Source organism: Pelomonas sp. Root1217, from assembly GCF_001425705.1.
GTDB lineage: Bacteria > Pseudomonadota > Gammaproteobacteria > Burkholderiales > Burkholderiaceae_C > Pelomonas.
Genome location: NZ_LMDC01000031.1, coordinates 1 through 53,964, shown reverse-complemented (window position 1 = coordinate 53,964; position 53,964 = coordinate 1). Strand labels below are relative to the sequence as shown.

The window sequence follows — 53,964 nt, the reverse complement described above, 5'->3', positions numbered from 1 at the left end:
GAGCGCGTGGCCGTCAATCTCATCGATGCACGCATCGCCGACAACGCCGGCGAGCGCCCGCAGGATGTGCCGGTGCGGGCGGACGCGCCGCCGGCCTATTTCTCGACGCTGCCCGCCAAGGCGATTCGCAACGGGCTGCGCGCGGCCGGTCACCCGGCGGGGCTGTCGTTGACGGCGGGTGCCTTTGTCTGCAACCAGGTGTTTTTCGAACTGCAGCACCGGCTCGCCGGGCTTGGCGTGAAGAGCGGCTTCATCCATGTGCCGGCCCTGCCGGAGCAGGCGGCCCGCACCCAGCCGACAGTGCCCAGCATGGGCCTGGCGGCTCAGATCGATGCCATCAAGCTGGCGATTGCGATTGCACTGGAGGGCGACGAAGCCCTGGCATCGGCCCTGCCCGACGAGGGCGCACCGGTGGCCTGATCAGTCCTCGGTGTAGTGCCGCCAGCGCGCGCTGGCCTGGCGCATCAGCTCGACCTGACGATAAAAGCGCCGGCAGTTGGTGCAAATGCGGTGGTGCAGACGCAGCGACAGCCGCTCGGTCAGCGGCATGCTGCGATCTTCCGCCTTGAGCGTGATCTGCGTGGCCTCCCGGCAGGTGATCTTCAGCTTGATCAAGTCGCCCCTCCAGCGGTCGCGCCGCCGAACCAGCCGGCCTGCAGGCAGTCCCGCAGTCTCAGCCGGGCCCGGTGCAGCATGACCCACAAGTTCGTCGGCGTGATCGCCAGTTCCTTACAGATCTCGTCCGATTCCAGCTCCAGCCACTCCCGCATCATGAACAGGCGCCCCTGCTGGCCCGGCAGCTTCTCGACGCAGGCCTCCAGCACCCTCATGAAGTCGACCTGGCGCAGCGAATCCTCGGGGTTGCCCCAGTCGTGCTGGGTCTCGCGCCAGTGGCCGTCGCTGGCAAACAGCAGATCGTCCAGGTCCTCGCCGTCCTCGCTGCTGCAGGTGGTGGACAGCTCGCGGCTGTTCTTGCGGATCTGGTCGACGAGCTTGTGCTTGAGGATGCCGACCAGCCAGGTCTTGAGCTGGCTGTTGCCCGCGAAGGCCTGGGGCTTCTCCAGCGCCGCGAGCAGGGTTTCAGAGACGGCATCCTCGGCCCAGGCGGGGTTGCGCAGCTGCAGGCGCGCGTACTTCAGCAGCGGCGGGCGCAGGGCTTCGATCTGGCGGCAGTAGTCCGCTGAGGCGGTTGGAGCGGTCATGGCGGCGGCAGTGTAAGGACTTGGCAGTGTCTTGCGACTTCGTTCTTGCCGCCGGATGATCGGCCGCCTTTTACCCCCCAACCGTTTGGAGACCTGTCTCATGAAGAACCAAGCCCTCGTGTCCTCCGCTCTTGCCGCCGCCCTGTCCCTGGGCATCGTCGCCCAGGCCCAGGCCGCCGATACCGCCAAGGAGAAGTGCTACGGCATCGCCAAGGCCGGCCAGAACGACTGCGCCACCGCCAATGGCAGCCACTCCTGCGCCGGCCAGTCCAAGGCCGACAAGGACATGAACGAATGGAAGTACGTCGCCAAGGGCACGTGCGAGAAGGAAGGCGGCTCGACCAAGGCGCCCGCCAAGAAGTGAGGGCTTGACCGTCATGACCTCGGCGCCAGCCTCGCCCTGCGTGGGCATTGGCTGGCGCCAGCCGCACTACGAGACCTTGCTGGCCGAGCGCCCTGCACTCGGCTTCATCGAGGTCCATTCAGAGAACTTCTTTGCCGACGGCGGCATCACGCTGGCCGTGCTGGAAGCAGGCCGCGAGGCCTATGACGTCAGCCTGCACGGTGTGGGCCTGGCCCTGGGCTCGGCGGCGGGGCTGGACGATGCACACATGGAGCGGCTCGCTCGCCTCGTACGGCGCGTGCAGCCGCGCTGGGTGTCCGACCATGCCTGCTTTGCCCGTGTGATGTCCAGTTCGGGCTCGGGCCTGCATGCAGCCGACCTGCTGCCCATCCCCTTCACCGACGAATCCCTCGCGCTGACGGTCAGCCATGTCCAGCAGGTCCAGGAGCGCCTGGGCCGGCCGATGCTGATCGAGAACATCAGCGCCTACGTCGGCTGGGCCGGCGACACCCTGGCCGAGCCCGAGTTCTTCAACGAACTGACGCGACGCAGCGGCTGCGGCCTGCTGCTGGACGTCAACAACCTGTTCGTCAATGCGCGCAATGCCGGCCTGGCGCCGGGCGACGCGGCGGGTGAAGCCATGCGGTGGGTTGACGCGATCCGCCCCGGCAGCGTCGGCGAGATCCACTTGGCCGGCCACTGCGAGCAGGACGACGGCCTCGTCATCGATGACCATGGCAGCCGCGTGCGCGACGAGGTCTGGCGTGTCTACGAACACACGCTGCAGCGGCTGGGGCCGCTGCCGACGCTGATCGAGTGGGACACCGCCGTGCCCGATCTGGCGGTGCTGCTGGCTGAAGGCCAGCGGGCGAGGGAGCTGCACCCATGAAGCTCGCTCAGCAGGCCTTTGTCGATGCGCTGCTGGGGCGCGGCGATGCGCCGCCCGGCCTGACTGGCAGCGAGCGCGGCCTGGCGGCCTATCGCAACAACCTGCGGGCGCTGTCGGCCCAGGCACTGGCGGTGCCCTTTGTGCGCTTGCGCGAGGAGCTCGGCGAGGAAGAATTCGCGTCGCTGGCCTGGACCTTCTGGCGCGCCCACCCGCCCGAGAGCGGTGACCTGGGGCAGTGGGGTGGGGCGCTCGAAGGCTTTCTGCTGGAGCGCGCTGGCGAGGCTTCGGGCTTGCCCGATCTCGCTCGCCTGGATTGGGCGCTGCACCGGGCTGAACGCGCGCAGGACGCGTCGTTGGATGCCGACTCGCTGGCCCTGCTCGGCACCACGTCGCCCGACAAGCTCTGGCTGCAATTGCGGCCTGGCCTGGCGGTGCTGGCGCAGTCCGACGGGCCGGTGGTGGTCTGGCGAGCCGGTTGGCGCGGGAAATGGCAACCCGTGTCGGCCGCCGATGCGGTCTTCATCCGGGCCCTGCTCGACGCCGTGAATCTTGCCGAGGCGCTGGAGCTGGCCGCAGTGAAAGGTTCTGGCGGTGAAACCGACTTCGACTTCGCCGCCTGGCTGCAAGCCGCGTTGCACAACGCCTGGCTGCAGGGAGTCAGGGCTACATCACCGAACCGGACCACGACACCATGAAAGCTCTGATCTCCACTGTGCTGCGCGCCTTCACCGACCCGGGCCTGCAACCCACCCGGCTGCCCGCGCCGCTGGATACGCTGGTCAGCCATCTACAGTCGCTTGCGCTGCTGGCGGCGCGGCTCTACGTGGCCAAGGTCTTCTTCATGTCGGGCCTGGTCAAGCTGCACGACTGGTCGTCCACGCTGGCCTTGTTCAACGACTACTACCAGGTGCCACTGCTGCCGCCGGCGCTCGCGGCCTATATGGGCACCGCGGGCGAGCTGGTGGTTCCGGTGCTGCTGGTGCTCGGCCTGGCAGGCCGCTTCGCCGGCGTGAGCCTTTTCGTCGTCAACCTGATGGCGGCGCTTTCGCTGCCAGCGGAGGATCTATCTGCCGCCGGTGAGGCGCAGCACATCCTTTGGGGCGTGCTGGCCCTGGGGATCGCGCTGTGGGGCGCGGGACGCTGGTCTGTCGATCGCATGGTGCTGAAGCCCGTGGCTGGCGGCGCGCCTTGACACGAAGCATCTGCATGTAAGCAGCGGCCACATTTGGAAACCATCTAACAACTGGGTTTGCCCTAGTCTCGCGGACAGTTAGCAAGAGTCCGCCGATGGAGTTTTCAGAGCTGTTCACCCAGAGCGCGCGCGACGTGCTGCCCTACGCCAAAAGGAAGGGGCTTGTCACCTACTTCGATTACCACGGGCCGCGCCTCGAGCTTCACGATCCTGGGCCCTACCTGCGTGCCGGTATTCACCGGATATTGCTGGGCATCGTCGACTGCTTTGAGTCGGGTTTCGTCATGTTCACCGCGGTGGTCGAGCCGCCAGTGTTTGGCCGAAGCAGCATCGTCATCCACGCCGCCGGCACCGGGGCGAATTGCCCGTCCGATGTCCTGGCCGTGCTGCAGCGCCTGCAGCTGGTTGCCGAGGATGCCGATGTGTCCGATGGGCTGGTGGCGCGGGCGCAAGCGCCTTGTCCGGCCACCGCCGGCTCGGTTCAGTTCGTCGACGCCGGGCTTGACGGTCTGGTTATCTCGCTGAGCGGCGAAGTTGTCGGGGAGGAAGTGGCGTTCGAGCACCCACCGAACGCCGCGGGTTCGGTGGCATGGCTGGTCAGCCCTCTGCGCGGCGCGCTGGACTCCGTCGAGACGAGACTGCGGCTGTTGGGCTGGCACGTGGTGTCGTTTGAGCGGCTCGAGGAGGCCGCGGCGGCGACATCCACCACTGCAGCACCGATGTTGATGATCGTCGCGGAGCACAGCGGCCAGGAACTGGCTCAGCTCGAACAGATCGCCCAGGCCTTGCCCGGCCTATGGACGGTGCTCGCCGTGGTTTCTGGCTCCGAGACGCTGCGCTTTCGGCGCCAGTGCTCGGTCGACATCCGGGTGCTGCCGCTCAGCCCGCTGGAGCTGGAGCGCTTCACCGCGCATGTCGATACCCGGACTTCGACGGCCCTGTCGCGGCTGACATCGCCCACGCCGCTTTACGTCCAGGAGAGCCGCCGTGTCCTCGTCGTGGACGACAACATCGTGAACCAGATCGTCACGCGGGGCCAGCTCGAGGCCTTGGGCTACGAGGTGGTGGTCGCCGGTGACGGGATCGAGGCGCTCGACTCCTGCTGTGACGAGCCGCCCGACATGGTGCTGATGGACGTGGACATGCCGGTCATGGACGGATTGGAAGCCAGCGAGCATCTGAGGTCCTTGCAGCGCGTCGGCAATTTGCCGCCTTTCCCCATCATTGCCGCCACTGCTGGCGACACGGATCTGCGGCGCAATGCCTGCCTGAAGGCAGGCATGGATGGCTACCTCAGCAAGCCCATGGACCTTCAGGCATTGGCCGATGAGCTGAGCCGGGTGCTGCCCGGGCGGCCGATCTCCGTGGAGCTTTGACGCCCCGCGCCCCGCACTATTCGCGCGGGCGGAAGGTGAGGATCAGCACCGGCGGCACGCGCCCGTCGACATCCCGCGGCAGGGTCTCGGCCTTCTCGATGGCGCGCAGCACGGCGCGGTCCCAGTCGGGGTCGGGGCTGGCCTTGAGCACCTTGCTGCCGAGAATGCGGCCGTCGGGCCCCAGCGTCACCTGCACCTCGGCGGTCGGGTTCGCGACGCCATCGTCCGGGTAGATGATGAGTGGGCGGATCTTGCCCTTGATGCGGCCGGCGTAGCCCGCTGACGGCGCCGAGTTCTGGGCTGCGGCGCCGGTGGAGCCCGGCGTGCCGCCGGCCATGCCCTGGATGCGGCGCAGGTTTTCCTGGCGCAGCGCTTCGCGGCGGGCATCGGCCTCCTTGGTGTCCTTCGCCTCTTTTGCATCCTTGGCCGCCTTGGCGTCCTTGGCCTTCTTGCGGTCCTGCTCTTCCTTGTCCGCTTTCTCTTTGGCGAGCTTGTCCTTGGCCAGCTTCTCCTGGGCGGCTTTTTCGCGCTCGACCTTGGCGGCCTCGTCGCGGGCCTTCTCTTCCTTGCGCTTCTTCTCCTTGGCGATGGCGATCTCGGCCTCGCGCTGCTCGGCGGCGGCTTCTTCGGCAGCCCGCTGTTGTGCGCGGGTGTCGGGCTTGGGCGCTTCGGGTTCGGGCTCCGGCGGCGCTTCCTCGCGTGGCGCGGCCACCTGGGGCACGGCCGACCACAGCTCGGCCTCGAAAGCGGGCGAGGCGTCGCTGTGCCAGTTCAGGCCATAGCTGAGGGCCAGGATCAGCAGGCCATGGGCGATCAACGCCAGCGTCATGCCGCGACCGAAGCCCGCGGCCTCGGGAGGACGTAAGGTCGCGCTCGTCATCTCACTTGGAGGAGGGGGCGCCGCTCTTCACGGCAAGGCCCACGCGCTGGATGCCGGCGCGCTGCAGCGTGTCCATGACCTGCACGACGGCCTCGTACTTGACGTTCTTGTCTGCCGAGATGACGACGGGGCTGGTCGCATCCTTGCCCTGCGCCTTCTTGACGCGCTCGGCCAGGCGGTTGGCGGGAATCGATTCGGGCTCGAGCTGATCGACCTTGATCTTCAGCTTCTCGTCGGTGCCGACGATGATCTGGATGACATGCTCGGGCTGCTGGCGGCTCTTGCCCACGCTGGGCAGGTCGACGAGGCCTGTCGTGATCAGCGGCGCGCTGACCATGAAGATGATGAGCAGCACCAGCATCACGTCGATGAAGGGGACCATGTTGATCTCGTTCATCGTGCGCCGCCGGCGCCCGCCACGGGAGGAGATGGCAGCCATCAGTGCTGGGTCGCGTTGCGTTGCAGGATGTTGGAGAACTCCTCGATGAAGGTCTCCAGCGTGATCGCGCTGCGGTCGATCTGGCGCGCGAAGCGGTTGTAGGCCAGCACGGCCGGAATGGCGGCAAACAAGCCGATGGCCGTCGCCACCAGCGCCTCGGCGATGCCGGGCGCGACGGTGGCCAGCGTCACCTGGGTCAGGTTCGACAGGCCGACGAAGGCGTGCATGATTCCCCAGATGGTGCCGAACAGGCCCACGTAAGGCGACACCGAGCCCACCGAGGCGAGGAAGGACAGGTTGTGTTCCATCGCGTCCAGCTCGCGCTGGAAGCTCGCGCGCATCGCGCGGCGGGCGGCGTCGAGCAAGGCGCCGGCGTCGGTCACGCGCTTCTCGCGCAGCTTCAGGAACTCGCGCATGCCTGACGCGAAGATGCGTTCCAGCGGTGCGGCGTCCGCGCGGTTGCCGACCGACTGGTAGAGGTCGTTGAGGTTCTTGCCGCTCCAGAATTCGGCCTCGAAGGCATCGTTGCGTCGCTTGATCTGGCCCAGGCCGATCAGCTTGCCGAAGATGACGCTCCAGCTCGCCAGCGACACGAGCAGCAGGCCCGCGATGACGAGCTGCACCGCGAAGCTGGCATGCAGGATCAGGGAAACGATGGACAGGTCTTGGTTCATGCGGTGATCGCTGCCACGACCGAGTCGGGCAGGCGTTGGGGTTTCAGGTCTTCGGCGCGCACGCAGCCGATGCGGATCTCGCCTTCGCACAACAGTGTGTCGCCACGCAGCGCGCGCTGGCGCACGACGAGGCTGGCGCGGCCGGCGGGTTGAGGCTCGACGGTGATGGTCAGCAGGTCATCGAGCCTGGCCGGCGCGGCATAGCGCAGGCTGGTGGCGGCGACGACAAACATGACGCCGGTGTCCTCGCGCAACTGGTGCTGCTCGACGCCCGCCGCTCTCAGCCACTCGGTGCGGGCACGCTCGAAGAACTTCAGGTAGTTGGCATAGAAGACGATGCCGCCGGCGTCGGTGTCTTCCCAGTAGACGCGAACGGGAAACTGGAAGTTCATGCGAGGACTCCGCGCAGGCGGGCAACAGCTTCCTGCAGGTCTTCCATCGACGATGCAAAGGACAGGCGCATCCAGCGCTGCGGATCGGTCAGGCCGAAGTCGCGGCCCGGTGTCAACGCCACCTGGGCGCTTTGCAGCAGTTCGTGGGCGAAGGTCCAGCTGTCGGCGTGGTGGCGGCTGATGTCCATCCAGGCGTAGAAGGCGCCGTCCGGGGGCACCGGCACATTCAAGCCCAGGCCGTTGAGCGCGGGCACGATGTAGTCACGGCGCTGCTTCAAAACTGCGCGGCGGCGCTCAAACTCCGCGATGGACTCGGGCTCGAAGGCCGCCAATGCCGCCATCTGCGACAGCGTCGATGGGCAGATATAGAGGTTCTGCGCCAGCCGTTCGATCGCCGGCACGAGGGCGGGCGGTAGTACCAGCCAACCCAGGCGCCAGCCCGTCATGCCGAAGTACTTGGAAAAGCTGTTGACCGAGATGATGTCCTCGCCCGGCGAAAGCGCGCTGTGGCCGAAGTGCTCTTCGTAGCTGAGCGGCAGGTAGATCTCGTCAACCACCGTGACGCCACCGCGCTCACGCACGAAGCCGGCAATGTCGGCCAGCACCTCGGGCGCAATGGAGGTGCCGGTCGGGTTGCTCGGCGAGGCCAGCAGCACGCCCCGGGTCGCCGGTGTCCATGCGTCGCGCACCTGCTGCGCACCGAGCTGGAAGCGCTCCGCGGCGCCGGTCGGCAGCAACCGCGGCGTGGCGTCCGCAGCCGTCACGAAGTGGCGATTGCAGGGGTAGCAGGGATCGGGCATCAGCACTTCGTCGCCCCGCTCGAAGAGGGCGAGGCAGGCGAGTTGCAGGCCGGCCGACGCGCCGGCCGTGATGGCAATGCGTTCGGGTGCGACGGCGAGGCCAAAGCGCTGGCCGTACCAGCGCGAGATGGCCTCACGCAATGCGGGCAGACCGAGGGCATCGGTGTAGGGTGTGGGGCCCTGGGCCACGCGGGCCACGGCTTCACGGACCGCGGGCGCGGCGCCGAAATCGGGCTCGCCGACATTGAGGCGGATCATGCGCCGGCCGCCCTCGGCCGGGTCGCACAAAGGGCCGGCCGCGACCCGGGCCGCGGCCTTGGCCAGCTCCATCACATAGAAGGGCTCGATGCGGTCGAGCCGCGCGGCCAGTTTCATCAGTTCGTCGTCAACGCTTGGCTGCGACCTCGACGGGGCGCAAGTCGCCAGCCGCGCGGTCCAGCACGCCGTTCACATACTTGTGGCCGTCGGTGCCGCCGAAGGACTTGGCCAGCTCGACCGCCTCGTTGATGGCCACGCGGTAGGGGATGTCGACGCAATGCTTGAGCTCGTAGGCGCCGATCATCAGGATGGCGTGCTCGATGGGCGAGAGCTCGGTGGTCTTGCGGTCGACGTGGCGGGACAGGATGGCGTCGAGGTCGGCCGCCTCGTGGATGCAGCCGCCCAGCAGCGCGTCGTAGTGCTTCACGTCGAGCTTGGCATAGCCTTCCTGCTCGCGGCCCAGGGCCGTGATGGCGCCCACGTCGTCGCCGGTCAGCAGCCATTGGTAGAGGCCCTGCACGGCGGCCTCGCGCGAACGGCGACGGGCGGACTTGGCAGGAGCGCGCTTGACGCCAGGTTTGTTGGCCGTCTTCGTGGCGGTCTTTGGGGTGGGGGCGTTCACTCGATCTCTTTCAGCAGATTGGCCATTTCGACGGCAACGCGTGCAGCGTCGCGGCCCTTGGGTTCGGCGCGGGCCCAGGCCTGGGCTTCGTTTTCGACGGTCAGGATGGCGTTGGCGATCGGGATGCCATGGTCCAGGCCGACGCGGGTCACGGCCGCGCCGCTCTCGTTGGCCACCAGCTCGAAGTGGTAGGTCTCGCCGCGGATGATGCAGCCCAGGGCGATCAGCGCGTCGAAGTCATTGCTTTCGGCCAGGGCCTGCAGCGCCAGCGGCACTTCCAGCGCGCCGGGCACGGTGACGTGTCGGATGGCCTCGGTCGGTACACCCAGCACCGACAGCTCGGCCAGGCAGGCGCTGGCCAGGCTCGAGGTGATCGCGTCGTTGAAGCGCGCCTGGACGATGGCGATGGTCAGCTCGCTGCCATCGAGGGCGCCCTCGAAGCTGGGCAGGCCTTGTTCGGAATCTTGCATCGCGGGCCTTTGGGGTTCAGCAGTTGGGGGGAGCGGTGAAGCCGGTCACTTCGAGACCATAGCCGGTCATGCTCGGCATGCGGCGCGGGCTGCCCAGCAGGCGCATGCGGTGCACACCCAGGGCCTTCAGGATCTGGGCGCCGACGCCATAGGTGCGCAGGTCCATCGCGCCCTTGGTGGCGGGGGCCGGCTCGCAGGCCTGCACGCGGGCCAGCACGCCAGCGGCGTCCTCACCGCAATTCAGCAGCACGACCACGCCGCCCAGGCTGGCCTTGACGGCGGCCAGCGCGGCCGGCAGGCCCCAGGAGTGGCCGCAGGGGCCGGCTTCCAGCAGGTCCATGACCGACAGCGGTTCGTGCACGCGCACCAGAACCTCGCTGTCGGGCGTCCACTGGCCGTGGCTGAGCGCCAGGTGGGTGCCGCCCGTGCGGTCGGTGAAGACCTGGCAGTCGAACTCGCCCTGCGCCGTGTTCAGGCGGCGCTCGGTGACACGCTGGATCAGGCTTTCATGGCGGCTGCGGTATTCGATGAGGTCGGCGATGGTGCCGATCTTCAGGCCATGCTCGGCGGCAAAGATCTCGAGATCGGGCAGGCGGGCCATGGTGCCGTCGTCCTTCATGATCTCGCAAATCACGGAGGTGGACGACAGGCCGGCCATGCGTGCCAGGTCGCAACCAGCCTCGGTATGGCCGGCGCGCATGAGCACGCCACCATCATGGGCCTGCAACGGAAAGACGTGGCCGGGTTGCACGAGGTCGCTGGCTTTGGCGTTCGCCGCGACAGCCGCCTGCACGGTGCGGGCACGGTCAGCGGCGGAGATGCCGGTCGTGACACCGGTCGCAGCTTCGATGGACACCGTGAAGGCGGTGCCGTGCTGGGTGCCGTTGCGCCGCGTCATCGGCGGCAGCTGCAGGCGCTCGCAATGCTCGCGGGGCAGGGTCAGGCAGATCAGCCCGCGGCCGAAGCGAGCCATGAAGTTGATCGCCTCGGGCGTGACCAGGTCGGCCGCCAGTACGAGATCGCCTTCGTTCTCGCGGTCTTCCTCGTCGACGAGGATGACCATGCGGCCAGCAGCCAGCTCGGCCACCAGCTCGGGAATGGGGGAGATGGGCATAGCCGGCGATTGTAGGTGGCGACCCTGGCGGCTGGTGCCGCGTGGGGCGTTACCTGGGGCGCAGCCGCAGGCGCAGATCCGGGCCGACGGGTGTGGCTTCGACGAGGCGCCAGCGACGCGCGTCGCCGAGTTCTGCCAGCGGGCTCAGTGCCGCGAGCGGGCGGCCGTCGCCAATCAGCACGGGCGCCTGGTAGATCAGCAGCTCGTCGACCAGGCCGGCATCGAGGAAAGCCCCGGAAAGCGTCGGCCCGGCTTCGACGTGCAGCTCATTGATGCCTTGGGCGCCGAGTTCGGTCAGGAGAACGGCCAGATCGGCTCGCCCGGGACCGATGACGCGGGCTTCACCGGGGGGCTGCAGGATGCGGGCGCTGCCCGGCATGCGGCCTTGCGGGTCCAGCACGATGCGCAGCGGCTGACGAGCTGTCGGCACCAGGCGGACGTCGAGGCGGGGGTCGTCGGCCAGCACGGTGCCAATGCCGGTCAGCACGGCGCCGGCGCGCTTGCGCCAGGCATGGCCGTCGGTGCGGGCGGCCTCGCCGGTGATCCATTGGCTGCGGCCATCGGGCAGGGCGGTGCGACCGTCGAGCGAGACGGCCGACTTCAGGCGTACGAAGGGCCGGCCGCGCTGCATGCGCGAGAAGAAGCCGATATTGAGTTCGCTGGCCGCCTCGGCGACGGCCGCGTCCGCCAGTTCAACTAGCAGGCCGGCAGCCTTCAGGCGCGCAAGGCCCTGGCCGGCGACTTGTGGGTTGGGGTCCTTGACGGCAGCCACGACGCGCGCGATGCCGGCGGCAATCAACGCATCGCAGCAGGGCGGCGTGCGGCCATGGTGCGAGCAGGGCTCGAGGGTGACGACGGCGGTCGCGCCGCGCACGTCGTGGCCACGCGCGGCCGCATCGCGCAGCGCCATCACTTCGGCATGGGCCTGTCCAGCCGGCTGGGTGTGGCCCGCGCCGAGTTCCCGGCCGTCGGCAGCCAGGATGACGCAGCCGACGCGGGGGTTGGGGTCGGTCAAGCCGATGGCCTGCTCGGCCAGGGAAAGCGCTCGCAGCAGCGCCGCCGTCATTGCGGGCGAATTCATGCGGGAAGTCTAGGTCTGGCCAACGCCTCCCGCTGCGGCCAGCACTACGGGCCGGGCGTCGGCTGCGACTGAACGGTCGAGTAATCGGCGAACACGCTGTTGTTCGGGTCTACCGCTGGCGCTGTCGGGCAGTCGAGATCGCCGCGGACGACCAGGAAGTTCTGGCGCACCAAAGAGCCGGTGACTCGGCCATAGACCGCCGGATGCTCTTCGTTCTCCAGCGCTTTCCAATCAGACGTATAGATGCTGCCATTGCCGTTGTAGTCGGCGCTATAGCGGCAGACGCGGTATTCAGCAGCGGTTGTGCCTAGGCTGATACGCGTCAGCTCCAGCTTGCCTGACCAGATCTTTGTCGTGGTATCGGGGTAGACGATGCAGTTGTAGGTGACAAAAGGCTGGGCGCTCGGTGATGCGCTGGGCGAATCCTCGAAACAGTCGAAGGTCGGCGCCGTCGCGGTGAAAGTGTCCAGCACCATGCTGCCGCCATTCATCACCGGCGCGCCTTGCGCATTCAGGCGGGGTAGAGCGTAGCTTCCGTCGACGATGCCCAGACCCAGAGGAATGGCCGTGCCACCGGGCGCCGTCGGGTTGGGCGGGTTGGTGTTGGAGAAGCGAATGACGCCACTCAAGAGATAGCCAGCCCGGGTGCCGTTCTTGCAAGCCTCGACATCGGCAGCGGTGAGGGCCGACTGAAGGGTGCCGGCCGCATTGATGCAGACGCCCGTGATGACGCCGGTGATGTTGTTGAAGACCCAGATCACATTGCTGGAGCGGTCTGGATAGAAGGCGCTGATCTTGCCGTCCAGCTGCTTGGCCCCCGCCGGGATGAGCGGACTGCGGGCCGAAGGCTGGGTGATGGGTCCCGCCGGGGGCGCGAAGCCGAGCGCGGCGCTGAACAGCGGATCGACGCCAGCGATGACCGTGTCCAGATTGATGAACTGTGGGTCTCCGGCACGGTCGTTCCAGGTCACGCTGACACGGACCTGAACGGCTGGCCCGCCTGGCACTGCACTGACGAAGCGTTGCACGTTATAGGTGGTGTTGGCATCGACCGGCGTCACCGGCGTCGCCGCAGCCTGATTGGTGATACCTGCATAGGCCTTGGCACCCGCCGGCGCTCCTGCGCTGGTCAGCACCGAGAAATCCCTCAAGTTGGCCAATTCTGCTCGGGCAATGCGCATGGCTTCGCTGCGCTGCTTGGCCAAGTCCGCGCCGCGGCGCAGGTTGCTCATCAGGCCCACGAGGGCGAGCATGCCGAAGGACATCACCAGCAGCGCCACCAGGGCTTCGATCAGCGTGACGCCGCGCTGGCGCCGCGAGGCGCGGCGGGCAAGTCGGGAAGCAAGGGGCATGGCCATGGTGGACTCGATCATTTCGTGTCCTCGTCGATCCAGCCGCCCGACACGCGCGCGTAGCTGCCGACGCGGTTGCGCAGTTCGCTTGCAACGGACTGTCGGTAGACGATGTCCATGCGTCCGTCGGCAACCATGTCGCCTTGCACGACCACCATGCCGGTGACCTGCGACACCCCGCCGCCGCCACCGTTGGCCCAGCGCAGGTCGCCAAGAACCACCAGCATGCCGTTCAACTGCATGGGCCCGGCAATGTCCACGTCGCCCTCCACGACGATCAGCACCGGTGCAGCCACCGTGCCCAGGGTGACATTCGAATCGACCGCCATCGCTCCGCGCACGATCAGGATGCGCTGGCCGGCGTCGTAGGCAGCCAGAAGCTGCGTCCCGCAGCTGCCGCCAGCGCAGGCGACCTCGTAAGCCGCCGGGTGGTTCCGGTAGCGGCTGGGCGCCATGCCCATGAAGTTGCGGAAGAACTTGGTGTTGTCCTGCGTGTTGTTCCCGAGGCTGTGGAGATAGACGTCATCGAAAACCCGCGCTTGACTGGATGGCGTGCCGGGCACGCTGTCCAAGCGGTCCTCATTCAGTGCCGGCGCACCGCCGCCGGACACGACCAACAGGCCGGCGGAGCGCGGGTCGGTGTTGTGCAGGCCCAGGCCGCCGGCGCCCAAGGTGGTCAGCACGCCCTTGACCGTCAACGGCGCAGCTGGCGACGACGGGACGGCGCCGACAAAGCCGATCGAGACCTTCTGCAACGACATGGCCGCGGCCTTCTGGCTGCGCGCTTCCTGGTCACCGAACACGCAGTTGTCGACGCTGCTGTCCGTGCAGCCGTAGCCGATCACCTGGAAACTGCCGTAATGCGTGTTGGTGCCCAGGGCGAGACCAAAACTCGGGACCAGCTCACCATTGACGGCCGTGCCGGGTTGGGTGGTTCGCGCATTGGCCGCGGGGCAGCGGCAAACCAGGCCAGCACCGGTGGCCGAGCAATCGACAGCGAGGCCGGGAAGGGCAGTTGTGACCTTGCTTGTCGTGGCGCGGTCCGCGGCCGAAACGTTGAGGTATTTGTCGACGAAGCGCGTGCCGCCCGTGGCGACCGGCTTGCAATCGTCGTCAAGCGCGGCGCCATTCAACATGGCCAGCGTCCATTCCACGCCACCTTCCGCCAGTTCCTGGGCCATGCTGGCGCGGTAATAGCTGCCAGAAATGCGCTGTTCGAACATCAGGCTGCGGTTGGCATAGGCAGCCAGCAAAGCCATGACAAGGAATAGCACCATGACCACGACCAGTGTGGCTGCGCCTCGCTGGCGCTGCTCTCGGGACATGAAAGAGCGCTTCATTGGCAGGCCCCGCTGATTTCATCGGAACGCAGCTTCTCGCTGACCTGTAAGGTTCGCTTGACGGTGGGGTCGGACTTGGAAACCGCCTTGATCGTGAAATCGACGCGCCTCACGCCCTGCATGGGGCAGGTTCCCGCTGCCACACAGGCCGAGGTGGGATCGCAGAGGTCGGCGAGCGACACCTGCTGCGTCACCACGTTCGCGACGAAATTTTCGATCTGCACTGCATCCGGGTCCGTGATGGGCTGCCAGTTGTCCTGGCCGAGCTGGATTTCAAGCGACTTGTTGCTCTTCTTCCATCGCACACCAAAATGCTCGTTGCTCTTCAGCACGTTGCTCGTGTTGAGCGCACCGCTGGCGTCGTTTCTCGCGTATTGATAGAGAAGTTGCTCACCCCCTGCGCTTGCGGAGGCCGCTGCATAAGGGCTGGACGATGCCTCCTTGGCGGGGGTGGCGCCCGCGTCGCGCTCGGGTTCCCAGACACTGTTGGCCGGCAGGCCGCGATAACCGGCCCGACGCAGGTCCTGCTGCAGCAGATCCGCGGCGATGCGCAGATCCTGCTGCATCTGGACCTCCAGCATCAGGCGCCGGTGCTCATTGATCTGCCGGGTTGCGACCATGGCCGCGCCGGCAGTGACGATCAGACCGACCGTGATGCCAACCATCAACTCAACCAGGCCAATACCTCGTTGAGCCTTGCCGGGCGTCGCACTCAGGGTGCGGGTGCTGGTATTGGGCTGCATTCTCCGTACCCACTCATCTTGCTAAACTTCGTTGCCCCTTGCTTTGGGACAGCCGGCGCACAAACCTTGACACGACCTGCGTCATTCACTTCGACGCGCAGCGTGTAGCCCTTTCCCGTACCGACCACTTCCACACTGAACTTCTCCGCGGCAATGGTCATCTGATCTCGCGCGAAGCGGATGGCATTGCTTGGTGCCCCTGGTCCGCCCCAACTTTTGGCGCTCGCCTCAAATTTCACATGAGTCAAGGGCAACTGAAACAGGCGCAAGGGCTTCTGAGCGCCCGGGCACACTTCGTTGACTGGTTTCCAGCAGCGGCAATTGTTTGCGGGGCCTGTGGTTGCGACCAGGGCACAGCTCATGCTGGAAGCAGGAGGGCCAAATTTCACGATGAGCCACGAATTGGTCGCATTCGTTTCCGCCTTGGCGTAATTCAAGATGCCTGCCACTTCCTCGGCCGCGGCAATCACGCGGCGTTTCTCGAGCAGATCTGCCATTGAAGGCGCAGCCACCGCCAAGATCACACCCAGCACGGCGACGCCGACCAATACTTCGATCAGCGTCAAGCCGGCTAATCGAGCCTTCAGGGCATGAACGTGTTTTTTCATGACTATCGAGGCCAGCATTGGGCGGACGTATCGCTGTCCGTCCCACTGTTGCTAGGGTCGCCGGTCGCGGAATAAAACGGCGTTGCGCCTCTCAGTTCCACCACCAAGGCCTTGCACGTCACGTCGGCGGCCTGCTTGCTTCCCGCAACCGGCGTGGCGGTGACGATATAGCCAATATCGAAGTCGCCATTGCTGCCGGCGGAGATCCTGATGTCATATAGCGGTGCGATCTGCGCGATTTCCGGCACCAGGGTGGTCGCTGAAGACGCGTACTTGTTTTGATTGCCGCGGAAACGTTCCTGCGCCTGCATGATGGCGGTGAGCGCGGAGATGGCATCAGCGCGACGACCACGCAGGAGGTGCGAGGTGTAGGCGGGGTAGGCGATCGCGGCCAGGATGCCGGCGATGGTCAGCGCAACCATGAGCTCTATCAGGGAGAAGCCTTGGCGGCCCGGGCGGAGGCATTTGCGCATGCCCGAATTTTCGGCAGTACGTCACAACGATCAGTAACACTCCAGCCGCTCGTCCGCTGAGTTGCGCCGCTGGTCGGCATCCACCATGAATGAGGGGCTCTATGAGGCGGTCAGGCGCACTTGGCCATGCCGCTGATTTTGGTGCCGACGTAGCAACTGCGCGCACGGCCGGTGATAGCTATGACCTGGCGGATGGTCGTGCCGCCGTTCAGGCTGAGGTCGATGCTGCCAGTCTGCGTGACGAGACCCTGGCGATGCTGGAATTGCAGCGTCTCGGCATTGCTGCTCAGGCGCACGGGCTGGGTCGTCGGCAGCCATTCGGTCTTGATGACCTGGCTGCTCGGCTTCTTGCAGACGGCCTTGCCGCCGGCGCAGTCGCAGTCGTCCTTGGTGCCGATGTACATCACGTAGCAGGCGTTGGCGCCCTTGCCGCTGATGCGGAAGAAGACCGAATCGCTCAAGCGGGCGGCCTCGCTGCGTGCGAGACGCAGGTCGCTGGCCAGGGCGTCCGCGCTGGTGCGCAGTTGTTGTTGCTGGCGCAGCGTGCCCATGGCCGGCACGGCCTGGCCGAGCAGCGCGGCGCAGATGCCGACGCTGGCGCAGAGTTCCACCAACGTGAAACCACGGTTGCTGCGACGGGTGCTGGCGGTGCGGTTCATGGTGCTTCCCTCGGTTCGTTGCTGATGGAACGAACTCTAGGAAGCGGGGCTCACCGCGTCTTTCACCCCAAAGGCGGAACGAAGAGGGATGGCAGGTGCCGCATCCCCTCATCTCCCCCTTATCTCCCCCTGACGGGGGGTAGGGTCAACCCGGTATCAGATCTCGCGGATCAGCTGCCGGAACTCGTCGACGTCCTCGAAGCTGCGGTACACCGACGCAAAGCGCACGTAGGCGACCTTGTCGATGCGCTTGAGCTCGCGCATGACCAACTCGCCCAGCCGCGTGGACGCGAGTTCGCGGGCGCCGCTGGCGAGCAGCTTTTCCTCGATGCGGTTGATGGCCGCGTCGATCTGCTCGACGCTGACCGGCCGCTTGCGCAGGGCCAACTGCATGGAGGCACGCAGCTTGGCGGCGTCGAAATCGGCGCGCCGCCCGTCCTTCTTGACGACCGAGGGCATGGCGATGTCAGCCCGCTCATAGGTCGTGAAGCGTTTGTCGCAGGACAGGCAGCGGCGCCGGCGCCGGACGACGTCGCCCTCATCCGACTCCCGGGTCTCGGCGACCTGGGTTTCGGTGTGAGAGCAGAACGGGCAGCGCATCGGGGTCTGGTTCAGCCGCGGTAGACGGGGAAGGCCGAAGTCAGCGCGGCGACCTTCTCCCGCACGGCGGCCAGGTTGGCCTCGTCATGCGGCTTGTCCAGCACGTCGGCGATCAGGTGGGCGGTGGCGCGCACCTGTTCCTCCTTGAAGCCGCGCGTCGTCATGGCCGGCGTACCCAGGCGGATGCCGCTGGTGATCATGGGCTTCTGCGGATCGTTCGGGATGCCGTTCTTGTTGCAGGTCATGTGGGCGGCGCCCAGGATGGCCTCGGCTTCCTTGCCGGTCAGGTTCTTGGGGCGCAGGTCCACCAGCATGACGTGGCTCTCGGTGCCGCCGGAAACGATGCGCAGGCCGCGCTCGATCAGCGTGTCGGCGAGCACCTTGGCGTTCTTGACGACCTGCTCCTGGTAGGCCTTGAACTCGGGCGTCAGCGCTTCCTTGAAGGCCACGGCCTTGCCGGCGATGACGTGCATCAGCGGGCCGCCCTGGATGCCGGGGAAGATGGCCGAGTTGATCTTCTTGGCGATCGCCTCGTCGTTCGTCAGGATGATGCCGCCGCGCGGGCCGCGCAGGCTCTTGTGCGTGGTGGACGTGACCACGTCGGCATGGGGCAGGGGATTGGGATAGACGCCCGCGGCGATCAGGCCGGCGTAGTGCGCCATGTCGACCATGAAGTAGGCACCGATCTCCTTGGCGATCTTGCCGAAGCGCTCGAAGTCGATGCGCAGCGAGTAGGCCGAGGCGCCAGCGATGATGAGCTTGGGCTTCTTCTCACGGGCCAGGGCTTCCATGGCGTCGTAGTCGATGGCTTCGTTCGCGTCCAGGCCGTAGCTGATGACGTTGAACCACTTGCCGCTCATGTTCAGCGCCATGCCGTGGGTCAGGTGGCCGCCTTCGGCCAGGCTCATGCCCATGATGGTGTCGCCAGGCTGCAGCAGCGCGAAGAAGGCGCCTTGGTTGGCCTGCGAGCCGGAGTTGGGCTGCACGTTGGCGAATTCGGCGCCGAAGAGCTGCTTCAGGCGATCGATGGCGAGTTGCTCGACGACGTCGACATACTCGCAGCCACCGTAGTAGCGCTTGCCGGGGTAGCCCTCGGCGTATTTGTTGGTCAGCTGGCTCCCCTGGGCCTGCATGACGGCCGGCGAGGTGTAGTTCTCGCTGGCGATCAGCTCGATGTGGTCTTCCTGGCGGCGGTTCTCGTTCTGGACGGCGGTCCAGAGTTCGGGGTCGACCAAGGCGAGGGTGGAGGTGTTGCGGTCAAACATGCTGGTGTTTCCGAAGGTCAGGCGGTGAATCCCCGGCGCTCACGAGCGAGCGTGAGGCCAAGGCTGCCCAGGCGAACGGCTGATAGCGGTTGCCATGTCGACAGAGGACAGCCGCCTCACGCTCCCCGGTGGTGTCCCACCTCGGGTCAGCTTGTGACCCTGATCGCCAGTCGCGTGAATGCCCAGTGTATGCCAGCGGCGCTTCAGCGCAGCAGAGCCACCTGGGCGGAGTCGCCCGTCGAGGGGGCAGACGCCGCTTCGCGCAGCAGCGGGCGGACGGTCGTCATGGTCGGTACCGTGCGGCCGGCCGCGACCGCCTTCAGCAGGTCGTGCTCGGCCAGCACGCGGCCTGCATAGCCTGTGTCCTCGGCCAGATTGGCCGCGCCGACGTAGTAGCGCAGGCCTTCCTCCAGGCCACCGGCGCGCTGGATGCATTCCTTCAGCACCTGCACGCCCACGCGCAGATTGGTGACCGGATCGAAGGCCGCCAGCGTGCCGCCGAAGGCTTCGTACTTGTCGTCGTGAACGCGGGTCATGACCTGCATCAGGCCCTGGGCGCCTACCGCGCTCTGTGCGAACGGGTTGAAGCGCGACTCGATGGCCATGATGGCCAGGATCAGCGTCGGTTCGACCTTGGCGCGCTGGCCCACGGCCCAGGCTTCCTGCACCAGGCGGCTGATGGGCTCGGGTGCCACGCTGTAGCGGCGCGCCAGCCAGTGGGCGACGGCCGCTTGCTGGCGGCTCAGTTCGCGGGGGTCGGTGGCGGTGGCGCGCGCAATGGCGTCGGGCTCGGCCGACGCCATCAGGGTGTTGCCCTCGGCCTCGGCACGCGCTTCGTGGCGGGCATTCAGCCAGCCAAGGGTGGCGAACTCCACCTTCTCGCGCAGGCCCGCCTGGCTCGTGAACACCAGCAGCACCGACACCACGGCCAGCCCGAGCAGGGCCAGTGTGTTGTGGCTGACCACCAGCAGGCCGTTGCCGATGTCCTTGACGAACAGCGACGCCGAATCCCGCGTGTGGCGAGCCAGGCTGAACAGGTCTTGACGTGTCGTCATTCGACTCCTTGTGCCGCAACCCGCCTCAGGCTGCCTTCGATGCGAAGCGGTCTGGGTGGGGCGACGGTGATAATTTCCCGGCCGAATGCTTGGGTCTGTGGCATCTGCGTGCCCGGAGGACCTGGCCGGTTGGGCTTCAGTAAAAACCCGAAGCGACGAATTTTAAGGGTCGAAGATAACCAGTCAAGGTTGTTTCATCGATTCAAAACTACTTTTGGTTATGAAATACAGCGACTTGAGGGACTTCATGGCCGGCCTGGAAAGGCTTGGAGAGCTCAAGCGCGTGCGTGAAAAAGTCTCACCAGTGCTGGAGATGACAGCCCTCAGCGACCGCGTCTTGCGGGCCGGTGGACCGGCCTTGCTGTTCGAGACGCCGGCCGGGTTTTCCACCCCCGCCTTGACCAATCTTTTCGGGACAACGCGTCGCGTCGCACTCGGCATGGGCGCTGACTCTCTGGCTGATTTGCGGGATGTCGGCCGGGTGCTCGCCAGCCTCAAGGAGCCTGACCCACCCAAGGGCTTGAAGGATGCCGGCAAGCTGCTGCAAATGGCCAAGGCGTTGTGGGACATGAAGCCCGCCTTGCGGCGCCGCGCGCCTTGCCAGGAGGAGGTGTTCGAAGGCAGCGACATCGACCTGGGCCGCCTGCCCATCCAGACCTGCTGGCCGGACGACGCAGCCCCCCTGATCACGTGGGGTCTGGTCATCACCCGGGGCCCGACGCGCACCCGCCAGAACCTCGGCATCTACCGCCAGCAGCTGATTTCGCCCCGCCAGGTCATCATGCGTTGGCTGGCGCACCGCGGTGGTGCATTGGATTTCCGCGACCATGCCCTGGCCTACCCGGGCGAGCCGTTTCCCATCGCCGTCGCCCTGGGTGCGGACCCGGCCACCATCCTGGGAGCCGTCACTCCGGTGCCGGATTCACTGTCCGAATACCAGTTCGCCGGCCTGCTGCGCGGCTCGCGGACCGAGCTGGTCAACACCGGTGTGGGCAAGAGCCAACCGCTGCAGGCGCCGGCATCGGCCGAGATCGTCCTGGAGGGCCATATCCTGCCCGCCCTTGCTGGTTTCGCTGGCGTCAGCGAGCACGGCGTGCCGTTGAAGGAGAAGGGCGGCTACCTGCACGCGCTGGAAGGTCCGTTCGGCGACCACACGGGCTACTACAACGAGCAGGACTGGTTTCCCGTCTTCGAGATCTCTCGCCTGACCCAGCGCAAGAACCCGATCTACCACTCGACCTACACCGGCAAGCCGCCGGACGAGCCGGCCATATTGGGCGTCGCGCTCAACGAGGTCTTCGTGCCCATCCTGCAGAAGCAATTTCCCGAGATCGTCGACTTCTATCTGCCGCCGGAGGGCTGCAGCTATCGCATGGCCGTCGTGTCGATCAAGAAGGCCTACCCCGGCCACGCCAAGCGGCTGATGTTCGGCATCTGGAGCTTCCTGCGCCAGTTCATGTACACCAAGTTCATCGTCGTGGTCGACGACGACATCGACACGCGCAACTGGCAGGAAGTGATCTGGGCCATCACGACCCGCATGGACCCGGTGCGCGACACCACGCTGGTCGACAACACGCCCATCGACTATCTCGATTTCGCCTCGCCGGTCAGCGGCCTGGGCGGCAAGATGGGCCTGGACGCGACCAACAAATGGCCTGGCGAAACCAGCCGCGAATGGGGTCGCGGCATCAGTCTGCCACCCGAGGTCACAAAGCGCGCCGAGGCGCTATTCGGGCAACTCTTCTTGAAGCCCTGAGCGTGCTCGCCTACTGTTGAGATGCCTTTTGAGGCACAACCTCTGGCGCAATCCCTTGCGCGCCAGGAGCCCTTCGGCAAATCGCCGTGGAGCCCCAAGGTGGCATAGCCACCCACCCCGCCCGGCCTTCAAGCCCGGCGGGGTTTCTATTTCAGCGTCCAGCCCACCAGGCAAGGGTCTCGTAGAGGACGTAGCGCACGCGCGCAAAACCCTCGACCGAGGGGCACCAGTCGTCAAAGCTGCTCAGGGCATCGTCCTGCAGGCCCACGGGAGCAGGCAGCAGATGGATACCCAGTGGCGCGGCCTCGGCTTCGAAGGCGCGCAGCGCACGACGCATGTGCGCCTCATGTGTGACCAGCACGACCTGCTTCACGCCCGCCTTCGCCAGCAGGGGCAAGGTATGGGCGGCGTTCTCCCGTGTGTCACGTGAGTGGGCTTCTGCCCAACGCAACGGCAAGCCATAGTCCTCGGCCGCCACCCGGGCAATGATGTCGGCCTCGGGCTGGCGCAGTTCGGTCGCCGTCCAGCCAATGCCGCCTGAAAAGGCCAGCGGCCAGCCGCTGCGGCGGGCAACCCAGACGCCATAGGCCAGCCGTTCGGCGGTGAAGCGGGCCGGCGCACCGGCGCCGAATTCCGGCGCATGGCGCTTCACCCCACCGCCCAGCACGAGCACTGCGCCATCGGAGCGGCCACGCAGCGCATCGACCTGGCCGGGCCTTAGAACCGCAGGCTGACCCGCGGCCCGGCTCAACAGCTCGCCCGCCGCCTCGGTGGCCGATAGCCAGATACCCGCCAGCGCCAAGCCCAGTAACAGGGCGCCAAGGCGCCGCCCGCGACGGAGCCTCCAGCCGCCCCAGGCCGCCAGCAGCAGCATCGGCACGGGGGGCAGGGCGGCTGCAAGCAGCAGGGTCTTGAAGCCGGGATAGTCGAGGGCAAGGCTCACCGTGGGCATCATCGCCGACATCAATAATGCGCCTGCCGTGACGCTACCTTCCCGCTCCCCCACCCGCATCGCCCTCTGGACTCTGGCCGCCTTGTCGGCCCTGGTCACCTTGCTGCTGCTGATCGTGACGCTGGCCTTGCCGGGCTGGGTCATCGGCCGCGGCGCGGCCCTGGCCACCGAGGCCATGGGCCGGCAGGTCACCATCGAGGAGGCCAGCTTCCAGCCCTGGCGTCTGGCCCTGGTCATTGAAGGGCTGAGTATTGCCGGCGCCGACGCCGGGCAGCCACCGGTGTTCAAGCTGCAGAAATTGGACGCTGCCCTGTCGCTGCGCTCTCTGCTGCGCGGCCGTGCCGTCATCGAATCCGTGGCCTTGACCAAGCCCGAACTGCGCCTCGCCCGCGTGGCCGAGGGCCGCTATGACATCGACGACCTGATCCAGCGCTTTGCCGCCAAGCCTGGCGTGCCCGAGGAGCCCGACCCCGAGTTCGCCGTCTACAACATCGAGCTGGCCGACGGCCGCATCCTCTTCGACGACCGCCCGGTGCAACGCCAGCACGAGCTGGCGGGCCTGCACCTGGCCCTGCCTTTCATGTCGACGCTGCCGGCCGACGTCAAGGTCAAGGTGCAACCCCAGCTGAACGGCAAGCTCGACGGCGTCGCCTTCGACAGCCGCGCCGAGGCGCTGCCCTTTGACGACGACGTCAGTGCTCGTTTGTCCTTCAAATTTGCCGGGCTGGATCTCGCACCGCTGGCCGCCTATGTGCCTGCCAGCGCGCCCATCCGACTGACCGGCGGCAGGCTCGACGTCGACGTGGCGGTGGACTTTGCCGAGCGCCCCAAGCAGACGCCCGGGGTCAAGTTCAGCGGCCTCATCCAACTGCACGAACTGGCCCTGACCCAGCCTGACGGCCAGGCCCTGCTCGGGCTCAAGCGGTTGAGCCTGCCGCTCGCTGATGTGCAACCGCTGCGTCGCCAGCTGGGCTTCGGTGCCATCCTGCTGGAGTCGCCCAATGCCTGGCTGCGTCCGCTGCCGGCAGGGTCTGGCGGTGTGTCGTCGCCAACTGCGGTCCCCTGGCAGTTCAGCCTTGCCGGGTTGGAAGTCAAGGAGGGTCGTTTCACCCTCAACAAGGACCTGGCGCTGGAGGCCATCCAGATCAAGCTCGGCGCAGCCGCCTGGCCCTTGAAGTCGCCCGCCCAGTTAGACGCCAGCCTGCGCCTGGACCAGGCCACGCTGACGGCCCGGGCCACGCTGACGCCTGAACTGCTGCAGGCTGATGCGGAGCTGAATGGCCTTGCCGTCGAGAGGCTGGCCGCCTGGCTGCCTCTGCCGGGCGGCGCGCGGCTGGCCGCCGGTCTCTCCACCAAGGCTGGCCTCGCCGTCCAGAACCCGCTGGCCGAAGGAGCCGCCGACCGTGCCCAGCTGACCCTGGCCGAACTGCGCATCAGCGACGCTCGCCTGAGTCTGCCCGGCGCGCCACGGCTGGTGACGCTGGCCTCGGCCCAGCTCGACAAGGCCAGCATCGAGCCCGCCACGCACATCATCACCCTTGGCACGCTGGCGCTGGACGCGCCGCGCGCACAGCTTGCCCGCGAGCAGGGTGGCCGCCTGAACATCGCCGACCTGCTGCCGCCTGACAGCGCCGCGTCCGCCGCCGGCCCGGCCTGGAAGGTGCAGCTTGCTGGCCTGACGGTCGAGCGCGGCGCGCTTCGCTGGCAGGACGCCGCCGTGCCCGCAGGCGTCACGCCCGTGGCATTGACCGCCGAGCCGCTGCGCCTGCAGCTGGGCGCGCTGAGCTGGCCCGCCACAGCGCCCCTGCAGGCGCAGATCACCACCCAACTCGCCGCCCTCGGCGCGAATGATCAGCCCATCGCCGCCAGCGCCGGCAGCCTGCAATGGAGCGGCCGCATTGGCCTGGCGCCGCTGTCGGCCAGCGGCAACCTGCAGGCCAAGGCCCTGCCTCTACATCTGCTCAACGCCTACCTCGACCCGGCCTGGGGCCTGCACCTACAGCGCGCCGAGCTGGGGTTGAAGGCCGAAGTCACTGCACAGCAGGCTGGCGGCGCCTGGGCAGCCAATGTGGGCGGCGACGTGCGCGTCGGGCCGCTGGCGCTGTTGCAGACCCGTGTCGTCGACGGCCAGCGCGTTGTCGGTGAAGACCTGCTGAGCTGGCAGGCCCTTCAGCTCGACGGCCTCAAGCTCGCCCTGGCGCCGGGCGCGCCGCCACGTCTGGCCGTGAAGGACGCGCTGCTCGAGGACGCCTACGCCCGCCTCATAGTCAACGACCAGGGCCGCTTGAATCTGCGCGACATCGGCCCGACCGAAGCGGCCGCCGCACCCGCATCAGCCGCGTCGGCAGCCCAGCCGGAGTTCGCCGCCGAACGCATCCGCGTCAACCGCGGCGTCGTCGATTTCAACGACCGCTTCGTGCGCCCCAATTACAGCGCCCGCCTCACCGAGCTGCAGGGCTCGCTGGGCGCCTTCTCGTCCACAAGCAGCGCGATGGCGCCGCTGACGCTGAAGGGCAAGGTCGCGGGCACCGGCTTGCTGGAGATCGACGGCCAGCTCAAGCCGGGCGCGCCGCTGGCCATGGACATTGCCGCCAATGCGACCGACATCGAGCTGGTGCCGCTGTCGCCCTACGCCGCCAAATACGCCGGCTACGCCATCGAGCGTGGCAAGCTGTCCACCAAGCTGCGCTACAAGGTCGAGCCGGGTGGCCAGCTTGTCGCCAGCAACCAGATCATCCTGAACCAGTTGACCTTCGGCGAGCGCGTGGACAGCCCCGATGCCACGTCGCTGCCGGTGCGCTTCGCCGTCGCGCTGCTCAAGGACGGCAACGGCGTCATCGACGTCAACCTGCCGATCAGCGGCTCGCTGAACGACCCCGAGTTCAGCGTCGGCGGCCTGGTCTGGAAGCTCGTGCTCAACCTCATCGGCAAGGCGCTGACCTCGCCCTTTGCCCTTTTCAGCGGCAGCGACGCACCCGAAGAGGCCCGGATCGCCTTCGCGCCCGGTGGCACCGAGCTGGGCGACCCGACCAAGCTCGACCGCGTGGCCAGGCTGCTGATCGACAAGCCCGGCGTGCAGTTGACGCTGACGGGCTGGGCCGGCATCGCCGCCGAGGGCCAGGCCCTGCGTGAGCAGCGCCTGGCAGCTGCACTCAAAGCTGAGAATGCCTCCATCGGCAATTCAGCGCCGGACGCCGCACTCAAGCGTCTGTACGAAGCCAGCAAACTGCCCAACAAGCCCAAGAACCTGCTCGGCCTGGCCAAGGACCTGCCGGCCGAGCAGATGCGTGGCCTGCTGCTGGGCAGCTACGCCATCGACGACGAATCGCTGCGCCTGCTCGCTGTGGCCCGCGCCACCGCCGTGCGCGATGCGTTGCTGGCCCGTGGCGCGCCGAATGCGCGCGTCTTCCTCGCTGCCCCCAAGCTCTGCGACACGGCTTGTGACGAGACTTGGCGCCCCCATGTCGAGATGTCCCTCGGCGCCCATTGAAGGTCATTCCATGTCCAACCCGAATCTTGAACGCATCACCCTGGCCGGCGGCTGCTTCTGGTGCCTGGAGGCCGTCTACGAGCGCGTGCGCGGCGTCCACCACGTCGAGAACGGCTACAGCAATGGCCAGGGACCCAAGCCGACCTACGAGGCTGTCTGCGGCGGCGACACCGGCTATGCCGAGGTCGTGCGCATCGACTTCGACCCGGCAGAGGTCTCGCTGCGCGAACTGCTGGAGGTGTTCTTCACCATCCACGACCCGACGACGCTGAACCGCCAGGGCGCCGACGTCGGCACGCAATACCGCTCGGGCATCTACTGGCATACCGAGGCCCAGCGCCAGCTCGCGGCCGAAGTCATCAAGGAAGCCGACGACCACCACGCCGGCCGCGTCGTCACCGAGCTGCTGCCCGAGACCAACTACCACCCAGCCGAGGCCTATCACCAGCACTACTACGCCCGCAACCCGGAGCAGGGCTATTGCGCCTTCGTCGTCGCCGGCAAGGTGGAGAAGTTCCTGGCCAGCTTCAAGCGGCTGGTCAAGTGATGCTGGCCTGGAGCGGCCTGCGCCATCGCTACGCCGGCGGCGCCGAGATCGCCTATGCCGACTTCGCGCTCGCCGCGGGCCGGCATCTGCTGCTGCGTGGCGCCTCTGGATCGGGCAAGTCCACGCTGCTGGCCTTGCTGGCTGGCTTGCTGCGCGTGCAAGAGGGTGAACTGAACGTTGCGCAAACCGAGCTGCAGACGCTGAGCCCGCACGCGCTGGACGCCTGGCGCGGTGCGACATTGGGCGTGGTACCCCAGCGCCTGCACTTGAGCGAGGCACTGACGGTGGCCGAGAACCTGGCGCTGCCGGCGCTGGCCGCGGGGCGGGGCGCCGACCCGGCGCGCGCGGCCGAGCTGATGGAGGCGCTGGACATTGCCGACCTGGCGAATCGCCGGCCGCACCAGCTCAGCGTTGGCCAGGCCCAGCGCGTGGCGCTGGCGCGCGCGCTGATGCGCCGTCCGCGCCTGCTGCTGGCGGATGAGCCCAGTGCCAGCCTGGACGACGAGCACACGCTGCACATGCTGGCCCTGCTCCTTGACGCGGCCGAGCGCGAGGGCTGCACGCTGGTCATCGCCAGCCATGACGCGCGTGTCGTCGAAGCGCTTGCAGAGCGGGATGACGTCAGCGAGGTGGTCTTGTGATCCGCCTCGCGTGGCGATACCTGTGGTCCAGCCCGTTGACGACAGCGCTGAACCTGCTGCTGCTGACGCTCGGCCTCGCCGCCGTGACCTTCGTGCTGCGCGCCAGTGCCCAGGTCGAGGCGGGGCTGAAGCGCGACCTCGCCAGCATCGACCTCGTCGTCGGCGCCAAGGGCAGCCCCATGCAGATCATGCTGGCCGGTGTCTTCCACTTCGATGCGCCGACCGGCAATATCCCGTTGGCGACGCTGGAGCTGTTGAAGCAGCAGCCCCTCGTCGCCCAGGCTGTGCCGCTGTCGCTGGGCGACTCATTTCGCGGCTACCGCATTGCCGGCACGACGCCGGACTATCTTGACCTGTACGGCGCCAAGCTGGGGCAGGGCGCGTTATGGGCCAAGCCCATGCAAGCCGTCCTTGGTGCCGAGGTTGCGCGCACCAGCGGGCTCAAGTTAGGTGACCGCTTTGCCGGCAGCCATGGCCTGGCCGAAGGTGGGGGGGCGCACGGCGATCACCAGTTCGAGGTTGTCGGTGTGTTGGCTGAATCCGGCAGCGTGCTGGACCGCCTCGTGCTGACCGATCTCGCTTCGGTGTGGGAGGTGCACGAAGACCACGCCGCTTCGACGCCTGAGGACGATGGCAAGAAGGAGATCACGCTGGCCCTGGTGCGCTACCGCAGCCCGCTCGCAGCCGTCGTGCTGCCGCGATGGGTCAATGCGCAGAACGGCCTGCAATCCGCCGCGCCGGCGCTGGAAACAGCCCGATTGATGCGCCTAGTGGGTGCCGGCACCGAAGTGCTGCGGGGCTTTGGCATCGTGCTGCTCGCCGCGGCGGGGCTGTCGGTCTGGGTGGCGTTGCTGCATGCCGTGCGTGCCCGACAAGGCGATCTTGCGATGCTGCGCATGCTGGGCGCGCCGGCCTCGCGCGTCGCCGCCCTGATCGCGCTGGAGGCCTTGCTGCTCGCTGGCCTCGCAGCGGTGCTTGGACTGGCGGCTGGGCATGGCCTCGTCGCCCTGCTGGAACGTCTGCTCGCCGAGCGACAGTCGCTTCGCCTCGGCCAGCTCGGCATGAGCGAAGCCGAATGGCTGGTGCCGCTGCTTGCCGGCGCCCTGGCGCTGCTGGCCGCTGCCTGGCCCGCATGGCGGGCCTACCGGCTGGATGTCACAACCCTGCTGCAAGCTCCGCGCTGAACCCCGACAATCCCGCCATCATGAAGTTCAAGTCCCTTCTCGCCGTCTGTCTTGCCGCTGCTGCGGCGTTCGCCCAAACGCCGCCGGGCATGGGGCAGGGGCCTGGCTATCACGACCCACGCAGCCCCTTCAAGCCGCTAGAGGAGCGCGCCGACATCGTGTCCTGGCATTTGCTGTCCCAGGTCACCGCGAAAGCCGAGAAAAAGAAGATCGTGCCGACCTTCCCGGCAGCCGTGCAGGCGCTGGACCGCAAGACCGTCAAGGTGCAGGGCTTCATGATGCCGCTGGAGGCGGGCGACAAGCAGCAGCACTTCCTGTTGTCCTCGGTGCCGACGACCTGCTCCTTTTGCGTACCGGCCGGCCCCGAAGGCCTGGTCGAGGTGCGAACCAAGAAGCCGGTTCGCTACACGCTGGAGCCTGTCATCGTTGAAGGCGTGCTGGCCGTGCTGAACGACGACCCTTACGGCCTGTACTACCGCGTCGAGGACGGCAGCGCCGTCAATTAGGGCGCCAGCCGTTCGCGCACCCAGCGGTCGGCATCCAGGCTGAAGACCAGCCGGTCGTGCAGCCGCGAACGGCGGCCCTGCCAGAACTCGTAACGATCTGGCACCAGCCGGTAGCCGCCCCAGTGCGGCGGCCGACCAGGATTCAGGCCGTGCTTGACGGCCGCCTTGGCTGCATTGGCCACCAGCACAGCACGTGAACTGATGACCCGGCTCTGTGGTGAAGCCCAGGCCCCCAGGCGGGAATCCAGGGGCCGGCTCTTGAAGTAGTCGTCCGATTCCTGCGCCGACGTCTTCTCGACACGCCCCTCAATGCGCACGACGCGTTCCATCTCCACCCAGTGGAATTGCAAGGCCGCGTAAGGGTTGCCTGCTAACTCTTCACCTTTGCGGCTTTCGTAATTCGTGAACCAGACCATGCCGCGTGCATCGCAGCCCTTGAGCAGCACGACGCGGGTCGATGGCCGGTGGTTGGCGCCAACGGTGGCCACCGTCATCGCGGTCGGCTCGGACACATCGTGAGCGATAGCCTCATCCATCCAGCGGTTGAAGAGCGCCAGCGGTCCATCCGCGGCTTGCGCCTCGTCCAGTTCCCCTAGTTCGTAGCTCTTTCGGAAGTCGCTCAACTTGCTCATGACCCGAAGTATGCAGACCTTCCCTTAAGTGAACGCCCCAGTTTCAAGCGAAGCCTCACTCGGCATGCTTGTGGCACTGCAGCAAACGGCTCAGACCGGCGCTAGGTCAGTGGGTTTTGAAGGACGAATAGCAAATGACAAAGCGACGCCCCGTCGTCGTTGTGCTGGCCGCGGGTCGCGGCTCGCGCTTCCGCGGCTCGGGCCACAAGCTGGAACAGCACCTGGCGGGAACGCCCGGTGGAGATACCTTGCTGGCGCGCACCTTGCGCCATGCCATCGCGACGCAGCTTCCGGTTGTCGTTGTGACGACGGCAGCCCTGGCGCCGGCCGTGCACAAGCTCATCGCGGCGCGCGACGTCGTGACGCTGCCTGAGCGCGATAGCCACGGCCGGCCTCAGCCCATCGGCATGGGGCATTCCATCGTCGCCGGCGTCAGCGCCACGGGTGATGCCGACGGCTGGCTCATCCTGCCGGCCGACATGCCGCTCGTACAGCCGACCACCATCATGGCCGTGGCTGAGGGGTTGGAGCGCTACCCCGTCTGCTACGCCCAGTACCGCGGCATCCAGGGCCATCCGGTCGGCTTTGGCACCGAGCTCTACTCGGAGTTGGTGGCCCTGCAGGGCGATGAGGGCGCAAGGCGCATCGTGGCGCGCTATGCGGCGCAACCCATTCCCGTCGACGACCCGGGCGTGCATGTCGACGTCGACACTGAGGAAGACCTCGCGCGGCTCCGGGGCTGATCAAAGCGGGGCGCATAGCCCGTGTTGTGCCGCCAAGTGGGCCTGGCGCTCCAGTTCCGCGTCGCGGATCCCATGCTCGCGCAAACCCTGAACGGTGCGCAGCAGATAGTCCAGCGTCGTGCCGTAGCGGCCGCTGGCGTGTTGAAAGATGTGCAACAGCTCCGGCTCATGCAGTGGCCCGGTCCAGTTGGGACTCTGGCGCGACAGCGTGAACGCCAGGGCGCGCAGCCGCCCCGCAGCGGTGTCGCAGTTCAGCCAGCGCGGCTCATAGACGCCATTAGGCATCTCGCGTTCCCATAGCCGTGGTAACACCTCTTCACCCACGGTGCGCGGGATGCGGTAGACCAAGCCACGGCAACTGCCTCCCGAGATCAACGCCAGCACCAGGCCCGGCTCCTGGGGCGAGCCGCGGTTCACGCGCGAACGCATGCGAAGCACGCGGTGAAAGCCCAACACCCGCGCCGGTAGGGCGTCGGCATACTCGAACTCGGGCCGCCAGATCAACGAGCCATAGGCAAACAGCAGCAGGTCTTCGCCGCTGGCGCGCCATTCGGCGGTCGTGCGCTGCAACAGATGGGCGCTGCGCGCCGGGCCATGGGGAATATGGATTGCCTGTGACGCCATCGCCTCCATCTTGTCATGCCAGAGAGTTGCACGACGTTTCTCAGGTACCCAGCCCGTAACCCGCGCAGCCCTCGAGGCAAGTAATATGGTTACCTAAATCCCCAAGGGCCGGTTACGAGAGCCGCAGGAGACCCGCATGCACAACACACTTAGTCAAGTTACAGACCGCATCCGCGAACGCAGCGCCAAGCTGCGTGGCGACTACCTCGCCCGCATCGCCAAGCTCGGCGGGCGCCAGCGCGGTTTCGAGCGCATGGGCTGCGCCAACGTCGCCCACGCAGTGGCGGCCATGCCGTCAAACGACAAGCTGCGCATCGTCGCCGAGAAAGCCCCCCACCTCGGGATCGTCACGGCCTACAACGACATGCTGTCGGCGCATCAGCCCTACGAGGGCTATCCGGAACAGATCCGCGCGGAGGCGCATCGCCTGGGCGCCACCGTGCAGGTGGCGGGCGGCGTACCGGCCATGTGCGATGGCGTGACGCAAGGCCTGCCTGGCATGGAGCTGAGCCTGTTCTCGCGTGACACCATCGCGATGGGCACGGCCATCGCGCTGACGCACGACGTCTTCGACGCGGCCCTCCTGCTGGGCATTTGCGACAAGATCGTGCCGGGCCTGTTGATCGGCGCACTGCACTTCGGCCATCTGCCCTGCGTCTTCGTGCCGGCCGGGCCGATGAGCTCGGGCATCTCCAACAGCGACAAGGCCAAGGTGCGCGAGCTCTACGCCCAGGGCAAGGTCGGCCGCGACGAGTTGCTGAAGAGCGAGCAGGCGGCCTATCACGGCGCCGGCACCTGCACCTTCTACGGCACCGCCAACAGCAACCAGATGCTGCTGGAGGCCATGGGCCTGCACACGCCGGGCAGCGCCTTCGTGCACCCGCATGACGACCTGCGCACGGCGCTGACGCGCGAGGCGGTCGCCACGGCGATCAACATCAGCGGCCGCGTGGCGGGCCGGGCCGCCAAACCCATCGGCCACCTCGTCGACGAGCGCTGCATCGTCAACGCGATGGCGGCATTGCTCGCCACCGGCGGCTCGACCAACCACCTGATCCACTGGGTCGCCGTCGCCCGTTCGGCCGGCATCCTGATCGACTGGACGGACTTCTCCGACCTGTCCGCCGTCGTGCCCTTGCTGTCGCGCGTCTACCCCAATGGCAGTGCAGACGTGAACCAGTTCCAGGCCGCCGGCGGCCCGGGCTTCGTCATCCGTGAGCTGATGGACGCCGGCCTGATGCACGAGGACGTCATCTCAGTCGCCGGCGACAGCCTGCGCCCCTATGCCTTCGTGCCGCGGGCGGTGGGCCAGAGCGGCGAGGTGGTGCGCGAGCCGCTGCCGGCCGCCAGTGGCGACGACGGTGTCGTGCGCACGGCCGCCGCGCCTTTCAGCGCCACCGGTGGCCTCAAGCTGCTGGCCGGCAACCTCGGCCGCGCCGTCATCAAGGTCTCGGCCGTGCCCGAAGATCGCCACACCGTGGAGGCGCCTTGCCGCATCTTCACGACGCAGGAAGCCATGCTGAACGCGTTCAAGAACGGCGAGCTGGAGCGCGACGTCATCGTCGTCGTGCGCTTCCAGGGCCCGCACGCCAATGGCATGCCCGAGCTGCACAAGCTGACGCCGCCGCTGGCCGTGCTGCAGGGCAAGGGATTCAAGGTGGCGCTGGTCACCGACGGCCGCATGAGCGGGGCCTCCGGCAAGGTGCCCGCGGCCATCCACGTCAGCCCCGAGGCCCTGGCCGGTGGGCCGCTGGCCAAGCTGCGTGATGGCGACGTCGTGCGCGTTTGCGCGCAGACCGGCACGCTGGCCGCCCTGGTCGACGAGGCCGAATGGGCGACGCGCGAGGTGGCGACGCTCGACCCGGATGAGGCCGACGTCAACGCCCACGGCCTGGGCCGCGAACTCTTCGCCGGCCTGCGCCGCAATGTCCTGAGCGCCGAAGAGGGCGCCTGCACCTGGTTGTGAGAGTGAGGCTCCTCGCCCAGTCTTGCGGCGCTGAACGCGCGCCAACCTGATCGGTCCCCCGAGGGGACGCCAAAGCTTCCGGCATTGAGCCGAAAGCTTCGCCAAGCGGGCCGGCTCGGGAGCGGCCCAGCGCTCGGCCCGAATACCCGGTCTCATGGAGAACTGAAATGATCGACACACCCAGCCTGGCCAGCCACGGCCCTGTCATCCCCGTCATCGTCATCCAACGCCTGGAAGATGCCGTGCCGCTGGCCGAAGCCCTGGTGGCCGGCGGTGTGCGCGTGCTTGAGGTGACGCTGCGCACCCCCGTCGCCTTGCGGGCCATGGAAGCCATGGCCAAGGTGCCTGGTGCCATCGTCGGCGCTGGCACGCTGCGCAATCCCATCGACGTAGCGAATGCGAAGAGCGCCGGCTGCCAGTTCGGCGTCAGTCCCGGCTACACCGACGCATTGGCCGCCGCCTGCCAGGCCCAGGGCCTGCCGCTGCTGCCCGGTGTGTCGACGGCCTCCGAGGTCATGCAGGCCAATGCGGCTGGCTTCGGCTTCCTCAAGCTCTTCCCGGCCGTCGCTGTCGGTGGCGTCAACCTGCTGAAGTCGCTGGCCGGCCCCTTCCCGGACGTGGCTTTCTGCCCGACCGGCGGCATCTCGCTGGAGACGGCGCCGCAGTTCCTGACGTTGCCCAACGTCAAGGTCTGCGGCGGCTCCTGGCTGACGCCGCAGGACGCGGTCGACGCCAAGGACTGGGCGCGTATCACCAAGCTGGCTTCGGAAGCTGCGGCGCTGCGCGCATGACGACAGCGGTCGTTGCAGCCGTTTGGTCCAGCGCAACGCACAGCTTTTCCAAGTTCGCGAGAGACGAACTGCGTGTCGTCACAGGGCAGGGCGTCGAAGGCGACGCCCACTGCGGTGTGACGGTCAAGCACCGCTCGCGCGTGGCCGTCGACCCGAGCCAGCCCAACCTGCGACAGGTCCACCTGATCCAGGGCGAGCTCTTCGACGAACTGGCCGCGCGCGGCTTTGGCGTGCAGCCGGGCCAGATGGGCGAGAACCTGACGACGCGCGGCATCGACCTGCTGGCCCTGCCTCGCGATACGGAGTTGCGCATCGGCGCGGAGGTCGTGCTGCGCGTGACCGGCCTGCGCAACCCCTGCCCGCAGATTGAGAACTTCGAGGCCGGCCTCCTGAAGGCCGTCGTCGACCGCGATGCCGATGGCGAGATCGTGCGCAAGGCCGGCGTCATGAGCGTCGTGCTGGCCGGCGGTGTCGTGAAGCCGGGCGACGTGATTGCGGTGCGGCTGCCACCGGCGCCGCACGCCAGGCTCGAACGCGTCTAGCCGGGAATATCGAACAGCAGGCAGGTGGTGCTGGCATGCGCGTACAGCTTGCCGTCATGGCCGACCAGTTCGGCTTCGGCCGTCGTCACCTGGCGGCCGCGGTGCACCACGTGGCCAATGGCGCGCACGAGCGGCACCTTGTCGTTCAGGCCGCGCACCAGGTTGACCTTGAACTCCAGCGTCGTGTAGCCCCGCCCGACGGGCAGGATGGTGTGCACAGCGCAGCCCAGCGCCGAGTCCAGCAGCGTCGCGAACCAGCCGCCATGCACGCCTCCCAGCGGGTTGTAGTGCTTGAACTGGGGGCGGCCCTGGAAGACGGCCTCGCCATCAGCCACCGAGACCAACAGGAAGTCCATCGTTCGGCTGATGGGTGCGGGCGGGCATTCGCCGTCCAGCAGGGCCTGCATCTGCTGCAGGCCGGTCTTGCCGGCCAGCAAGGCGCGTGATGCCAAGCCGGGCTCCTGTTGCTGGCGCGTGCGCGCCGCGGCCTCGTCGGCTTGCCACTGCGCGAGGATGTCGTCGGGGGCGGAAGAACTCATGGCAACGGCTTCAAGCAAAGAAGCCGCTGATTCTGCGCAAAGGCAGTGCCCCGCGCTGTCACCCGGGTTCAGGCAGCCAGGCGTTGATCGACCACGACGGCGCGGCGCGAAGACGGGTCCATCCTCAGCGTGTCCAGCACCGGCCCCTGCCAGGGCAGCAGATACACCAGCGTGGCCAGCGTCGCGCGGCGGCGCGACGACAGCAGCGGGCGGCCGCGGGCGTCCAGCAGCAACACGTTGGAGCGCACATTGAGCGGATCGGCCTGCGCGATGGTGCCCTCGGTGATCTCGACCCAGTCCCATTCCACCCAGGCGCAGGCATCGGCATAACAACGCTCCCAACGCGTCGAGCCGCTGATGCGGTGCTCGTCGCGGCGCGCGCGGTGCACCTGGGTCCGGGCGTGGCGGACATCCTGGGCGGCGCTGGACAGTGCGGCCACCGGCCAGCAGACGCTGCCTTCGGGCAACTGGATCAGGGTTGACATGGACGGCTCCTCTGTGTCGTGTGATTCGAACGGGAGGGCAGTCTCTGGTCAGGGCCAGCGGGGAACAAGCTGGCAGACTTGGCAGGTATGGGCAAGCCCGAAATCAACTATCAGCAGCTGATTGATGTCGGTCTCAGCGAAGACTTCGAGGGCTTCGAGCGCCGTCTTGTCAAGACGGCGGATGCCATGGGCTTTCCGATCATCTCGGGCATGCTGATGCGTGGCGTCCTGAAAGACGACACCATGAAGATCACCACCTACGGCAACACGCCCGCAGGCTATCTGGAAGCGGCGAAAGACCGCAACGATGCCCTGCGGGACCCGGTGGTGGGCCATTTGATGACGCACACGGTGCCTGTCGTCTATGACCAGGCCACCTACGTGGCGGCGGGCGTCGGCGAGCTTTGGGAAATGCAGGCGCCTTTCGGCTACCAGACCGGCATCGCGGTCAAGCTGCATCTGCCAGGAGACAAGCACTTCGTTCTCGGCGTGGATCGGGACGAAAAGCTTCCCGGCTCCGGTGCGCAATTGATGCAAATGGTTGCCGGGTTGCAACTTCTCGCAGCGCACGCGCTGACCGCCGCGGACCGATTGCTGGGTCCCAAGCTCAGCAAGGGCGACCTGCCCAAGCTGACCAAGCGCGAGCTGGATGTCCTGAGCTGGACGGCCCAGGGCAAGACCGCGTGGGAAGTCAGTGTCATCCTGGGCATGAGCGAGAAGACGGCAAACTTCCATCTCGGCAATGCGATGCGCAAGCTGGAGGTGACGTCCAAGCACCAAGCCGTGCTCAAGTGCGTGGCCGCCGGCATTCTTTGACGAGCGCAACCTAGCAGACTTGCCAGGTTCCTAGGGGGGTGAAAACAAGGAAAGTCCGGCTCAGCGACTTTCTGCCTTTCCCCGATCGGAGCCCCCCATGTTAATCATCGACCTGCTTCTCGAAATCCTCGGTGTTCCACGCTTTGGTGGCTGACCGAAACACCCGCGCCGGACAGGATGCATCGGGACGATGAACTGCCATAGCGACCAGCTCCATACTCCGAGCTCCGCGCTTGCGGCCAGTCCCTCCAAGCCCCTGCATTCCGATCCGGCGCCCGCCAGTGCAGGCAACGTGTCCATCTCTCCCGAAACCTATGCCCGGCTTTTGAGCCTCGCCGACCAGGCGCCGCTCGAGTGCCTGCCGCTGACGTCGCGCACCCTGGCGTGCGCCAAGACGCTGGGCTACAACCAGATCGGCCAGATCCGCAGCACGCCCAACAGCCGCCTCTTTGCCGACCTTGGCGAGGATCGCGCAGAGGAACTGCAGCGGGCCCTCTATGACTTCGGCGTGCGGCCGATGCAAGGCGGCGAGCTGAGCGGCTGACGCGCAACCACCCTTCAACTCCTTCGAGCCCGCCTGCTTCGGCAGACCGGGCTCCTTTTTTGTCCACGTTCACCCATGGCCTTCGTGCGAGCATGCGGTCCGTATGCAAGACCGTGACATCCCTCTCGACGCCTGGCCGCGCCGCGCCGCGCTGGCGCATTTCCGTACCATGGCCCAGCCGGCCTTCAGCATCACCGCGCCGGTGGATGTGACCGGCCTGCGCGAGCGCGCCGCTGCTCACGGCGCCACGCCTTGGCTGGCCTACCACCACGCCGCGCTCGAGGCCGCCAACGGCATCGACGCGATGCGCCAGACCCTGACTGACGAGGGCCGTGGCGTGCGCGAGTTCAGCGTCATCCATGCCAGCACGACGGTGCTGCGCGACGACGGCAGCTTTGGCTTCCTGACGCTGCCCCGCGAACCTTCGCTCGCCAGCTTTGCCGCCCGCGCCAGGCCGGGCATCGAGCGCGTGCGCCGTGCCAGCGGCGACCTCTTCGCCGCCGATGAGCCCGGCGACGTGCGCGAGGAAACGCTCGTCCACATGACCGCGCTGCCCTGGCTGGGTTTCACTGCGTTCACCCACGCACGCGGTCAGGGCGACGACCGGCCCAAGGTGGCCTTCGGCCGCTTCACCGAGACGAACGGCCGGCTGCTGATGCCGGTCGCCGTCGATGTGCACCATGCACTGTGCGACGGCGTGCACGTGGGGCGTTTCTTCGAACGCTTCCGGGCAAATCTCGACGCGATCTAACGATAGGCCGCCACGTCAATGTCGCCCGCCTCGCTGTCGAGCATGTGACGCCAGGCGTCGGGCTGGCTGCCGTCCAGGTCGGTGAAGCCGTAGATGCGGGCCAGTTGCCCACTGGACAGCGACTGGCCGTTCCAGCGCGTGACATCAGGGTCGGTCGCGAGCGCCACGACGGCCCGCCCGACGAAGGCCGGGCTTTCGGCAATCGCGAAGCCCGGCACGCGAGCGATGGCGTCGCGCCAGTTGTCCTCCCGCACACCAAACGCCTCCAGCATGGCCTCGGAGCGCAGCCAGCCTGGCGTCAGTGACAGCCCGGTCGCGCCATGCGACTTCAGTTCATGCCCGAGCGCAAAACCCATGCGCAGCACGGCCGCCTTGGCAAGGTCGTAGAAGAAGGAATTGCGGTAGCGCGTGCCGTTGTATTCCTCGGTGCCGTCATTGATCTCCACCACCAGGCCGCCCGGCGCCTTCAGCAGCAGCGGGATCGCGAAGTGGCTGGTGATGGCATGAGTGTCGATGGCCAGGCGCAGGCTTTGCAGGCCGAATTCGAGATCAGACTCCCAGACGGTCTTGCCCCATTCGATCTTGCTCGCGCCGAAGATGTCGTTGACCAGAACGTGCAGTGCCCCCTGTTCACGTTCGATACGAGCGACCAGATCGCGCACTTCGTTGGCCACCAGATGATCGACCTTTACCGCGATGCCACGGCCGCCCGCAGCATCGACGAGAGCTGCCGTCTCCTCGATGGTTTCGGGTCGATCCATCTCCGAGCGGGCCGCCTGCGTGCTGCGCCCGGTGCAATAGACCGTCGCTCCGGCCTCGCCCAGGGCCACCGCGATGCCACGGCCGGCGCCGCGCGTGGCGCCGGCCACCAGGGCCACCTTGCCTGCCAGATGCCTGTTGTGCATGTCACTCGCCTTTGAAATGCCCGGTTTGCGATTCGCGGTTTGTCGAAACTCGCTGCTCCGATTCGTCATGCAGCAGATGCCGATCGCCGGGCGTCAGTCAAACTTGAAGGGTATCGATATGGCAACGCAAGACAACAAGGTCAAGGGCCCCGCCTCCTATTTCCCCTCCATCGAGAAGAAATACGGCCAGCCCATCGCGCACTGGGAACAGGTCATCACCCGGGCCGGGCCGTTGAAGCACATGGAGCTGGTCAACCTGTTGAAGGCCGAGCACGAGATGGGCCACGGACACGCCAATGCGCTGGTGGCCTGGGTCCTGGCAAAGAAGTAGCCCGCGTCGCCCGCGCGCTACCCGCGGTCAGTCGTCGAGGGTGACGATGACCGGCGCATGGTCGCTCGGCCGCTCGTTCTTGCGCGGCAGTTTGTCGATCTCGCAGGCCGTCACGCGGGGCTTCAATGCCGCGCTGACGAGGATGTGGTCGATGCGCAGGCCCTGGTTCTTGCGGAAGGCCAGGTTGCGGTAGTCCCACCAGCTCCAGCTCTTGGGCGGCTGCTCGAAAAGCCGGAAGGCATCGGTCAGCCCCAGCCCAATGAGCTGCTGGAAGTGCTCGCGCTCCTGCGGCGTGCAGTGGATCTGGCCAGCCCAGGCGATGGGGTCGTAGACGTCACGGTCCTCGGGGGCGATGTTGAAGTCGCCCATCAGCACCAGTTCGGGGTGCTGCTTCATTTGTTCGACCAGCCAGCCGCGCAGGCCGGTCAGCCAGTTCATCTTGTAGGTGAACTTGTCGCTGTCCGGCGCCTGGCCGTTCGGGAAGTAGCCGCCGATGACGCGCACACCACCCACGGTGCCGGCGATGACCCTGGCCTGCTCGTCGGCAAAGCCGGTGATGTTCTTGACCACATCGGTGGCCGTTTCCCGGCTGATCAGCGCGACGCCGTTGTAGGTCTTCTGACCAAACCACTGCACCTGATAGCCAGCCTCGCCGATTTCCATGGTGGGGAATTTGTCATCGGTGAGCTTGGTCTCCTGCAACACCAAGGCATCGACGGGGTGGGCAGCAAGCCAGTCCAGCACCTGGGGCAGGCGGACGGCGAGTGAGTTGACGTTCCAGGTGGCGAACTTCTTCATCGCGGGGTCTCAATGCGGTGTTGGCCCGCATTGTGACTCGCACGTGGCAACGGGTGGCACTCAGCGGCAGGTGTAGCCGCCGTCCACGACCAGTTCGCTGCCGGTGACGAACTTGCTTTCCGCGCTGGCCAGGTAGACACAGGCCCAGCCGATGTCGTCGGCCTCGCCCATGTGGCCCAGCGGATGCAGGGCGGCCGTGCCGGCCCTGGCCGCGACCGGGTCGGGCTGCGTCTTCAAGAAACCCTCGACCATGGGCGTCCAGATGAAGCCGGGATGGACGCTGTTGACGCGGATGCCGTCGGCCGCGTAGAGCAGGGCGTCGGTTTTGGTCATCATGCGCACGGCACCCTTGCTGGCGTGGTAGGGCGGCACGTCCGGCGCGCTGACAAGGCCATAGATGCTGGACAGGTTGACGATGCTGCCGCCACCCGCCTCGCGCATCTGCGCGATGACATGCTTGGTGCCGAGGAAGACGCCGCGCACATTGACGGCCAGCACCTGCTCGAACTCGAGCACGCTTAGCTCGTGCGTAGGCTTGTTGGGCCCGGCGATGCCGGCGTTGTTGACGAGCACCGTGATCGGCCCGAAGCGCTGCCCCACCTCGGCGAATACGCGCCTGACCTGGGCCTCGTCGCTGACATCGAGATGCCAGTAGGCGGCCTGGCCACCGCGCGCAAGTATCGCTACCGCTACCGCCTCGCCGCGTTCGTCATCGAGGTCGGTGACGGCCACCCTGGCGCCCTCGGCAGCCATCAGCCGGCAGATCGCCTCGCCAATGCCCATCGCACCGCCCGTGACAACGGCCACCTTGTTCTTGAGCCTGTCCATGCCGATCTCCTGAAGGATGCCTTCAATGTCGCGCCGCCGACTGCCGCGCGGCTTGAGATCGATCAAGCGGATGGCACTCAGGCCCCAGCTTCAGCCTCGGTATCGCAGTCCATGCAGTTCTCTATGGGCGGCGCCAGCAGGTGCAGGTCGCTGTGCAGCTGGCGCAGCGCCGTGCGCAGGCCCTCCTCCACAACCGGGTGATAGAAGGGGCAGTCCAGCATCTGCTGCACCGTGTCGCCGCGCTGCACGCTCCAGGCCAGCAGATGGCCGAGGTGCTCCGCGGCCGGGCCGATCATCTCGGCGCCCAGCAGCCGGCCCGTGCCACGCTCGGCATAGACGTGCAGGCCGCCACGGTTGACGAGCATGACGCGGCTGCGGCCCTGGTCGGCAAAGCTGACGCGGCCGACGTCAAAGTCGCGGCCGGTGGCGAGCAGCTCCGAGTGACTCGCCCCCGCAATGGCGATCTGCGGCTCGCTGAACACGATCGCCAGCGGTGCACGGCGTGGGCGACTGTGCACATCGGGCCAGCGCGCCGCGTTGTCGCCGGCGATGCGGCCGGCGTCCGACGCTTCGTGCAGCAGCGGCCGGTCGTTGGTGACGTCACCGGCGATGAACACCGGCATGCCGCCCCACTGGCTGGTGTGGCGGTCGATCAGCGGGTGGCCTTCGACGTCGCGCGGCAGGTTCAGCGTCTCCAGCCCCAGGTCGTCGAGATTGGCCTGGCGCCCGGCCGTGCAGAGCAAGGCCTCGAAGCGCTCGCCGCCGACGAGCACCTGATCGCCATCCAGCGTCGGGTCCAGCGTGGCGCTCAACGTCAATGGCAGGTCTTCGGCGAACAGCTTCTGGGCCAGCGGCTGCAGTTCGGGATCGGTCAGCGGCCCGACGCGGTCACCGCGAGCGAACAGGCGCACGCGCACACCGAGCTTGTGCAGGGCCAGGGCCAGCTCCAGGCCGATGACACCGGCGCCGACGACAGCGATCGACTTCGGCAGGTCGACCCAATCGAAGACATCGTCATTGACGATCAGCCTGGCTCCCAGCCGTTCGCGCCAGCCGGCCGGTACGAAGGGCCGCGAGCCGGTCGCGATGACGACGGTTCGGGCCTCGACACGCTGGCCAGCAACGTCCAGCACGCCCGGGGCAAGGAAGCGCGCCCGGCCGAACAGCCGGGTGGATTCGGGCCAGCCGTGCACCGTCTCAAGCACGAAACCGACGAAACGATCGCGCTCGTCTCGCACCCGCTGCATGACTGCCCGGCCGTCGATGCGCGGCGCCTCGGCCTGCACGCCAAAGCGATGCGCCTCGCGCACCGCCTGGGCTGCTTCGGCCGCGGCGATCAGCAGCTTGCTGGGCATGCAGCCGACACGGGCGCAGGTGGTGCCGTAGTGGGCGGCCTCGATCAGCAGCACCCGGTCGGTGTGGGCGCGCGCGGCGCGGTAGGCGGCCATGCCGGCAGTGCCGGCGCCGATGATGGCGACGTCGCAGGAGAAGGTCACGATGCTGGGCTCCCTGAGTGTCCGGCTGGGCAGGATAGCCGCTGCCGCGTCAGGTGTGCAGGCCGCGCCGCGTGGCTTCCTCGCGCAGGCAGTTCAGCATGAGTTCCGCGCCTGGCGACAGCTGATGGCCGCGCCGGGTGACGATGCCATAGGCGTCCATGCGCAGGCCGAGGTCGAAGTTCAGCACCACCAGCAGACCCGCCTCCAGATAGGGTTTGACCAGCTCTTCCGGCAGGGCCGACAGCATGTCGGACTGGCTCAGCAGACTGGTGATGACGGGCAGGGACAGGGTCTCGACGGTCTGCTGGGGCTGGTCCAGCCCGGCGGACAGGAACAGCGCGGTCAGGCGGTCGCGCAGGATGCTGCCGCCAGGCGGCAGGATCCAGCTCTGGCGGGCCAGCTCGGCCAGGCTGAGGTCGCGACGCTCGGACAACGGGTGGCCGGCGCGCACGACCAGGCAATGCGGCTCGTCGGTCAGCGGTTCGAAGCTGAGCTGGGCGGCAGACTCGCTGTCCAGCACGCGGCCGATGACGAGGTCGAGTTCACCGTTCTGCAGGTGCTGGATGAGCAGCTTGCTCGTGTCCACCGAGATCGCGACATGCACCCGCGGCTGGCGGGCCTTGAGCTGCGTGATGGCGGCCGGCAGCAGCGTCGTCGAGGGCGTCAGCACGGAACCGACCGCCACGCGGCCCGACAGGCCCGACAGCAGTTCCATGAGCTCCTGATGGCCCGCGTCCAGCTCGGCCAGGGCCGCGCCGGCGCGCCGGATCATGACCTCGCCATACCAGGTCGGCGCCACACCGCGTGGCAGGCGCTCGAAGAGCTTGACGCCCAAAGCATGCTCAAGGTCGGCCAGCAGCTTGGATGCGGCCGGCTGCGTCAAGTTGGCGGCCTGCGCGGCATGCAGGATCGAGCCGTGCCGACCGAGCTCCACCAGCAGCACGAGCTGGCGGGTCTTCAGGTGGGAGCGGACAAAGCGATCCGAGCGCGGGTCAGTCATTCGTGATAGAGCTGCGACCGGCCCCCATCGATGAGGATGTCGGTCGCGTTGATGAAGCGGGCTTCATCGCTGGCGAGAAAGAGCGCAGTGTAGGCAACCTCGATGGGCTCGCCGATGCGCTTGGGCGGCAGCAGCTCGACCTGCCGTTTGGCGTCCTCGGGTGAGTTGGCCAGCCACTCGACGACACGCTCGGACAGGATCAGCCCCGGCGAAATGGAGTTGACGCGGATGTTGTGCGCGGCGTATTGGATGCCTAGCGCCTTGGTCATGCCGATCAGTGCGTGCTTGGCGACGGGATAGGGGAAGGCGTTGGGGATGATGCGGTGGCCGTGCACCGAGGCGACGTTGACGATGCTGCCGCCGCCGCTCTCCAGCATGCCGGGCAGCACGGCACGGCTGCAGTGCATCGCGCCGTCGAGGTCGACGGCGAAGCAGCGTTGCCATTGGGCCGTCGTCATTGCCAGCGGCTCGGCGAAGACGTCCATGCCGGCGTTGTTGATGAGCACATTGATCGTGCCGAAGCGCTCGGCGCCGCGGGCGGCCATGGCGCGCACGGCGGCTTCATCGGCGATGTCGGTGGCGACGAACATGGCGTTGTCATCGCCCAGCTCCTGCACCAACGCCGCGCCCAGCGCCTCGTCGGCTGCCAGCCCGTTGAGGATGACCTTGGCACCCTCGGCGACAAAGAGTCGGGCGATGGCCTTGCCGATGCCCTGGGTGGAACCGGTCACCAGCGCGACCTTGCCTTTCAATCGATCAGCCACGGCGTTCGCCTCGGGTCTTCAGTTGGTCGAGAAGGACGGCGGCCAGCAGGATGAGGCCACGCACAAGGTACTGATAGAACGCGTCGACGTTGAGCAGGTTCATGACGTTCTCGACCGTGCCCATGATGAGCACGCCGATGACGACGCCGAAGATGCGCGCCTTGCCGCCCTGCAGCGACACGCCGCCCAGCACGCAGGCCGAGATGACGTCCAGCTCGAAGCCCGTCGCCGCGTTGGGCTGGCCGCTGGTGATGCGCGCCGACAGGATCAGGCCCGCCAGCGCCGTGACGACGCCCTGCAGCAGGAAGATCCACACGCGCAGCCGTTCCACGCGCACACCCGCCAGGCGCGCCGCCTCGGGGTTGCCGCCGATGGCCAGCGTGTTGCGGCCGAACACCGTGTGATTGAGCAGCACGCCGAAGATGAGGAAGCTGAAGCCCGTCATCCAGATCGGCAGTGGCAGGCTCAGGAAGCTCGTGTCGCCGAAGCTGATGAAGCCTTCGTCGGCGATGCCCACGGCCTGGCCCTTGGACGCGATGAAGGCCAGGCCCCGCACCATCAGCATGGTGGCCAGCGTGGCAATCAGCGCGTTGACACGCAGATAGGCGATGAGCACGCCATTGCCCGCGCCGATCAGCGCGCCGGCCAGCAGCCCGCTGCCGATGGCCAGGCCGACGCTGCCGGTGCGCTCCAGCACCATGGCGCCGAGCACGCCGGCGAAGGCGATGGTGGAGCCCACCGAGAGATCGAAGTCCCGCGAGGCCAGGCACAGCATCATGGTGCAGGCCACCATGCCGATCTGGGCGACCGACAGCAGCAGGCCGACGATGTTGGCGCTGGAGAAGAAGTTCTCGACGGTGAAGGCCAGCACGACGAAGAGCAGGCCGTAGCCCAGCGTCATGCTGTGTTCCTTGAGCAGGGCGCGGGACGTCGAGGACATGGCAGGGCGGGGCGTGAGAGTGGTCGTGTTCATGATCAATGCAGTGGTGCGGCGGGCGCTCCGTCAGGCAAGGCCAGGGCAAGTGCGGCGGTCTCGCTGGCGTTGGCGCGATCCAGTTCGCCGCTGATGCGGCCGTCGCGCATGACGATGAGGCGGTCGGTGATGCCCAGCACTTCGGGCAGCTCGCTGGAGATGACGATGACGCAGCAGCCCGAGGCCGCCACGTCGTGGATGATCTTGTAGATCTCGTTCTTGGCGCCCACGTCGATGCCGCGGGTCGGCTCGTCGAGGATGAGCACCTTGAGCCCCGGTTCGGCCAGCCAGCGCGCGAGGATGACTTTCTGCTGGTTGCCGCCGGACAGCAGGCGGATCTCCTGCTCGCGGCTGGGCGTCTTGATGCGCAGCTTCTTGATGAAGTCGTCAGCGCGCTGCGCCTCCTTGCCGTGGCGCAGGAAGACACCGCCCGCCAGGCCGTGGCGGCGGCAGCTGATGTTGATGTTCTCGGCGACCGAGCTGTGCGCCAGGATGCCCTGTTCCTTGCGGTCCTCGGGGCAGAGGACGATGCCCGCGGCGATGGCGTCCGCCGGGCTGTGGGTACGCACCGGCTTGCCGTCGAGCAGCACCTCGCCGCCGCGGCGCGCGTCGGCGCCGTAAAGCAGGCGCATCAGCTCGCTGCGGCCGGCGCCGACCAGGCCGAAAAAGCCCAGCACCTCACCGCCGCGCATCGCAAAGCTCAGTGGCGTGGGCAGCCGGTCGCTTTGCAGGCCGCGCGCTTCAAGCCGCATCGGGCCCTGCTGGCGGCTGCGGTAGTCGTAGATGTCCTGCAGCTCGCGGCCCACCATGTCGGCGATCAGGCGCTCTCGCGGCACCTCGGCCATGACCTCGTGCGTGACGATCTTGCGGCCGTCGCGGAAGATGGTGCAGGCGTCGCACAGCTCGTACAGCTCCTCGAGACGGTGCGAGATGTAGATCAGCGTGCGGCCTTCAGCGCGCAGCCGCTTCACCAGTCGGAACAGGATCTCGGTCTCGCGGTGCGACAGGCTGCTGGTGGGCTCGTCGAAGGCGATGACCTTGGCGTCCTGCATGACGGCCTTGCAGATCTCAACCATCTGGCGCTGGGCGATGGACAGGTCCGACAGGCGCGAGGCCGGGTCCAGGTCCACGCCGATGGCCGCCAGCTGCTCGGCCACCAGCCGGCGTGCGGCCTTGTGGTCGACGAGGCCCAGGCGTGTCGGCAGGCGGCCGAGCAACACGTTCTCGGCCACCGTCAGCTCGGCCACGTACTGCAGCTCTTGGTGGATGATGGCCACGCCGGCGGCGATGGCGTCGCCGGCCGACGTGAAGTGGCGCTCCTGATCGTCAATCAGCAGCCGGCCGCCGTCGGGCTTGTACTGGCCGCCGAGGATCTTCAGCAACGTGCTCTTGCCCGCGCCGTTCTCGCCCAGCAGGCCCATCACCTGGCCCGCCCGCGCCTCGAAGCTCACGCCGTTCAGCGCCTTGACGCCGGGGAAGTGCTTGCTGATGTTGTCGAACTGCAAGGAAGACATGTCAGACGCCAAACCGTGGAACAACACAGCCACAGAGACACAGAGGCACAGAGAACAGCACTGAGACGGACAGCTTTCCTCTGTGTCTCCGTGCCTCTGTGGCTGTGTTCGCGGCCTCGTGCAAAAAGGCTTGCTTCATGGTCACAGCCCCATCTGCTTCCGAAGCTCGGCCTGGTTCTGGCGTGTCATCAGCGTGCCGCTGGTTAACGTGACTGGTGGTGGCGTCTTCCCGGCCGTGGCCCACTCATAAATGGCGACGGCGGTTTCGTAACCGTGGCGTTTCGGGCTGATCAGCACCGTGCCGTAGAAGGCCGTCGGCGTCGGCTTGGTGAACTCGTTGAGCGCCGTCTGGCTGCCGCCGATGCCGATGGCCAGCATCGCGTCCTGCTTGATGCCACGGCCTTCCGCGGCGCGCACCGCGCCCAGGGCCGCTTCGTCGTTCAGGCCGAAGGCGACCCAGCGCTTGAACTTGGCGTTCTTCGTGAAGGCGATGTTGGCGGCGTTGAAGGCGCTCTCCGTGTCGGTCTTGGCCTGGGGCGCGTCGACCACGTTGGCGGCCGGCACGCCGGCAGCCTTCAACGCATCCACCGCGCCCATGGTGCGGTCGCGCGCCGTGGGCAACTGGTCGAAGGCCACGCGCAGCACGCCCACCTCGTCCAGCTTCCAGCCGCGTGCCTTCATCTCGGCCAGCAGCCCCTGGCCGACCTGCTTGCCGATCTCGTAGCCCGAGATGCCCATGTGGGGGATGTCGGCGATGGGCTTGCCGGCGCCGTCGACGAGTTGATCGTCCACCGACATGACCTTGAGGTTGTGGCGCTTGGCGGCGCGGTTGACGGCCACGCCGAGCTTCACGTCGGGTGCGCAGATGACGAAGCCGACGGCCTTCTGCGCCGCAAGGTTGTCGATGGCAGCCATCATCTTTTCGCCGTTGGGGATGCCGATCTTCACGAGGGTGAAGCCCTTGTCCTTGGCGGCCTGCTCGGCGTAGCGCCATTCGTCCTGGAACCAGGGTTCCTCGGCCTGCTTGACGAGGAAGCCGATCTTGACCGGTTCGGCCGCCTGCAGCGCAAAGGGGGTGGCCAGCAGGGCCAGGGCCAGTGCGGCGCGTCGTTGCATCTTCATCGTTGTCTCCTAGTCTTCTATCAGTCTTCAAACAGGGCGTCAGGCACACCCAGCGCCGTGGGCAGGCGCAAGCCGAACAGGCTGCCGGACAGCGGCTGGGCGGCGAGAGCGTCGCGGCTCAGTTCCGTGCGGGCGGTGGTGAGCATCAGCTGGTCCATGCCCTCACCGCCGATGGCGGGGCAACTGGTGTGAGCGGCCGGGGCGCACAACACGCCCATCAGCCGGCCCTCGGGGTCGTAGCGTGCTACCCGGCCGGCGCCCCATTGGGCGTTCCACAGGCAGCCCTCGGCATCGACGACCGAGCCATCGGGCCAGGCGTCGTCCTGGTCCATCGCCGTGAACAGGCGGACGTTGTCGACCTGGGCGGTTTCGGCGTCGTAAGCGCACTGCTGGATGCGCTGGGAGAGCGTGTCGCAGAAGTACATCGTGCGGCCGTCCAGGCTGAAGCAGACGCTGTTGGCAATCGCCACCGCCGGCAAGGCCAGGCGGCGCAGGCCGTGGGCCATGGAGTATTGGTAGAAGCTGGCGATCGTGGACTTGGGCCGGCGCTCCTGGGCCTCGTTCATCGTGCCGAAGACGAAGTTGCCGCGCCGGTCGGTGCGCCCGTCGTTGATGCGCGTGCGCGGCTCGGCGGCGTCGACAGGGGCAGCAGTCTGCAACTGGCCAAGGTCCAGGTTGTCGCTCAGCGTCGCGAGAGCCAGGCGCTTGGCCAGGCCCAGCAACACGCGGCCCGAGCGGCAGTGGGCGAAGCTGCCCAGGCGATCCGGCAGACGACATGACAGCGGTCCCGCCGCGCCCGGCTGCCAGGCAAACAGGGTCGCCGCCTCGATGTCCGTCCACCACCAGCGGCCGCCATGCCAGAGCAGGCCCTCACCAAGAAGGGCGCCCTGTGGCAAGGTCAGTTCAAGGTCGCCGTTCAATGTCATCAGAAGTCCAGGTTACGGAGCGGTTCCATTCAACACAAATCGAATGTCCGGGCTTAACTATCCAGATTCGGAATATCGATCGCTCAGGGCGCGATCGCTGCACGCCTGACCGTCAACAGCCGGGCGCCGCGCAATTCGGCGACCTGCGTCTGGCCGGCGGCGAAGGCGGGCCGATGGGCGGCGTCGATGTAGACCGGCGCGTCGCCGCGCAGCGGCAGCACGCTGAGCTGCAATTCGGCACCCGGCTGCAGCGCGAACTGGCGCAGGCCGATCTGCCAGCGCTGGCCGTTGTAGTACCAGTCGTCCAGCATCCGGCTGCCGGCGAAGACGCGGCCGATGTCGCCGACGAAGTCCAGTTCCAGCAGCACGTCCTCCGCGTTCGGCGCCAGCGGCTGGGGCAGCTTCAGCGACCAGGTCGCCGCCGCTGCAAATGCCTCGGGGATGGGCTGCACGGCCGCCTTGGCCAGGCCACCCTTCAACACGGGTGGCACGGCCCGGGCCGGGCGGGTCGGGCTGATCTGCAGCGTCGGCTGGGCGTTGTCGCCCGCCAGCTCCAGGCGTTGCAGCAGGCCGTCCTGACCGACCTTCAGGCCGACCGCACGCGGCCCGGGCAGGGTAGGGAAGACGGCGGCGCGTAGCGGCTGCGGGCCGATGCCGCGCAGTTGCAGCTTGCCGTCCGCCACCCAGGCCTGCTGCTCGCTGAAAACGAGCCGGCGCTGCCCGGCAATCTCCAGCACGTTCAACTGCTCCACCTGCTCCGGCGCCAGCAGCAGCACGCTGACGGCGCGACCGTCGCGGCTGCCGATGCGCTGCAGCTGGTTCGTGTCCGGCTTCAGTGTCCTGATGCCATCGGGCAGCGCGAATTCGGCGGGGATGCCGGCCGTCGTTGCGAACACATGGACGATGCCCTGGGCGCCCGCGTCGACGCGTGTGACCGGTTGGGCCGTCGCGTGGCGCAGCATCACGCCGTCGAGCTCGAGGTTGATGGGCCAGATGAAATAGGCGCCGTCGGGAATGTCGACCGGCGTGCTCGGCAGCGTCACCGTGCCACCCGGCAGCTGTACCTCGAAGCGCACGCCGACCTGCGCCGGCATGGCGTACTGGCGCACATGGTTGTTGAAGAACAGGAAGCCGGCGTCGCCCTTGCTTCGCACGGACCAGCGCGGCGTCTGCAGGTCGGCCGGGCTGGTCGGCGAGTGCTCGGGCTGGCGCACCGTCATCGTCGCCAGCGTGGCGCCGTGTTCGCGCAGGAAGTAGTGGAAGGGGCGCAGCTTGGTCAGCACCGGGCGCTGCTGGCCGTCAGGCCCCAGCGGCGCCTGGAAGTCGTAGCTGATGCGCGGCGTGTCGTTGTAGCCGCCGCTGAGCGTGCTTTCCTCCAGTCCGGTGCCACCCACGCCGACTGGATTGCGGCCGCCGTGGAACATGTAGTAGCCGAACAGGTTGACGCCGGAGCCCAGCTGCACCGGCAGCATGGCCGCGATGTCGTCGGGCGACACCAGCGTGCGGCGGCGGTACATGGCCGGCAGGCCGGGGCCGTATTCCGCGCCGAGGAAGGGCACCTTGTCCTTGTCGGTCTCGGCGGTGCCAGGGGCGTGCGACCGGGTCTGTGCGCCAAGATCGCCGCTGACGCGGGTGTTGAAGCGGAAGGCGTGCGTCTCCTTGGGCGGCAGCTCCCGGGTGCTGGTGGCCCAGGGCTCGTCCGGATAGCCGCCAAAGACCGGCGTGACCTCGCCGGACGGGTAGACGGTGCCGTCCCAGCCTGTGACGGTGTACAGCGGCACATCCATGCCGGCCTTCAGCGCGAGCTTCTTTAGTGCGCTGATGTGGTCCTCGCCCTTGCCAGGGCCGCGGATGTTGTATTCGTTCTCCAGCTGCACGCCGACGACCGGACCGCCGTCCTTCCACAGCAGGCCCTTGAGCTGCGCGCCGATCTCGGCGTACAGGCGCTCGACGTGGCCCATGTACTCGGGGTCGTTGGCACGCGTGGGCATCTTGTCGACGACCCAATCGGGAATGCCGCCGTAGCGGGCCTCGCCGTGCGCCCAGGGGCCTAACCGGACGACGACCTGCAGCCCGGCGGCCTGGGCCAGCTGCACGAAGCGGCGCAGGTCGTGGTTGCCCTTCCAGTTGAAGGCGCCGGGCTGCTCCTGGTGATGGTTCCAGAACACATAGCTCGCCACGATGTCGATGCCGGCGGCCTTCATCAGCCGCAGCTGGGCATCCCATTGCGCGGCGGGTGCGCGGCTGTAGTGGTACTCGCCCATGACCGGCAGCCAGGGCTTGCCGTCGCGCAGCAGGTACTGGCTGTTGACGTCCAGCGTCTGGCCCTGGGGCGAGCGCGCCGTGCCGAGTTGCAGGTGGCCGGTTGTCGGCGCCGGCGCGGCGGCGCGGGCATCGAGCTTGAGCAGCGTGTCGGCACTGGCCTGGCCAAGAGCGAGCAGCGCCACGCCTGCGCACAGCGTGAGCATGCGGTTCATGGAGTCTCCGGTGTCGTTGTTTTTGCCGCGCGTCAGAGCGCGCGCCAGGCCTGCACGAAAGCTCGTGCCCGCGGTGCCACGTCGGACGCCGTCTGGCCTGGGCTGTAGAGCGCCGAGCCCAGTCCGAAGCCGGCGGCGCCCGCTTGCCGGTACGGGGCCATCGTCTCGGGTGTGATGCCGCCCACCGGCAGCAGGCTCAGCTCGCGCGGCAGCACGGCGCGCATCGCCTTGAGCACCGGCGGCGTGACCAGTTCGGCCGGAAAGAGCTTGAGCGCGTCGGCGCCGGCTTGCAGGGCCGCAAAGGCTTCGGTCGGCGTGGCCGCGCCGGGAATGCAAGCCATGCCGCGCGCCTTGGCCACGCGGATGACGGCGACGTCGGCATGCGGCATGACGATGAGGCGGCCGCCGGCGATCTGCACGTCACGCACGGCGTCGGCGCTGAGTACGGTGCCGGCGCCGATCAGCGCATCGTCGGGCAGCCGGCGTGCGAGGCGGGCGATGGAGTCCAGCGCCTGGGGCGAGTTCAGAGGCACCTCGATGACGCGGAAGCCTTCGAGATAGAGCGTGTCGGCGACGGCCTCGACTTCGTCGGGCTTGACGCCGCGCAGGATGGCGACGAGGGGGAGTTGTTGCAGTGCCTGGTCGAGCATGTCAAAGCCCCATGGTTTGCGCCAGCCGCCAGAGGCCGGCGGGCGCGGTGTTGTCGAGTTGCAGTGGCTCGTCCATGCCGAAACGGCCGAGGGCGAGCGCATATCGCGCGCACAGCGCCGGGTCGCCGATGAGGGCCAGGCGCTCGGGTGTGGCGGCCTTCAGTTCGTTGGCGATCTCGTGACCGATCAGCAGGCCGGAGAGGTAGTCGGGCAACTGCTCGGCGGCCAGGCGCTTGAAGAGACCCAGCGTGCGCACGGCAAAAAGCTGGTGGCTCAGGGCCCCGTCCTTGCGCGCTGCGTCCACGCCAGCCAGGAAGGCCTGGGAGGAGGGCGCTGAACTGCCGTCCGCAGGCATCAAGCGGGCGAGCACGGAATGTTGGCGCAGCAGCGCGTAGAGCTCGCCCGTCATGTGGGTTGCAAATCCCGTCACCCGGCCCGCCTTGACGCGCGCCCACTTCGAATGCGTGCCTGGCAGCACCAGGCAGGCCTGTTCGGCCAGCTCGGGATGCAAGGCGAAGGCACCCACAATCTGGGTTTCTTCGCCGCGCATGACATCTGGTTGGGCGCCGTCATGCATCAGGCCGGGCACGATCCAGAACCTGGCATCGACCTGCAAGGCTTGGCGAGCCAGCGCGGCGGCGTCGGCCGGGCAGGGCGCATAGGGCGCTTCGCGCCAGCCATGCTGGCTGCCGACCATGCCGCAGGCGAGCATCTGCAGCTCGGGCCAGCCATCCGTCACGGCGGCCAGCGCCTGGGCAAAAGCATCTGCGCCGGCCAGCGTCGAGGCGCCCTGCTCGGATTGGCGCGTCGCCAGCACGGTACCGTCGGCGCCCAGCAGGAAGGCACGCAGCCGCGTGCTGCCCCAGTCCAGCGCGATGAGGCGGCCGCCGTCCATCACCATTCGGCGACGCTCCCGTCCGCATGGCGCCACAGCGGGTTGCGCCAGTCGGGCGCCGTCTTGCTGGCCTCGATGACCTTTTCCTCATCGACCACCACGCCCAGGCCGGGCTTGGTCAACGGCTTCATGTAGCCGTTCTCGATGTGGAAGTCTTCCTTGTTCAGCACGTAGTCGAGCAGCTCGCCACCCTGGTTGTAGTGGATGCCCATGCTCTGTTCCTGCAGCACCGCGTTGTGCGACACGAAGTCGACGTGCAGGCAGGCGGCCAGCGCAATGGGCCCCAGGGGGCAATGCGGCGCGAAGGCCACGTCATAGGCCTCGGCCATCGCTGCGATCTTCTGGCACTCGGTGATGCCGCCGGCGTGAGAAAGATCCGGCTGCACGATGGACAGGCCGCCGGCCTGGAAGACGCGCTTGAACTCGAAGCGCGAATACATGCGTTCGCCGGCCGCCAACGGAATGGCGGTGTGCTCAGCCAGGCGGGCGTAGGTTTCGTCCTGCTCGGCCAGCACGGGCTCTTCGACGAACAGCGGCCGGTAGGGCTCCAGCGCCTTTAGCATGACCTTGGCCATCGGCGCGCCGATGCGGCCGTGGAAGTCGATGCCGAACTCGATGTCGTGGCCGAAGGCTTCGCGGATCTCGGCGATGCGGGCCACGGCCTCGTCCACCTTGCGGGCGCTGTCGATAAGGCCCATCTCCTCGGAGCCGTTCATCTTGAAGGTGTCGAAGCCACCTTCGCGCAGCCGCTTGATGTCGCGGATGACGTCGGCCGGGCGGTCACCGCCGACCCAGGAATAGACTTTCATCTTGTCGCGCACCAGGCCGCCGAGCAGCTGATGCACCGGAGCACCCAGGGCCTTGCCCTTGATGTCCCACAGCGCCTGGTCGATGCCAGCGATGGCGCTCATCAGGATGGCGCCGCCGCGGTAGAAACCGCCGCGGTACATGACCTGCCAGAGGTCGTTGATGCGGGATGCGTCTTGCCCGATCAGATAGGGCTCAAACTCGTGCACGGCGGCTTCGACGCTGCGCGCCTTGCCTTCGATGACGGGCTCGCCCCAGCCGCTGATGCCGGCATCGGTATCGATCTTCAGGAACATCCACCGCGGGGCGAGGCGGTAGGTCGTCAGCTTGGTGATTCGCATGGGGCCATGACTGGTGCAGGAACGGCCGGAAGCTTAGGAGGGGCTGCTAGTTCTGAAATATCGATTCTTTGCCAGTGGCTATACGGATTTCGTATTGGTGGATGGGCGCCAAAAGCAAAAGGGCTGCAGAAGCAGCCCTTGAGTTGTTTGGCACGCTGTGCGCATGCCCGTTTTCTGTGCGGCTTCAGCCGCGCTTGCTGTTGTACTGGCCGCTCACGGCGTCGCCCAGTTGGCCCACGATGGCCAGCGTCGCCAGCACCAAGGTCACGATCAGCAGTTCCATTTGTTTCCCTTTCTTCGTTGTTGACGGCTTGCATCTTAGGGTTTACACGGCTTCGACAAGGGTTAACCCTATGCATTGCGGGCATGGAACGATGCGGTACCGGTGCCGAAACGACTCCATGAAGCGGTTTTCGTGAGATCTGCACTGAAGGCGGGCCAGCGACCGTTTTTCGGCTGTGTTTCGCCTTGCGTCTTGTTTGTCTGCTTGTTTGGTAAGACCGGGTATGTTGTGTGCTCAAATTCGGTCTGACCAAATGAAATGTCGGCCGGTCAGAGACAAACAAGGAATCAAGAAGCATGAAGTTCACTGACGGACAGTGGATGCATCAGCCGGGCGTGGCCGCGCATTACGCGGCCGAGGCCTACGCGATCGAAGTCCACGAAGACCGCTTGGTCGTGCTCGCCACGACCCGCCCTATCAAGCACCGCGGCGACACGCTGCAGGGCCCCACGCTCACCGTGACGCTGAGCTCGCCGCTGCCCGGCGTCATCCGCGTCAGCGTCGAGCACTACACC

At 67.3% G+C, this 53,964-nt stretch carries 60 protein-coding genes and 1 riboswitch (1 of these 61 only partly in view); of the genes, 21 read left to right on the top strand and 39 right to left on the bottom strand.

The genetic code is table 11. From position 1 onward, the window contains the following. Positions 1–420, top strand: the 3' portion of a protein-coding gene (gene pcp / locus ASC95_RS28900; protein ID WP_057301161.1) for a pyroglutamyl-peptidase I. 234 nt of this gene lie to the left of the window's left edge; 420 of the gene's 654 nt are visible here — the last part of the coding sequence; the start codon falls outside the window, past its left edge; it ends in the stop codon at positions 418–420. Here the strand turns inward: pcp and ASC95_RS28895 are convergent, their stop codons facing one another. Next, on the bottom strand, positions 421–615 hold the full coding sequence (locus tag ASC95_RS28895; protein ID WP_082532926.1) for a hypothetical protein: 195 nt from the start codon (positions 613–615) through the stop codon (positions 421–423). Further along, positions 612–1,202, bottom strand: coding sequence for a sigma-70 family RNA polymerase sigma factor (locus tag ASC95_RS28890; RefSeq protein WP_057301160.1), 591 nt, complete (start codon positions 1,200–1,202; stop codon positions 612–614). Before ASC95_RS28890 ends, ASC95_RS28895 begins: the two co-directional genes overlap by 4 nt. A 100-nt stretch (positions 1,203–1,302) precedes the next feature. Between ASC95_RS28890 and ASC95_RS28885 the strand changes: the two genes are divergently transcribed. The 5 genes from ASC95_RS28885 to ASC95_RS28865 all read left to right on the top strand — a co-directional run bounded on the left by ASC95_RS28885 (position 1,303) and on the right by ASC95_RS28865 (position 5,002). Beyond that, a complete protein-coding gene (locus tag ASC95_RS28885; protein ID WP_057301159.1) occupies positions 1,303–1,566 on the top strand; it encodes a DUF2282 domain-containing protein in 264 nt (87 codons plus the stop codon). Between the two features lie 13 nt (positions 1,567–1,579). After that, complete coding sequence (locus ASC95_RS28880; RefSeq protein ID WP_057301234.1) at positions 1,580–2,434, top strand: DUF692 family multinuclear iron-containing protein; 855 nt, start codon at positions 1,580–1,582, stop codon at positions 2,432–2,434. Further along, the gene (locus ASC95_RS28875) at positions 2,431–3,129 is read left to right on the top strand and encodes a putative DNA-binding domain-containing protein (protein WP_057301158.1); all 699 of its coding nucleotides are present in this window, start codon (positions 2,431–2,433) and stop codon (positions 3,127–3,129) included. Before ASC95_RS28880 ends, ASC95_RS28875 begins: the two co-directional genes overlap by 4 nt. After that, positions 3,126–3,626, top strand: a complete 501-nt coding sequence (locus ASC95_RS28870) for a DoxX family protein (RefSeq protein ID WP_082568213.1) — start codon at positions 3,126–3,128, stop codon at positions 3,624–3,626. The genes ASC95_RS28875 and ASC95_RS28870 overlap by 4 nt, the downstream gene beginning before the upstream one ends. Before the next feature lie 95 nt (positions 3,627–3,721). Beyond that, positions 3,722–5,002, top strand: a complete 1,281-nt coding sequence (locus tag ASC95_RS28865; RefSeq protein WP_057301157.1) for a response regulator — start codon at positions 3,722–3,724, stop codon at positions 5,000–5,002. A 16-nt stretch (positions 5,003–5,018) separates the two neighbouring features. On the opposite strand, the gene tolA is transcribed toward ASC95_RS28865, so the two are convergent. The 18 genes from tolA to ASC95_RS28780 all read right to left on the bottom strand — a co-directional run bounded on the left by tolA (position 5,019) and on the right by ASC95_RS28780 (position 19,827). After that, on the bottom strand, positions 5,019–5,882 hold the full coding sequence (tolA, locus tag ASC95_RS28860; protein WP_057301156.1) for a cell envelope integrity protein TolA: 864 nt from the start codon (positions 5,880–5,882) through the stop codon (positions 5,019–5,021). A gap of 1 nt (position 5,883) precedes the next feature. Then, positions 5,884–6,321, bottom strand: a complete 438-nt coding sequence (gene tolR / locus ASC95_RS28855; RefSeq protein WP_057301155.1) for a protein TolR — start codon at positions 6,319–6,321, stop codon at positions 5,884–5,886. Beyond that, positions 6,321–6,995: a protein TolQ gene (gene tolQ / locus ASC95_RS28850; protein ID WP_057301154.1), complete on the bottom strand. Its 675-nt coding sequence runs from the start codon at positions 6,993–6,995 to the stop codon at positions 6,321–6,323. The genes tolR and tolQ overlap by 1 nt, the downstream gene beginning before the upstream one ends. Continuing rightward, positions 6,992–7,387: a tol-pal system-associated acyl-CoA thioesterase gene (gene ybgC, locus ASC95_RS28845; protein WP_057301153.1), complete on the bottom strand. Its 396-nt coding sequence runs from the start codon at positions 7,385–7,387 to the stop codon at positions 6,992–6,994. The genes tolQ and ybgC overlap by 4 nt, the downstream gene beginning before the upstream one ends. Beyond that, on the bottom strand, positions 7,384–8,562 hold the full coding sequence (locus tag ASC95_RS28840) for a pyridoxal phosphate-dependent aminotransferase (protein ID WP_057301152.1): 1,179 nt from the start codon (positions 8,560–8,562) through the stop codon (positions 7,384–7,386). The genes ybgC and ASC95_RS28840 overlap by 4 nt, the downstream gene beginning before the upstream one ends. 10 nt (positions 8,563–8,572) lie before the next feature. Next, positions 8,573–9,067 (bottom strand): transcription antitermination factor NusB, encoded by a 495-nt coding sequence (gene nusB, locus ASC95_RS28835; protein WP_057301151.1) that lies wholly within the window; start codon positions 9,065–9,067, stop codon positions 8,573–8,575. Further along, positions 9,064–9,537: a 6,7-dimethyl-8-ribityllumazine synthase gene (ribH, locus tag ASC95_RS28830; protein ID WP_057301150.1), complete on the bottom strand. Its 474-nt coding sequence runs from the start codon at positions 9,535–9,537 to the stop codon at positions 9,064–9,066. The genes nusB and ribH overlap by 4 nt, the downstream gene beginning before the upstream one ends. Positions 9,538–9,553: 16 nt before the next feature. Continuing rightward, the gene (gene ribBA / locus ASC95_RS28825) at positions 9,554–10,651 is read right to left on the bottom strand and encodes a bifunctional 3,4-dihydroxy-2-butanone-4-phosphate synthase/GTP cyclohydrolase II (RefSeq protein ID WP_057301149.1); all 1,098 of its coding nucleotides are present in this window, start codon (positions 10,649–10,651) and stop codon (positions 9,554–9,556) included. 49 nt (positions 10,652–10,700) lie between these two features. Continuing rightward, positions 10,701–11,732: a bifunctional diaminohydroxyphosphoribosylaminopyrimidine deaminase/5-amino-6-(5-phosphoribosylamino)uracil reductase RibD gene (ribD, locus tag ASC95_RS28820; RefSeq protein ID WP_082568212.1), complete on the bottom strand. Its 1,032-nt coding sequence runs from the start codon at positions 11,730–11,732 to the stop codon at positions 10,701–10,703. Positions 11,733–11,776: 44 nt separating this feature from the next. Continuing rightward, positions 11,777–13,105, bottom strand: a complete 1,329-nt coding sequence (locus tag ASC95_RS28815; protein ID WP_057301147.1) for a prepilin-type N-terminal cleavage/methylation domain-containing protein — start codon at positions 13,103–13,105, stop codon at positions 11,777–11,779. Beyond that, complete coding sequence (locus ASC95_RS28810; protein ID WP_162250878.1) at positions 13,102–14,409, bottom strand: PilX N-terminal domain-containing pilus assembly protein; 1,308 nt, start codon at positions 14,407–14,409, stop codon at positions 13,102–13,104. Before ASC95_RS28810 ends, ASC95_RS28815 begins: the two co-directional genes overlap by 4 nt. A gap of 11 nt (positions 14,410–14,420) precedes the next feature. Beyond that, on the bottom strand, positions 14,421–15,167 hold the full coding sequence (locus ASC95_RS28805; protein ID WP_057301145.1) for a prepilin-type N-terminal cleavage/methylation domain-containing protein: 747 nt from the start codon (positions 15,165–15,167) through the stop codon (positions 14,421–14,423). After that, positions 15,137–15,775 (bottom strand): Tfp pilus assembly protein FimT/FimU, encoded by a 639-nt coding sequence (locus ASC95_RS31030; protein ID WP_162250877.1) that lies wholly within the window; start codon positions 15,773–15,775, stop codon positions 15,137–15,139. Before ASC95_RS31030 ends, ASC95_RS28805 begins: the two co-directional genes overlap by 31 nt. Positions 15,776–15,777: 2 nt before the next feature. Beyond that, the gene (locus ASC95_RS28800) at positions 15,778–16,248 is read right to left on the bottom strand and encodes a type IV pilin protein (RefSeq protein WP_057301144.1); all 471 of its coding nucleotides are present in this window, start codon (positions 16,246–16,248) and stop codon (positions 15,778–15,780) included. 110 nt (positions 16,249–16,358) lie between these two features. Continuing rightward, complete coding sequence (locus tag ASC95_RS28795) at positions 16,359–16,907, bottom strand: GspH/FimT family pseudopilin (RefSeq protein WP_057301143.1); 549 nt, start codon at positions 16,905–16,907, stop codon at positions 16,359–16,361. A gap of 156 nt (positions 16,908–17,063) precedes the next feature. After that, entirely contained in the window at positions 17,064–17,507 is a 444-nt protein-coding gene (gene nrdR / locus ASC95_RS28790; RefSeq protein ID WP_057301142.1) for a transcriptional regulator NrdR, read from the bottom strand. A gap of 11 nt (positions 17,508–17,518) precedes the next feature. Beyond that, complete coding sequence (gene glyA / locus ASC95_RS28785; protein WP_057301141.1) at positions 17,519–18,772, bottom strand: serine hydroxymethyltransferase; 1,254 nt, start codon at positions 18,770–18,772, stop codon at positions 17,519–17,521. 58 nt (positions 18,773–18,830) lie between these two features. Continuing rightward, positions 18,831–18,956, bottom strand: a riboswitch (ZMP/ZTP riboswitch). 19 nt (positions 18,957–18,975) lie between these two features. After that, positions 18,976–19,827, bottom strand: a complete 852-nt coding sequence (locus ASC95_RS28780; RefSeq protein ID WP_057301140.1) for a lytic transglycosylase domain-containing protein — start codon at positions 19,825–19,827, stop codon at positions 18,976–18,978. A 220-nt stretch (positions 19,828–20,047) separates the two neighbouring features. Between ASC95_RS28780 and ubiD the strand changes: the two genes are divergently transcribed. Then, positions 20,048–21,586, top strand: a complete 1,539-nt coding sequence (gene ubiD / locus ASC95_RS28775; protein WP_057301139.1) for a 4-hydroxy-3-polyprenylbenzoate decarboxylase — start codon at positions 20,048–20,050, stop codon at positions 21,584–21,586. Positions 21,587–21,737: 151 nt separating this feature from the next. Here ubiD and ASC95_RS28770 read toward each other — a convergent pair whose 3' ends face one another. Continuing rightward, positions 21,738–22,529, bottom strand: a complete 792-nt coding sequence (locus ASC95_RS28770; RefSeq protein ID WP_162250875.1) for a YdcF family protein — start codon at positions 22,527–22,529, stop codon at positions 21,738–21,740. Positions 22,530–22,566: 37 nt separating this feature from the next. Between ASC95_RS28770 and ASC95_RS28765 the strand changes: the two genes are divergently transcribed. From ASC95_RS28765 to ASC95_RS28745, 5 genes are read left to right on the top strand one after another with little or no spacing between them, the layout of a single operon-like run. Then, entirely contained in the window at positions 22,567–26,028 is a 3,462-nt protein-coding gene (locus ASC95_RS28765) for a DUF748 domain-containing protein (protein ID WP_162250874.1), read from the top strand. A gap of 10 nt (positions 26,029–26,038) precedes the next feature. Beyond that, positions 26,039–26,575: a peptide-methionine (S)-S-oxide reductase MsrA gene (msrA, locus tag ASC95_RS28760; protein WP_057301136.1), complete on the top strand. Its 537-nt coding sequence runs from the start codon at positions 26,039–26,041 to the stop codon at positions 26,573–26,575. Further along, positions 26,575–27,216 (top strand): ABC transporter ATP-binding protein, encoded by a 642-nt coding sequence (locus ASC95_RS28755; RefSeq protein WP_057301135.1) that lies wholly within the window; start codon positions 26,575–26,577, stop codon positions 27,214–27,216. The genes msrA and ASC95_RS28755 overlap by 1 nt, the downstream gene beginning before the upstream one ends. Then, a complete protein-coding gene (locus ASC95_RS28750; protein WP_057301134.1) occupies positions 27,213–28,400 on the top strand; it encodes an ABC transporter permease in 1,188 nt (395 codons plus the stop codon). Before ASC95_RS28755 ends, ASC95_RS28750 begins: the two co-directional genes overlap by 4 nt. A 20-nt stretch (positions 28,401–28,420) precedes the next feature. Continuing rightward, complete coding sequence (locus ASC95_RS28745) at positions 28,421–28,906, top strand: DUF3299 domain-containing protein (RefSeq protein WP_057301133.1); 486 nt, start codon at positions 28,421–28,423, stop codon at positions 28,904–28,906. Here the strand turns inward: ASC95_RS28745 and pdxH are convergent. Then, positions 28,903–29,538 (bottom strand): pyridoxamine 5'-phosphate oxidase, encoded by a 636-nt coding sequence (pdxH, locus tag ASC95_RS28740; protein WP_057301132.1) that lies wholly within the window; start codon positions 29,536–29,538, stop codon positions 28,903–28,905. The genes ASC95_RS28745 and pdxH overlap by 4 nt on opposite strands. Positions 29,539–29,672: 134 nt before the next feature. Between pdxH and ASC95_RS28735 the strand changes: the two genes are divergently transcribed. Next, positions 29,673–30,281 (top strand): NTP transferase domain-containing protein, encoded by a 609-nt coding sequence (locus tag ASC95_RS28735; protein ID WP_057301131.1) that lies wholly within the window; start codon positions 29,673–29,675, stop codon positions 30,279–30,281. Here the strand turns inward: ASC95_RS28735 and ASC95_RS28730 are convergent, their stop codons facing one another. After that, the gene (locus tag ASC95_RS28730; RefSeq protein WP_082568221.1) at positions 30,282–30,905 is read right to left on the bottom strand and encodes a gamma-glutamylcyclotransferase; all 624 of its coding nucleotides are present in this window, start codon (positions 30,903–30,905) and stop codon (positions 30,282–30,284) included. Positions 30,906–31,041: 136 nt separating this feature from the next. On the opposite strand from ASC95_RS28730, the gene edd reads away from it, so the two are divergent. From edd to ASC95_RS28715, 3 genes are all read left to right on the top strand, one after another. Beyond that, the gene (gene edd, locus ASC95_RS28725; protein ID WP_057301130.1) at positions 31,042–32,871 is read left to right on the top strand and encodes a phosphogluconate dehydratase; all 1,830 of its coding nucleotides are present in this window, start codon (positions 31,042–31,044) and stop codon (positions 32,869–32,871) included. Positions 32,872–33,038: 167 nt separating this feature from the next. Further along, positions 33,039–33,662, top strand: coding sequence for a bifunctional 4-hydroxy-2-oxoglutarate aldolase/2-dehydro-3-deoxy-phosphogluconate aldolase (eda, locus tag ASC95_RS28720; RefSeq protein WP_200960225.1), 624 nt, complete (start codon positions 33,039–33,041; stop codon positions 33,660–33,662). Then, entirely contained in the window at positions 33,659–34,204 is a 546-nt protein-coding gene (locus ASC95_RS28715) for an MOSC domain-containing protein (protein WP_057301129.1), read from the top strand. Before eda ends, ASC95_RS28715 begins: the two co-directional genes overlap by 4 nt. Here ASC95_RS28715 and ASC95_RS28710 read toward each other — a convergent pair. Together ASC95_RS28710 and ASC95_RS28705 are read right to left on the bottom strand one after the other, a co-directional pair. Next, positions 34,201–34,743, bottom strand: a complete 543-nt coding sequence (locus ASC95_RS28710; protein ID WP_057301128.1) for a PaaI family thioesterase — start codon at positions 34,741–34,743, stop codon at positions 34,201–34,203. The genes ASC95_RS28715 and ASC95_RS28710 overlap by 4 nt on opposite strands. A gap of 68 nt (positions 34,744–34,811) precedes the next feature. Continuing rightward, positions 34,812–35,228, bottom strand: a complete 417-nt coding sequence (locus ASC95_RS28705) for a DUF4902 domain-containing protein (RefSeq protein WP_057301127.1) — start codon at positions 35,226–35,228, stop codon at positions 34,812–34,814. Between the two features lie 87 nt (positions 35,229–35,315). Here ASC95_RS28705 and ASC95_RS28700 point away from each other — a divergent pair, with 87 nt between their 5' ends. The 3 genes from ASC95_RS28700 to ASC95_RS28690 all read left to right on the top strand — a co-directional run bounded on the left by ASC95_RS28700 (position 35,316) and on the right by ASC95_RS28690 (position 37,339). After that, entirely contained in the window at positions 35,316–36,044 is a 729-nt protein-coding gene (locus ASC95_RS28700; protein ID WP_057301126.1) for a helix-turn-helix transcriptional regulator, read from the top strand. Between the two features lie 292 nt (positions 36,045–36,336). Next, on the top strand, positions 36,337–36,588 hold the full coding sequence (locus tag ASC95_RS28695) for a hypothetical protein (protein WP_157256563.1): 252 nt from the start codon (positions 36,337–36,339) through the stop codon (positions 36,586–36,588). Positions 36,589–36,691: 103 nt separating this feature from the next. Further along, positions 36,692–37,339, top strand: coding sequence for a CatA-like O-acetyltransferase (locus tag ASC95_RS28690; protein WP_057301124.1), 648 nt, complete (start codon positions 36,692–36,694; stop codon positions 37,337–37,339). Here ASC95_RS28690 and ASC95_RS28685 read toward each other — a convergent pair. Continuing rightward, positions 37,336–38,244, bottom strand: coding sequence for an SDR family oxidoreductase (locus ASC95_RS28685; protein WP_057301123.1), 909 nt, complete (start codon positions 38,242–38,244; stop codon positions 37,336–37,338). The genes ASC95_RS28690 and ASC95_RS28685 overlap by 4 nt on opposite strands. Before the next feature lie 118 nt (positions 38,245–38,362). Here ASC95_RS28685 and ASC95_RS28680 point away from each other — a divergent pair, with 118 nt between their 5' ends. After that, positions 38,363–38,575, top strand: coding sequence for a DUF4287 domain-containing protein (locus tag ASC95_RS28680; protein WP_057301230.1), 213 nt, complete (start codon positions 38,363–38,365; stop codon positions 38,573–38,575). 27 nt (positions 38,576–38,602) lie between these two features. Here ASC95_RS28680 and ASC95_RS28675 read toward each other — a convergent pair whose 3' ends face one another. From ASC95_RS28675 to dgoD, 13 genes are all read right to left on the bottom strand, one after another. Beyond that, on the bottom strand, positions 38,603–39,373 hold the full coding sequence (locus tag ASC95_RS28675) for an exodeoxyribonuclease III (protein WP_057301122.1): 771 nt from the start codon (positions 39,371–39,373) through the stop codon (positions 38,603–38,605). Between the two features lie 60 nt (positions 39,374–39,433). Beyond that, positions 39,434–40,201, bottom strand: coding sequence for an SDR family NAD(P)-dependent oxidoreductase (locus ASC95_RS28670; RefSeq protein ID WP_057301229.1), 768 nt, complete (start codon positions 40,199–40,201; stop codon positions 39,434–39,436). 77 nt (positions 40,202–40,278) lie between these two features. Next, positions 40,279–41,700, bottom strand: coding sequence for a dihydrolipoyl dehydrogenase (locus tag ASC95_RS28665; protein ID WP_369820644.1), 1,422 nt, complete (start codon positions 41,698–41,700; stop codon positions 40,279–40,281). Positions 41,701–41,746: 46 nt separating this feature from the next. Further along, the gene (locus tag ASC95_RS28660) at positions 41,747–42,697 is read right to left on the bottom strand and encodes a LysR family transcriptional regulator (protein WP_057301121.1); all 951 of its coding nucleotides are present in this window, start codon (positions 42,695–42,697) and stop codon (positions 41,747–41,749) included. Beyond that, positions 42,694–43,461: an SDR family oxidoreductase gene (locus ASC95_RS28655; protein WP_057301120.1), complete on the bottom strand. Its 768-nt coding sequence runs from the start codon at positions 43,459–43,461 to the stop codon at positions 42,694–42,696. The genes ASC95_RS28660 and ASC95_RS28655 overlap by 4 nt, the downstream gene beginning before the upstream one ends. Next, positions 43,454–44,362: an L-arabinose ABC transporter permease AraH gene (gene araH / locus ASC95_RS28650; protein WP_369820643.1), complete on the bottom strand. Its 909-nt coding sequence runs from the start codon at positions 44,360–44,362 to the stop codon at positions 43,454–43,456. Before araH ends, ASC95_RS28655 begins: the two co-directional genes overlap by 8 nt. 74 nt (positions 44,363–44,436) lie before the next feature. Then, complete coding sequence (araG, locus tag ASC95_RS28645; RefSeq protein WP_057301118.1) at positions 44,437–45,948, bottom strand: L-arabinose ABC transporter ATP-binding protein AraG; 1,512 nt, start codon at positions 45,946–45,948, stop codon at positions 44,437–44,439. Positions 45,949–46,089: 141 nt separating this feature from the next. Beyond that, positions 46,090–47,064 (bottom strand): arabinose ABC transporter substrate-binding protein, encoded by a 975-nt coding sequence (locus tag ASC95_RS28640; RefSeq protein ID WP_057301227.1) that lies wholly within the window; start codon positions 47,062–47,064, stop codon positions 46,090–46,092. A gap of 26 nt (positions 47,065–47,090) precedes the next feature. Further along, positions 47,091–47,996 carry an SMP-30/gluconolactonase/LRE family protein gene (locus ASC95_RS28635; protein ID WP_057301117.1) on the bottom strand — a complete coding sequence of 302 codons (906 nt, stop codon included), beginning with the start codon at positions 47,994–47,996 and terminating at the stop codon, positions 47,091–47,093. Between the two features lie 83 nt (positions 47,997–48,079). Further along, entirely contained in the window at positions 48,080–50,473 is a 2,394-nt protein-coding gene (locus tag ASC95_RS28630) for a beta-galactosidase (protein WP_057301116.1), read from the bottom strand. Between the two features lie 32 nt (positions 50,474–50,505). Next, positions 50,506–51,123 (bottom strand): 2-dehydro-3-deoxy-6-phosphogalactonate aldolase, encoded by a 618-nt coding sequence (locus tag ASC95_RS28625; RefSeq protein WP_057301115.1) that lies wholly within the window; start codon positions 51,121–51,123, stop codon positions 50,506–50,508. Between the two features lies 1 nt (position 51,124). Next, positions 51,125–52,018, bottom strand: a complete 894-nt coding sequence (locus ASC95_RS28620; RefSeq protein ID WP_057301226.1) for a 2-dehydro-3-deoxygalactonokinase — start codon at positions 52,016–52,018, stop codon at positions 51,125–51,127. Beyond that, entirely contained in the window at positions 52,018–53,166 is a 1,149-nt protein-coding gene (dgoD, locus tag ASC95_RS28615) for a galactonate dehydratase (RefSeq protein WP_057301114.1), read from the bottom strand. The genes ASC95_RS28620 and dgoD overlap by 1 nt, the downstream gene beginning before the upstream one ends. A gap of 579 nt (positions 53,167–53,745) precedes the next feature. Between dgoD and ASC95_RS28610 the strand changes: the two genes are divergently transcribed. After that, positions 53,746–53,964, top strand: a 219-nt coding sequence (locus ASC95_RS28610; protein WP_157256562.1) for a hypothetical protein, incomplete at its 3' end; no start/stop codon positions are given.

Excerpts from the sequence above, each read along its gene's own strand:
- ASC95_RS28625 (WP_057301115.1), bottom strand. The coding sequence starts at position 51,123 with ATGCTCGACCAGGCACTGCAACAACTCCCCCTCGTCGCCATCCTGCGC.
- nrdR (WP_057301142.1), bottom strand. The coding sequence starts at position 17,507 with ATGCGCTGCCCGTTCTGCTCTCACACCGAAACCCAGGTCGCCGAGACC.
- ASC95_RS28885 (WP_057301159.1), top strand. The coding sequence starts at position 1,303 with ATGAAGAACCAAGCCCTCGTGTCCTCCGCTCTTGCCGCCGCCCTGTCC.
- ASC95_RS28690 (WP_057301124.1), top strand. The coding sequence starts at position 36,692 with ATGCAAGACCGTGACATCCCTCTCGACGCCTGGCCGCGCCGCGCCGCG.
- ASC95_RS28780 (WP_057301140.1), bottom strand. The coding sequence starts at position 19,827 with ATGACGACACGTCAAGACCTGTTCAGCCTGGCTCGCCACACGCGGGAT.
- ASC95_RS28675 (WP_057301122.1), bottom strand. The coding sequence starts at position 39,373 with ATGAAGAAGTTCGCCACCTGGAACGTCAACTCACTCGCCGTCCGCCTG.
- tolA (WP_057301156.1), bottom strand. The coding sequence starts at position 5,882 with ATGACGAGCGCGACCTTACGTCCTCCCGAGGCCGCGGGCTTCGGTCGC.
- ASC95_RS28670 (WP_057301229.1), bottom strand. The coding sequence starts at position 40,201 with ATGGACAGGCTCAAGAACAAGGTGGCCGTTGTCACGGGCGGTGCGATG.
- ASC95_RS28735 (WP_057301131.1), top strand. The coding sequence starts at position 29,673 with ATGACAAAGCGACGCCCCGTCGTCGTTGTGCTGGCCGCGGGTCGCGGC.
- ASC95_RS28880 (WP_057301234.1), top strand. The coding sequence starts at position 1,580 with ATGACCTCGGCGCCAGCCTCGCCCTGCGTGGGCATTGGCTGGCGCCAG.
- araH (WP_369820643.1), bottom strand. The coding sequence starts at position 44,362 with ATGACGCTGGGCTACGGCCTGCTCTTCGTCGTGCTGGCCTTCACCGTC.
- ASC95_RS28810 (WP_162250878.1), bottom strand. The coding sequence starts at position 14,409 with ATGTCCCGAGAGCAGCGCCAGCGAGGCGCAGCCACACTGGTCGTGGTC.
- ASC95_RS28795 (WP_057301143.1), bottom strand. The coding sequence starts at position 16,907 with ATGAACCGCACCGCCAGCACCCGTCGCAGCAACCGTGGTTTCACGTTG.
- ASC95_RS28635 (WP_057301117.1), bottom strand. The coding sequence starts at position 47,996 with ATGACATTGAACGGCGACCTTGAACTGACCTTGCCACAGGGCGCCCTT.
- ASC95_RS28730 (WP_082568221.1), bottom strand. The coding sequence starts at position 30,905 with ATGGCGTCACAGGCAATCCATATTCCCCATGGCCCGGCGCGCAGCGCC.
- tolQ (WP_057301154.1), bottom strand. The coding sequence starts at position 6,995 with ATGAACCAAGACCTGTCCATCGTTTCCCTGATCCTGCATGCCAGCTTC.
- ASC95_RS28890 (WP_057301160.1), bottom strand. The coding sequence starts at position 1,202 with ATGACCGCTCCAACCGCCTCAGCGGACTACTGCCGCCAGATCGAAGCC.
- ASC95_RS28710 (WP_057301128.1), bottom strand. The coding sequence starts at position 34,743 with ATGAGTTCTTCCGCCCCCGACGACATCCTCGCGCAGTGGCAAGCCGAC.
- ASC95_RS28640 (WP_057301227.1), bottom strand. The coding sequence starts at position 47,064 with ATGCAACGACGCGCCGCACTGGCCCTGGCCCTGCTGGCCACCCCCTTT.
- ASC95_RS28680 (WP_057301230.1), top strand. The coding sequence starts at position 38,363 with ATGGCAACGCAAGACAACAAGGTCAAGGGCCCCGCCTCCTATTTCCCC.
- araG (WP_057301118.1), bottom strand. The coding sequence starts at position 45,948 with ATGTCTTCCTTGCAGTTCGACAACATCAGCAAGCACTTCCCCGGCGTC.
- ASC95_RS28620 (WP_057301226.1), bottom strand. The coding sequence starts at position 52,018 with ATGGACGGCGGCCGCCTCATCGCGCTGGACTGGGGCAGCACGCGGCTG.
- msrA (WP_057301136.1), top strand. The coding sequence starts at position 26,039 with ATGTCCAACCCGAATCTTGAACGCATCACCCTGGCCGGCGGCTGCTTC.
- edd (WP_057301130.1), top strand. The coding sequence starts at position 31,042 with ATGCACAACACACTTAGTCAAGTTACAGACCGCATCCGCGAACGCAGC.
- pdxH (WP_057301132.1), bottom strand. The coding sequence starts at position 29,538 with ATGAGCAAGTTGAGCGACTTCCGAAAGAGCTACGAACTAGGGGAACTG.
- ASC95_RS28805 (WP_057301145.1), bottom strand. The coding sequence starts at position 15,167 with ATGCAGCCCAATACCAGCACCCGCACCCTGAGTGCGACGCCCGGCAAG.
- eda (WP_200960225.1), top strand. The coding sequence starts at position 33,039 with ATGATCGACACACCCAGCCTGGCCAGCCACGGCCCTGTCATCCCCGTC.
- ASC95_RS28800 (WP_057301144.1), bottom strand. The coding sequence starts at position 16,248 with ATGCGCAAATGCCTCCGCCCGGGCCGCCAAGGCTTCTCCCTGATAGAG.
- glyA (WP_057301141.1), bottom strand. The coding sequence starts at position 18,772 with ATGTTTGACCGCAACACCTCCACCCTCGCCTTGGTCGACCCCGAACTC.
- dgoD (WP_057301114.1), bottom strand. The coding sequence starts at position 53,166 with ATGCGAATCACCAAGCTGACGACCTACCGCCTCGCCCCGCGGTGGATG.
- ASC95_RS28745 (WP_057301133.1), top strand. The coding sequence starts at position 28,421 with ATGAAGTTCAAGTCCCTTCTCGCCGTCTGTCTTGCCGCTGCTGCGGCG.
- ASC95_RS28870 (WP_082568213.1), top strand. The coding sequence starts at position 3,126 with ATGAAAGCTCTGATCTCCACTGTGCTGCGCGCCTTCACCGACCCGGGC.
- ASC95_RS28815 (WP_057301147.1), bottom strand. The coding sequence starts at position 13,105 with ATGATCGAGTCCACCATGGCCATGCCCCTTGCTTCCCGACTTGCCCGC.
- ASC95_RS28705 (WP_057301127.1), bottom strand. The coding sequence starts at position 35,228 with ATGTCAACCCTGATCCAGTTGCCCGAAGGCAGCGTCTGCTGGCCGGTG.
- ASC95_RS28630 (WP_057301116.1), bottom strand. The coding sequence starts at position 50,473 with ATGAACCGCATGCTCACGCTGTGCGCAGGCGTGGCGCTGCTCGCTCTT.
- ribBA (WP_057301149.1), bottom strand. The coding sequence starts at position 10,651 with ATGCCCATCTCCCCCATTCCCGAGCTGGTGGCCGAGCTGGCTGCTGGC.
- ASC95_RS28700 (WP_057301126.1), top strand. The coding sequence starts at position 35,316 with ATGGGCAAGCCCGAAATCAACTATCAGCAGCTGATTGATGTCGGTCTC.
- ribD (WP_082568212.1), bottom strand. The coding sequence starts at position 11,732 with ATGAATTCGCCCGCAATGACGGCGGCGCTGCTGCGAGCGCTTTCCCTG.
- ASC95_RS28875 (WP_057301158.1), top strand. The coding sequence starts at position 2,431 with ATGAAGCTCGCTCAGCAGGCCTTTGTCGATGCGCTGCTGGGGCGCGGC.
- ASC95_RS28840 (WP_057301152.1), bottom strand. The coding sequence starts at position 8,562 with ATGAAACTGGCCGCGCGGCTCGACCGCATCGAGCCCTTCTATGTGATG.
- ASC95_RS31030 (WP_162250877.1), bottom strand. The coding sequence starts at position 15,775 with ATGAAAAAACACGTTCATGCCCTGAAGGCTCGATTAGCCGGCTTGACG.
- ASC95_RS28755 (WP_057301135.1), top strand. The coding sequence starts at position 26,575 with ATGCTGGCCTGGAGCGGCCTGCGCCATCGCTACGCCGGCGGCGCCGAG.
- ASC95_RS28685 (WP_057301123.1), bottom strand. The coding sequence starts at position 38,244 with ATGCACAACAGGCATCTGGCAGGCAAGGTGGCCCTGGTGGCCGGCGCC.
- tolR (WP_057301155.1), bottom strand. The coding sequence starts at position 6,321 with ATGGCTGCCATCTCCTCCCGTGGCGGGCGCCGGCGGCGCACGATGAAC.
- ASC95_RS28715 (WP_057301129.1), top strand. The coding sequence starts at position 33,659 with ATGACGACAGCGGTCGTTGCAGCCGTTTGGTCCAGCGCAACGCACAGC.
- ubiD (WP_057301139.1), top strand. The coding sequence starts at position 20,048 with ATGAAATACAGCGACTTGAGGGACTTCATGGCCGGCCTGGAAAGGCTT.
- ASC95_RS28660 (WP_057301121.1), bottom strand. The coding sequence starts at position 42,697 with ATGACTGACCCGCGCTCGGATCGCTTTGTCCGCTCCCACCTGAAGACC.
- ASC95_RS28865 (WP_057301157.1), top strand. The coding sequence starts at position 3,722 with ATGGAGTTTTCAGAGCTGTTCACCCAGAGCGCGCGCGACGTGCTGCCC.
- ybgC (WP_057301153.1), bottom strand. The coding sequence starts at position 7,387 with ATGAACTTCCAGTTTCCCGTTCGCGTCTACTGGGAAGACACCGACGCC.
- ribH (WP_057301150.1), bottom strand. The coding sequence starts at position 9,537 with ATGCAAGATTCCGAACAAGGCCTGCCCAGCTTCGAGGGCGCCCTCGAT.